General features: G+C 61.8%; 46 protein-coding genes and 1 tRNA gene (1 of these 47 running past the window's edge). 21 read left to right on the top strand and 26 right to left on the bottom strand.

The features are described 5' to 3' along the window. Positions 1-99 precede the first annotated feature (99 nt). The 4 genes from QRN10_RS23330 to QRN10_RS23345 form a co-directional block, all read right to left on the bottom strand. A complete protein-coding gene (locus QRN10_RS23330) occupies positions 100-1,491 on the bottom strand; it encodes a hypothetical protein (protein WP_181077861.1) in 1,392 nt (463 codons plus the stop codon). Between the two features lie 58 nt (positions 1,492-1,549). Continuing rightward, positions 1,550-2,050, bottom strand: a complete 501-nt coding sequence (locus tag QRN10_RS23335) for a VOC family protein (protein WP_285429252.1) — start codon at positions 2,048-2,050, stop codon at positions 1,550-1,552. Between the two features lie 47 nt (positions 2,051-2,097). Then, positions 2,098-2,718 (bottom strand): LysE family translocator, encoded by a 621-nt coding sequence (locus tag QRN10_RS23340; protein WP_253507913.1) that lies wholly within the window; start codon positions 2,716-2,718, stop codon positions 2,098-2,100. A gap of 95 nt (positions 2,719-2,813) precedes the next feature. Next, positions 2,814-3,335 (bottom strand): GNAT family N-acetyltransferase, encoded by a 522-nt coding sequence (locus QRN10_RS23345; protein ID WP_285429253.1) that lies wholly within the window; start codon positions 3,333-3,335, stop codon positions 2,814-2,816. Between the two features lie 179 nt (positions 3,336-3,514). Between QRN10_RS23345 and QRN10_RS23350 the strand changes: the two genes are divergently transcribed. The 16 genes from QRN10_RS23350 to QRN10_RS23425 all read left to right on the top strand — a co-directional run bounded on the left by QRN10_RS23350 (position 3,515) and on the right by QRN10_RS23425 (position 23,717). Continuing rightward, positions 3,515-4,717: an EAL domain-containing response regulator gene (locus QRN10_RS23350; RefSeq protein WP_285429254.1), complete on the top strand. Its 1,203-nt coding sequence runs from the start codon at positions 3,515-3,517 to the stop codon at positions 4,715-4,717. A gap of 118 nt (positions 4,718-4,835) precedes the next feature. Continuing rightward, entirely contained in the window at positions 4,836-5,159 is a 324-nt protein-coding gene (locus tag QRN10_RS23355; RefSeq protein WP_181077852.1) for an ANTAR domain-containing protein, read from the top strand. A 30-nt stretch (positions 5,160-5,189) separates the two neighbouring features. After that, complete coding sequence (locus tag QRN10_RS23360) at positions 5,190-6,392, top strand: EAL domain-containing response regulator (RefSeq protein ID WP_285429255.1); 1,203 nt, start codon at positions 5,190-5,192, stop codon at positions 6,390-6,392. Positions 6,393-6,538: 146 nt separating this feature from the next. Then, positions 6,539-7,165 (top strand): response regulator transcription factor, encoded by a 627-nt coding sequence (locus QRN10_RS23365; protein WP_181077848.1) that lies wholly within the window; start codon positions 6,539-6,541, stop codon positions 7,163-7,165. Beyond that, entirely contained in the window at positions 7,166-10,813 is a 3,648-nt protein-coding gene (locus QRN10_RS23370; RefSeq protein ID WP_285429256.1) for a transporter substrate-binding domain-containing protein, read from the top strand. Positions 10,814-11,236: 423 nt separating this feature from the next. Further along, complete coding sequence (locus QRN10_RS23375; protein ID WP_253507904.1) at positions 11,237-11,770, top strand: fimbrial protein; 534 nt, start codon at positions 11,237-11,239, stop codon at positions 11,768-11,770. Between the two features lie 105 nt (positions 11,771-11,875). Then, complete coding sequence (locus tag QRN10_RS23380; protein ID WP_285429257.1) at positions 11,876-14,305, top strand: fimbria/pilus outer membrane usher protein; 2,430 nt, start codon at positions 11,876-11,878, stop codon at positions 14,303-14,305. A gap of 46 nt (positions 14,306-14,351) precedes the next feature. Further along, entirely contained in the window at positions 14,352-15,098 is a 747-nt protein-coding gene (locus QRN10_RS23385) for a fimbrial biogenesis chaperone (RefSeq protein ID WP_181077842.1), read from the top strand. Further along, positions 15,095-16,102 carry a fimbrial protein gene (locus QRN10_RS23390; protein ID WP_253507900.1) on the top strand — a complete coding sequence of 336 codons (1,008 nt, stop codon included), beginning with the start codon at positions 15,095-15,097 and terminating at the stop codon, positions 16,100-16,102. The genes QRN10_RS23385 and QRN10_RS23390 overlap by 4 nt, the downstream gene beginning before the upstream one ends. Before the next feature lie 36 nt (positions 16,103-16,138). Beyond that, positions 16,139-16,765: a response regulator transcription factor gene (locus tag QRN10_RS23395; protein ID WP_181077840.1), complete on the top strand. Its 627-nt coding sequence runs from the start codon at positions 16,139-16,141 to the stop codon at positions 16,763-16,765. Positions 16,766-16,956: 191 nt separating this feature from the next. Then, positions 16,957-17,505: a fimbrial protein gene (locus QRN10_RS23400; RefSeq protein WP_253507898.1), complete on the top strand. Its 549-nt coding sequence runs from the start codon at positions 16,957-16,959 to the stop codon at positions 17,503-17,505. Positions 17,506-17,590: 85 nt separating this feature from the next. Continuing rightward, positions 17,591-18,331, top strand: a complete 741-nt coding sequence (locus QRN10_RS23405; protein WP_181077838.1) for a fimbrial biogenesis chaperone — start codon at positions 17,591-17,593, stop codon at positions 18,329-18,331. Positions 18,332-18,403: 72 nt separating this feature from the next. After that, positions 18,404-20,920 (top strand): fimbria/pilus outer membrane usher protein, encoded by a 2,517-nt coding sequence (locus QRN10_RS23410; protein ID WP_285429258.1) that lies wholly within the window; start codon positions 18,404-18,406, stop codon positions 20,918-20,920. Next, complete coding sequence (locus tag QRN10_RS23415) at positions 20,917-22,011, top strand: fimbrial protein (RefSeq protein ID WP_181077836.1); 1,095 nt, start codon at positions 20,917-20,919, stop codon at positions 22,009-22,011. Before QRN10_RS23410 ends, QRN10_RS23415 begins: the two co-directional genes overlap by 4 nt. Positions 22,012-22,273: 262 nt before the next feature. Next, on the top strand, positions 22,274-23,125 hold the full coding sequence (locus tag QRN10_RS23420; RefSeq protein WP_375139324.1) for a prohibitin family protein: 852 nt from the start codon (positions 22,274-22,276) through the stop codon (positions 23,123-23,125). A 94-nt stretch (positions 23,126-23,219) separates the two neighbouring features. After that, on the top strand, positions 23,220-23,717 hold the full coding sequence (locus QRN10_RS23425; RefSeq protein ID WP_219855203.1) for a DUF2867 domain-containing protein: 498 nt from the start codon (positions 23,220-23,222) through the stop codon (positions 23,715-23,717). A gap of 40 nt (positions 23,718-23,757) precedes the next feature. Here QRN10_RS23425 and QRN10_RS23430 read toward each other — a convergent pair whose 3' ends face one another. The 21 genes from QRN10_RS23430 to QRN10_RS23530 form a co-directional block, all read right to left on the bottom strand. Then, positions 23,758-25,914: a TonB-dependent siderophore receptor gene (locus QRN10_RS23430; RefSeq protein ID WP_285429259.1), complete on the bottom strand. Its 2,157-nt coding sequence runs from the start codon at positions 25,912-25,914 to the stop codon at positions 23,758-23,760. Positions 25,915-26,101: 187 nt separating this feature from the next. Then, positions 26,102-27,136, bottom strand: a complete 1,035-nt coding sequence (locus QRN10_RS23435; protein ID WP_285429260.1) for an alpha/beta fold hydrolase — start codon at positions 27,134-27,136, stop codon at positions 26,102-26,104. Positions 27,137-27,273: 137 nt separating this feature from the next. After that, positions 27,274-29,691, bottom strand: coding sequence for an autotransporter family protein (locus QRN10_RS23440; protein WP_285429261.1), 2,418 nt, complete (start codon positions 29,689-29,691; stop codon positions 27,274-27,276). Positions 29,692-29,932: 241 nt separating this feature from the next. Further along, positions 29,933-30,694, bottom strand: coding sequence for a PIG-L deacetylase family protein (locus tag QRN10_RS23445; RefSeq protein ID WP_181077826.1), 762 nt, complete (start codon positions 30,692-30,694; stop codon positions 29,933-29,935). A gap of 153 nt (positions 30,695-30,847) precedes the next feature. Further along, complete coding sequence (locus QRN10_RS23450; protein ID WP_253507885.1) at positions 30,848-31,531, bottom strand: glycosyltransferase family 2 protein; 684 nt, start codon at positions 31,529-31,531, stop codon at positions 30,848-30,850. After that, a complete protein-coding gene (locus QRN10_RS23455) occupies positions 31,528-32,127 on the bottom strand; it encodes an SAM-dependent methyltransferase (RefSeq protein WP_181077822.1) in 600 nt (199 codons plus the stop codon). The genes QRN10_RS23450 and QRN10_RS23455 overlap by 4 nt, the downstream gene beginning before the upstream one ends. After that, positions 32,124-32,882, bottom strand: a complete 759-nt coding sequence (locus tag QRN10_RS23460; RefSeq protein WP_253507881.1) for a PIG-L deacetylase family protein — start codon at positions 32,880-32,882, stop codon at positions 32,124-32,126. Before QRN10_RS23460 ends, QRN10_RS23455 begins: the two co-directional genes overlap by 4 nt. Next, complete coding sequence (locus QRN10_RS23465) at positions 32,879-33,877, bottom strand: acyl-CoA dehydrogenase family protein (RefSeq protein WP_285429262.1); 999 nt, start codon at positions 33,875-33,877, stop codon at positions 32,879-32,881. The genes QRN10_RS23460 and QRN10_RS23465 overlap by 4 nt, the downstream gene beginning before the upstream one ends. 1 nt (position 33,878) lies before the next feature. Next, the gene (gene glgX, locus QRN10_RS23470; protein WP_181077816.1) at positions 33,879-36,038 is read right to left on the bottom strand and encodes a glycogen debranching protein GlgX; all 2,160 of its coding nucleotides are present in this window, start codon (positions 36,036-36,038) and stop codon (positions 33,879-33,881) included. 134 nt (positions 36,039-36,172) lie between these two features. Then, positions 36,173-36,439, bottom strand: coding sequence for a DUF2934 domain-containing protein (locus QRN10_RS23475; RefSeq protein ID WP_181077814.1), 267 nt, complete (start codon positions 36,437-36,439; stop codon positions 36,173-36,175). Between the two features lie 24 nt (positions 36,440-36,463). After that, positions 36,464-39,220, bottom strand: coding sequence for a malto-oligosyltrehalose synthase (locus tag QRN10_RS23480; RefSeq protein WP_285429263.1), 2,757 nt, complete (start codon positions 39,218-39,220; stop codon positions 36,464-36,466). After that, on the bottom strand, positions 39,217-41,301 hold the full coding sequence (gene malQ / locus QRN10_RS23485; RefSeq protein ID WP_253507873.1) for a 4-alpha-glucanotransferase: 2,085 nt from the start codon (positions 41,299-41,301) through the stop codon (positions 39,217-39,219). Before malQ ends, QRN10_RS23480 begins: the two co-directional genes overlap by 4 nt. Further along, a complete protein-coding gene (gene treZ / locus QRN10_RS23490; protein WP_285429264.1) occupies positions 41,298-43,043 on the bottom strand; it encodes a malto-oligosyltrehalose trehalohydrolase in 1,746 nt (581 codons plus the stop codon). Before treZ ends, malQ begins: the two co-directional genes overlap by 4 nt. Before the next feature lie 19 nt (positions 43,044-43,062). Then, positions 43,063-44,616 (bottom strand): glycogen synthase GlgA, encoded by a 1,554-nt coding sequence (glgA, locus tag QRN10_RS23495; protein ID WP_181077806.1) that lies wholly within the window; start codon positions 44,614-44,616, stop codon positions 43,063-43,065. A 516-nt stretch (positions 44,617-45,132) separates the two neighbouring features. Then, positions 45,133-46,086, bottom strand: a complete 954-nt coding sequence (locus tag QRN10_RS23500; RefSeq protein ID WP_181077804.1) for a D-2-hydroxyacid dehydrogenase family protein — start codon at positions 46,084-46,086, stop codon at positions 45,133-45,135. A gap of 26 nt (positions 46,087-46,112) precedes the next feature. Continuing rightward, complete coding sequence (locus tag QRN10_RS23505; protein ID WP_253507868.1) at positions 46,113-47,114, bottom strand: alpha/beta fold hydrolase; 1,002 nt, start codon at positions 47,112-47,114, stop codon at positions 46,113-46,115. A gap of 44 nt (positions 47,115-47,158) precedes the next feature. Beyond that, positions 47,159-47,602: a YqaA family protein gene (locus tag QRN10_RS23510; RefSeq protein ID WP_181077800.1), complete on the bottom strand. Its 444-nt coding sequence runs from the start codon at positions 47,600-47,602 to the stop codon at positions 47,159-47,161. A 3-nt stretch (positions 47,603-47,605) separates the two neighbouring features. Continuing rightward, a complete protein-coding gene (locus QRN10_RS23515; protein ID WP_285429265.1) occupies positions 47,606-48,052 on the bottom strand; it encodes a DUF411 domain-containing protein in 447 nt (148 codons plus the stop codon). Positions 48,053-48,155: 103 nt separating this feature from the next. Next, positions 48,156-48,614 (bottom strand): SRPBCC family protein, encoded by a 459-nt coding sequence (locus tag QRN10_RS23520; RefSeq protein ID WP_181077796.1) that lies wholly within the window; start codon positions 48,612-48,614, stop codon positions 48,156-48,158. 89 nt (positions 48,615-48,703) lie between these two features. Continuing rightward, positions 48,704-50,698, bottom strand: a complete 1,995-nt coding sequence (locus QRN10_RS23525) for a methyl-accepting chemotaxis protein (RefSeq protein WP_181077794.1) — start codon at positions 50,696-50,698, stop codon at positions 48,704-48,706. A 146-nt stretch (positions 50,699-50,844) separates the two neighbouring features. Further along, positions 50,845-51,840, bottom strand: coding sequence for an aldo/keto reductase (locus QRN10_RS23530; RefSeq protein WP_253507864.1), 996 nt, complete (start codon positions 51,838-51,840; stop codon positions 50,845-50,847). A 115-nt stretch (positions 51,841-51,955) separates the two neighbouring features. On the opposite strand from QRN10_RS23530, the gene QRN10_RS23535 reads away from it, so the two are divergent. Then, positions 51,956-52,903: a LysR family transcriptional regulator gene (locus tag QRN10_RS23535; RefSeq protein WP_285429266.1), complete on the top strand. Its 948-nt coding sequence runs from the start codon at positions 51,956-51,958 to the stop codon at positions 52,901-52,903. A gap of 65 nt (positions 52,904-52,968) precedes the next feature. Beyond that, positions 52,969-53,157 (top strand): hypothetical protein, encoded by a 189-nt coding sequence (locus QRN10_RS23540; protein WP_181077789.1) that lies wholly within the window; start codon positions 52,969-52,971, stop codon positions 53,155-53,157. A 1-nt stretch (position 53,158) separates the two neighbouring features. Here QRN10_RS23540 and QRN10_RS23545 read toward each other — a convergent pair whose 3' ends face one another. Then, the gene (locus QRN10_RS23545; RefSeq protein ID WP_181077788.1) at positions 53,159-53,539 is read right to left on the bottom strand and encodes a fe2+ zn2+ uptake regulation protein; all 381 of its coding nucleotides are present in this window, start codon (positions 53,537-53,539) and stop codon (positions 53,159-53,161) included. 213 nt (positions 53,540-53,752) lie between these two features. On the opposite strand from QRN10_RS23545, the gene pvdQ reads away from it, so the two are divergent. From pvdQ to QRN10_RS23560, 3 genes are all read left to right on the top strand, one after another. Beyond that, entirely contained in the window at positions 53,753-56,056 is a 2,304-nt protein-coding gene (pvdQ, locus tag QRN10_RS23550; RefSeq protein WP_285429267.1) for a bifunctional acylase PvdQ, read from the top strand. Positions 56,057-56,248: 192 nt separating this feature from the next. Further along, positions 56,249-56,322 (top strand) — tRNA-Cys (locus QRN10_RS23555). A 524-nt stretch (positions 56,323-56,846) separates the two neighbouring features. Further along, positions 56,847-57,671, top strand: partial view of an ATP-dependent nuclease gene (locus tag QRN10_RS23560; protein ID WP_285429268.1) — the 5' end (the start) only. 912 nt of this gene lie beyond the right edge of the window; only the first 825 of its 1,737 coding nucleotides appear in the window; it begins with the start codon at positions 56,847-56,849; its stop codon lies off the right edge, out of view.

Raw genomic sequence — 57,671 nt, forward strand, 5'->3', positions numbered from 1 at the left:
CACCACAGAGAGTGGTCGCACCGCGCTTCCCTGTGGTGAGCAAGCTTGCTTGCGCCGGGCTGCGCAGCGGCCCCAAAGCCAGGCGGTGGGGTTTACCTGTTATTCGAACTTATCGATGCGCGTATCGGCGTAGAAAAACTCGTTCTTGTCCGTGCTCGATTCGTAGAAGTAGGCGTAATCGCTCAGGTAGTACAGATGTTCGACGCGGTTGTACTTATCGTCATCGGTGCGGCATGACAAGGCCTTGGCGTTCCCCAGCAGGTTGGGGTTGAGTTCGCGGGCCGGCAATTGGCGTTCGACGACGCAGCGGTTGGTCTGCACCTTGTTATAGCTGCCCACCAGGCTGTTGAGTGTCGAGCGGGTGGTCTGGTAGACCACGGTTTCGCCGACGGGCAGGGCTTTCCAATTGCCGGTCAAGCTCAACTGCGTCAAGGTCGAGCTTTCGGCCATGCCGGTGCCGCCGTACGTTGTCTTCGATACCAGCGAGACCAGGTTGCGCCAGCTCACCGACTGGGACTCATAGCCGTCGCCGCGATGGACGATCTGCAGTTGGCCACTGGCCTTGTCCTGGCTGATGAAGTGCTCGCTGGTGCTGTTGGACGTCTTGCCTTTGAGGGTCGATGTGCCGGTGAAGTGCACGTACTTCAAGGTGCGCGCGGGCTTGTCCTGGTTGAACGGCGCAAGCGCGGCCAGCACCTGGGGCTGCACCGACGACAGGGCGATGATCGCCGGCGCTTTCAGGCGCGGCTTGAAGGGCGCCAGCTTGGCGATTTTTTCGGGGTTGGCGCACACCGTGTTGAACAGCAATACATAGTCGGCGTCGCTGCCGGCGATGGGTTGTGGCGTCGGGAAACTGTCGACGCGGCCATCGCTCACGCGGTTGCGCACGTCCAGGTCGTAGCCGGCCAGTTCCTTGTACGTGCCGCTGGCGCAGGACACCGCAAAGTGCTGGCGTTTTTGCGCATAAGGCGCGTCATAGGGCAGGTCATTGAGCACCGTCGGGTTATCGAAGGCGGCCCAGAAACGGGTTTCACCCTGCACGGTCTTGAGGCTGGCGGCGTCGAGCAGCACCCAGTTATCGCGCGCATCGGTCTGGACCAGGCGCCAGTCCGGTGCTGGCGTTTCGGCACAGGCACGCACGAATGTCTGGTTGGCGGCCAACGCGGTGTACAGCGTGTCAGACAGTTTGCGCGCCTCGGTATAGCGCCCGGCCTTGAGCGGGTACACGCGCTGGGAGCCATCTAGGTACAGCAGGTGCAATTGCCTGGTCGAGCACGCCGCCTCGAACTGCATGGTGCGCCGCACGCCGCCGGTGGAGTCGGGCATCAGCAGCTCGAAACTGAGCAGGTCGCCTTCGCGCACGATGCTGTTTTCCACCAGCGGTTGGGCCAGCGTGTCGGCGAGCATCTGCTCGACCTTGCCGGACTGGGTGACACAACCGGACAGGCTGGCGATGCCACCGGCAAGCAATACAGAAGTTAAAACGCGCACATGAGCCTCATTGAGTCCATTCGGGGATGCCAGGGTGACGGCCGCCGGAGGTTGATCTTTAGATTTTTTTGCCAAGCTGGGGACTGTTCACCGCCGCTTCGATGACGGCGATGTCGATCTTGCCCATGCCCATCATCGCGTCGAAGGCGCGCTTGGCGGTGGCGGCGTCGGGATGGGTAATCGCCTGGGTCAACGCCCGCGGCGTGATCTGCCATGACACGCCCCACTTGTCCTTGCACCAACCGCAGGCACTGGCCTGGCCGCCGTTGTCGATGATCGCGTGCCAGTAACGATCCGTCTCGGCCTGGTCGTCAGTGGCCACCTGGAACGAAAATGCTTCGGTCTGCGGGAATATCGGCCCGCCGTTCAAGCCCAGGCACGGCAGGCCCATCACGCGGAATTCCACCGTCAGCACGTCGCCCTGCTTACCTGACGGGTAGTCGCCGGGCGCTTTGTGCACGGCGTCCACGCTGCTGTCTGGAAAGGTCTTGGCGTAAAAGCGCGCGGCGTCTTCGGCCGTGCCGTCGTACCAGAGGCAGACGGTATTTTTGCTGGGCATGATCGGTCTCCGCCGTGAAGGGGTGGACACAGTCTAGACCACGCGCTTTACGCCCGGCGGGCCATCAGCAACACGGACGCCGCCGCCGACAACAACCCTGCACAGCAGCGATTGAACCAGCGCTTGCCACGCGGCTCGGCAAACCAGCGACGCATATGCAGGCCCATAAAGGCGTAGAGGCAGATAGCGATCCATTCCAGCACCAGGAACATCGCGCCGAGCACGGCGAATTGCGGCGTGACGGGCTGATCGGGCACTACGAATTGCGGCAGGAAGGCGGTAAAGATCAGGATGGCTTTGGGGTTGCCCGCCGCCACCAGAAACTCCTGACGCGCCAGCGCCCACACGCCGACTTTGGCGGTCGCGGAGTCGGCCGGCGCCTCGGGATTGGCGCGCCATAGCTGCACCGCCAGATACAACAGATACGCCGCGCCGAGCAGCTTGATCGCGTAGAACAGCAGCTCCGAGGTTTGCAGCACCACTGCCAGGCCGGCCGAGGCCAGGGCGATCATCCCGGCGAACGCCAACAGGCGGCCGACGCCGGCCAGGCACGAGGTGCGATAGCCATAGCGCGTCGCGTTGCTGACCGACAGCAGGTTGTTCGGGCCGGGCGCCATGTTCAGCGCAAAGCAGGCGGGGAGGAAGAGGGCGAGGGTGGCGAGGTCCATGGCGGCTCCGGGTGCGGGTGAGCGGGGAGCGTCGAGCATAAGGTTGGGCGGGGCGGCAGGGCAATCTCTAGAGCTTCTCTCTGGCCACCACAGCGTTATGTTGTGTGTAAGGAGAAGCCGTATCTCACCTCTGCCAGGCTGGCACCACCCCGTTCAAGCGGGCGCCGACTGCCGGTTTCTTCTAGACACCCCACCCGCTGATAAAAACGCCGAGCCCGTTCGTTACCGCTCAGGACCCAAAGTGTCGCGCGCTTAAAGCCCTGTGCCTTCAGCGCCCGCACACCGGCGTTCCACAACGCCAGCCCGACGCCGGTGTGCCAATGGCTGGCGATGACATAGAGGGCTTCGATCTCACCCACATCGCCCCCGGTAAAATCTTCGTCACGGCTGGCGCCGACGCAGATCCAACCAATGACTTGCTCGTTCAGTTGTGCGACCCATACGCATGACTGCTCGGACTCAAGCGCGCGTCGCCAGTGTGTTTCACGGCGAGCCAGGGTTGCGTCCAGGGAGTCCAGGTAGTGGGCAGGCATCAGGTCACGATAGGCGTGCTGCCAGCTGCGGATATGCACCTGGGCGATCGCCGGGGCGTCGCAGGGGAGTGCTTTGCGAATCATTGATGGGCTCCTGGCGCTGGCGAGCCTCTTACTATGATGCCCATTGATGACGGAATAACGTCCGCTTGGAGCATGGTGATGTTGCTGGGAATTTTCCTACACGCAGAAAGGCTTTTTCATGCGCAAATAGAGCCCGATCGCACGCAGACTTGCACCGTCCAACCCAAGAGCCGCCGCCCATGTCCCGTTTACCGCTTCGCGTTCTGGTCCTCGAAGATCATGTTTTTCAGCGCTCCGTCGCTGTAAACCTCTTGCGTTCCCTCGGCTGTGATGAGGTGTTCGAAGCCAGCGATGGCTACGAGGCGTTAACGGTGCTGGATGCCGTCGGACGGGTGGATATTGCTCTGTGCGACCTGCAAATGGAGGGCATGGACGGGTTGGAGTTCTTGAAGCGGGTAGGTGTGTCAGGGCAGGTCAAGTCGATCATTATCAGCAGCTCGCTGCCCGCCGATCTGCGTCGGTCGATCCATCAGATCATCAAAATCCTAGGGCTGGATTTGCTCGGCGATGTAGGCAAACCGTTGCCGTGTGATGTGCTGCGGCAGTTGATCAACAGATACTTGAATTCATCGGTGAGTAAACAGGCGCGACCAGAAGTGTGGCTGGCCACCGAGGAGCAGGTGTGCACCGCCATCGCCGAGCAGCAGTTCCAGCCGTGGTATCAACCCAAATTCAATCTGCTGACCGGCGAGGTTTGCGGGGCGGAGATATTGTGCCGTTGGCAGCACCCGACATTGGGGGTAGTGACGCCGGCGTCCTTCATGCCGGTGCTGGAACGCCTGGAATTGATAGATACGCTGCTGTTCGCGCAACTCGATCAGGTGCTGAGCTTTCAACGTCGACTGCGCGAACTTGACCTCCAGATAAACACCGCCTTCAACTTGCACGCGTCGCAGTTGGCCAACCCTGCGTTAGTGGCGACCATCAAGGGCATCCTGCGTCTGCATGCCATACCCGCTTCGTGCCTGACCTTTGAGCTGACGGAAGTCGGGCTGCTGGAGGCTGCCGTGCCCAACCTGGAAAACCTGGTGCGCTTGCGCATGATGGGCTGCCGCTTGTCCATCGATGATTTCGGCGCCGGTTTTTCCTCGTTGCAGCGCCTGTGCCAGTTGCCCTTCAACGAGATCAAGCTTGATGGTGAGTTCATCCGCACGCTGGACGACGAGCCACGTTGCCGAGCGGTGATCTGTGGCACCCTGGCCCTCGGTCACGCTTTGGGCATGAACGTGGTGATCGAAGGCATCGAAACCCCGACGCAACGCGCGCAATTGTTGGCCCTGGGTGGTGAAGTGGGTCAGGGCTATCTGTACGCGCGGCCAATGAATGAAGCGAATTTTCTGCAATGGCTGCAACGGCAACCATCGCCATCCAACAATCTGTAGGAAAAGCCCTACACGGTTGCGGGCGTTTTCCTTCTCTGTTTGAGCCGGTCCCTGCCTAGGATGGCCTATCGCTTGTAAGCAAACGACCACTCCATTCATTGTGCGGGAACCGACTGCCATGACCATGCAACGCCTGCGGATACTGATCGCCGACAAACGTCACAGCCAACGGCTGCTGATCGAAAAACGCTTGAACCTGCTGGGCCAGTATCGCATCGCGCCGGTAGCGTCTTACCACGAACTTGACGTGCTGACCCAGGCCGATGCCTGGATCTTCGACCTGGTCATCGTCAATGCTTCCCTGGCGACCGAAGCCGGTGTGGACATGGCTGACTTTATCCGGCGCAGCCGCAATATTCGCAGCGCCTACATCTACGATCTGAACTCGCTGCCTACGACCAATACAGATTCTTCGTGCGCCCATTCGGCGCTGGCCATCTAGACACTGTTCGCTGCCAAGGGACTTGAGCCGATGGCTTATCCACGTGTGCTGGTTGTTGAGAACCCAGGTTTCAAGCGCAGTGCGCTGGTTAAGATGCTCCAGCGTCTGGGAGCGCGCGATCTGGTGCTGGCCGTGGATGGCGATCAGGCATTGATGCATTTACGGCAACAGGGCGCAGTGGATGTGGTGCTGTGTGACATCACCGGTCGCGATCGCCAGGGCCTGGAGTTTCTGGACAGAGTCAGTCAGCAAGGCCTGGCCGAAGCGCTGATTCTGGCGGTTGATACGCCGCCGGATATTCGCCGTGCACTGGGGCACATGCCGTCGTTCGGTGGCCTGGCGCTGATCGGCGTCTTCGACCGCCCGTTGAGCCTGCGTTCGTTACACAAAGTGCTGAGCCAGTACCGTCGACCCGCCGACGCTGGGAGCAGTGCCTCGCTCGCCAATATGGAGCAGCCCAGTGAGGCGGATCTGCGCCTGGGCCTGGCCCTGGGGGAATTTCGTGGTTGGTACCAACCCAAACGCGTCATGGACACCGGGCAATTGGCGGGCGCCGAAGTGCTGGTGCGCTGGGAACACCCGTCCAGAGGCGTGCTGTTGCCCCAGGTGTTTCTGGCGGGGATGGTGGCATACAACCTGATCGACGAGATGTTCAAGCAATTGTTCGACCAGGCCATGGGCCTGCTGCAGGGACTGCGCCTGCAGGGGATCGATCTGGAGCTGTCATTCAACCTGCACGCCTCGCAGCTCGACGGCCCGGCACTGGTCAAGCATATCCAGCGCACCTTGCTGTGGCATGAACTGCCCGGTGAGTCCTTCACCTTCGAACTGGCCGAAAACGGCCTGTTGGCCCTGAAACCCGCCACCCAGGAAAACCTGGTGTGCCTGCGCATGCTCGGCTGTTCCTTGGCGGTGGATGACTTCGGCATGGGGTTTTCGTCGTTGAAGATGCTCGGTCAACTACCGTTCAACCAGCTCAAACTGGACGGTTCGGTGATCCACGACCTGGTCAACCCCGGCAGCCGCGCCGTAGTGGCGGGCGCGCTGGCCTTGACCCGTGCGTTGCACATGGAACTGGTGATCGAAGGGGTCAGCAGCCAGACCATGCAGGACACATTGACGGCCATGGGCTGCCGCATCGGCCAGGGTTACCACCTGGCATTGCCGATGAATGCGGGTGTTTTCCTGCGATGGTTGGAGACGCTGCCGGCACCGGTTTTAAAGAAAGTTTAGGTTCTTCAGAAAAGCGACGATACTTCCTACAGCTTATGGCGACTTGGCTGTCGGCTGTGCGATAAGGTTTGCCGCGTTCAACCTGCACGCTTGCGCATTCCTGTCGTACCCATGGCCAGTTTTAGTGATGCCTTACAGGGGTTCAAATGAACACAGCATTAGTGGTGGATGACCACCCCTTCATTCGTTCTTCGGTCTGCATGCTGCTCAAGCAGGAAGGTTATGGCGAGGTCTGGGAAGCCGACAATGGCGCCGACGCCGTGCAGCTGGCACGCGAGCACGCCCCGGATGTGATCATCCTCGACATTGCCATGCCCAAGCTCGACGGCCTGGAAGTGATCAATCGTATCTGCGCACTGGAGCTGCCCAGCAAGATTCTAGTGCTCACGTCTCAGTCGCCGCTGTTCTATTCCAATCGCTGCATGAAAGCCGGCGCTGCGGCCTATATCTCCAAGACCCACGGCCTGGATGAGTTGGTCAAGGCAATCAAGGCGGTGATGGGCGGCTACACGTTTTTCCCGGACCTGCCTAACAGCTCGGTGCGGCGTAAAGACACCGACGCCACCGACCTGGACTTGATCCAGAGCCTGTCCAACCGTGAGTTGACGATTTTGCAGCAACTTTCCATCGGCTTGACCAATAAGGAAATCGGCGACGGGTTGCTGTTGAGTGCCAAAACGGTGAGCACTTACAAAACTCGGCTGATCGAAAAGCTCAACGTGAAATCGGTGGTGTACCTCGCCGATTTCGCCAAGCGCAATAACCTGATCTAGATGCGCTCATTACTGCGCAGCTGGCTGGTAGTGGTGCTGGCACCGTTTCTGTTGATGGCGGCACGGGCCGATCAGGAACCGATGGTGTTGAAGGTACTCGGCCGTTCCGACGTCAAGGATTACCAGGTCCAGCTCAATGAGCAGGAATGGCGGTTGCTGCGTCAGAAGGGCAGCCTGGTGCTGGGGACCTCCGCGCCGGACTTTCCCCCCCTCGGCATCAGCGTCAGCGGCCGCGACTATGAAGGTCTCACCGCCGACTATGCGCAGTTGATCGCGCAATTGCTGCACACCCCGGTGGTGGTCCATCGTTACCCTTCGCGAACCGAGGCATTGACGGCGCTCAAAGAGGGCCGGGTGGATATGGTCGGCGGCGCCAACGGGTACGAGGCGCAGGATGCAGCGCTGCTGATGTCCAGCGCCTATGCCGACGACCAACCGGTGTTGGTCACCCGTGAGGGCGAGGCCCCGGTGCTGAGCGATGACCTCGCCGGCATGAAGGTGGCGATGCTGGACAATTACCTGCCGCCCAAGGCTGTGGAGGATTACTACCCGAAGGCTGATATCCGCCTGTACACCTCGGCGCTCAGCGCGCTCGGTGCCGTGGCGTTCGGCCAGGCCGATGTGTACTTGGGCGATGCGATTACCTCCAACTACCTGATCAGCAAAAATTACCTCAATAATGTGCAGCTGGCGGACTTCTCGCGCATGGAAGTTCAGCCGTTCGCGTTCGCCTTCGCGCCGCATAATGCCGCCCTGGTGCAGGTGGTCGACAAGGCTCTGGCGGCAATTCCGACCAACGAACGCATGGCGATCCTGCGTCGCTGGGGGGCGGGAGGGACTTCGGTATTGGGTAAACAGAAACTCGACTTGAGCCGTAACGAGTACGCCTGGTTAAAAAAACATCCGCGCATCAAGGTCGCCATTAACGAGAACTTCCTGCCGTTTACTTTTCTGGATGAGCACGGGCGTTTTCGTGGTATCAGCGCCGATGTGCTGGCCAAGATCAGCCTGCGCACCGGGCTCAAGTTCGATGTGGTGCACCTTGACTCGGTTAACGACCTGGTCAGCCAGGTGGCTACGGGCAAGGCTGACATGCTCGCCGCTTTCACCCCCAGCTCCGAGCGCGAAGGCGAGCTGCGCTTCACCCGGCCTTACTTGACCGTGCCGTTTGTGCTGGTAACGCCGGCGGGCGATGGTGCGCCGCGCATCCTGGATGAGATGGCCGGCAAGCGCTTGGCGGTGATCAGCGGTAATCTGTTGCAGCAATACGTGCACGACACCTTTCCCGAGGTGCGCACGGTCACCGCCGAAAGCTCGCTGGACGCCATGGAAATGGTCGCCCAGGGCCGCGCCGATGGCGCGATCAATTCGTTGGTCAGCGCGCGCTACTTGATCTCGCGGCAATACCGCGACCGTTTACAGATCGGCAGCACCGTCGGCACCGAGCCAGCCCGCGTGGCATTCGCCACCGACCGGGGTGCGTTGGAACTCTATTCGATCCTTGAAAAGGGCCTGCTCAGCATCAGCCCCGAAGAGATGGGTGAACTGAGCGACAACTGGCGCGGTGAATTGCTGACTGACGACAGCTACTGGATGCGTCATCGCAGCGCGATTATCCAAGGCTTCGTGTTTGCCAGTGTCCTGCTGCTGCTGGCCATCGCCTGGATCGCGTACTTACGTCGCCAGGTGCGGCGCCGCGAACTGGCGGAGCTGGCGCTGAATGACCAGATGGAATTCATGCGGGTGTTGATCGACGGCACACCCAACCCGATTTATGTGCGCGACCGTCAGGGGCGGCTGGTGATCTGCAACGCCGGTTACCTGCAAGTCTTCAATGTCGAGCGTGACACGGTGATCGGTAGAACCCTGATCGATGGCGGCCTGGGGGGCATCGGCGAAGCCGCCGACTATCACCGCGATTACCTGGAGGCGATGGAGAAGGGTACTTCCCAGGCCCATGATCGACCATTGACCATGCCCGACGGGCGTGTGCTGACGATTTATCACTGGATCCTGCCGTACCGCGGCCACGACGGTGAAGTGGCCGGGATGATCGCCGGCTGGATTGATGTCAGCGAGCGTCAGCACTTATTGGCGCAGTTGCAAAGCGCCAAGCAGAGCGCCGACGATGCGAACCGCGCCAAGACCATCTTCCTGGCGACCATGAGTCACGAAATCCGCACGCCGATGAACGCGGTGATCGGCATGCTGGAAATGGCCTTGAAAAAAGCCGACCAGGGCGTGATGGATCGCTTCGCTATCGAGGTGGCCTCAGGCGCGGCCCGCGGTCTGCTGGACCTGATCGGCGACATCCTCGACATCGCGCGCATTGAGTCCGGGCGTCTGTCGCTGGCCCCGGAGCGCGCCAACCTGCGCGAACTGCTTGAGTCGGTGGTGCGGGTGTTCGATGGCGTGGCACGGCAGAAACATCTACGCCTGGTGCTGGAGCTGGATGCCGGCACCTATTGCGATGTGCTGATCGACCCGATGCGCTTTAAACAGGTGGTGTCCAACCTGCTGAGCAACGCGATCAAGTTCACCGAGAGCGGCCAGGTGCGATTGAGCGTGCGGGTCAATGGCAGCGCCGAACATGAGCGCCTGGGTATCACCCTTGAGGTCGAGGACACCGGCTGCGGCATTTCCGAGGCCGATCAGCGACGCCTGTTCGCACCGTTCAGCCAGGCCAATTCCAACAACCAGTCGCTGCACGGCGGCTCCGGCCTGGGTCTGGTGATCAGCCGCACGTTGTGCGAAATGATGGGCGGTGAACTGCAGTTGCACAGCGTGGTGGGGCGGGGCACGCAGGTGGTGGTGCAGTTGAACCTGACGGTGATGGCACCGCTGACTGAAGTCGCACCACCCGCGCTGGAGGTCCAGGCGCCTGGGCGGCCGCTGAATATTCTGGTTATCGATGATTACCCGGCCAACCGCCTGCTGTTGATTCAGCAGCTGAGCTACCTGGGCCACCGGGTCGAGGACGCCGAGGATGGCGCCCATGGGCTGCGCAGTTGGCTGTCGCGCCCGTTTGATGTAGTGATCACCGACTGCAACATGCCGATCATGAACGGCTACGAACTGGCCCGCGCGATCCGTGACGATGAGCGCAGCCGTGAGCTGGCTCCGTGCCTGATTCTTGGCTTCACGGCCAATGCCCAGGCCGAGGAAAAAGATCGCTGCCTGGCTGCGGGTATGGATGACTGTTTGTTCAAGCCCATCAGCCTCAAGCACCTCAGCGCACGGCTGGCCTCTGTCGCACCGCAGCTGCCGCAGCTGCCGCCGCTGGAAGAACAGCCGCCGTCACGGCGTGATGACGCTCCGGACAGTATCGAGATGACCAGCCTGCGCCAACTGACGCGAGGCGACGCCGCGTCCATCAGTCGCCTGCTCAACGACCTGATGCTCAGCAATGACAAAGACATGGCGCGCCTGATGCTGCTGTTTTCCCAGCACGATCTGCCGGGCTTGGCCGACCTGGCGCACCGCGTCAAGGGCGGCGCGCGGATTATCCACGCCGAGGAACTGATCCGTTGCTGCGAAGCCCTGGAAGTGGCCTGTGACAGCCCTGATGCCGCGACACTGCCCGAAGCCGTCGACCTGTTGCTGGGCGCGATGGAACGTTTGAAAGAACGGCTTGAGCCGCATCTTTAAACGGTGTTCTCTGCGATAAACCCCAGCCGTCCGGTTTGGGGCCGCTGCGCGCCCCGCGCAAACAAGCTTGCTCGCTTCAGCGCAAGGTTTCGTCAATCTGGGTGAGCTGATCGCGATTGAATTGTCCTGCGGAAAATTCCTACATCTCGAAGAGAAAACCCCTACGAGAGCGGTAAGTCCCATCGCGCATTATTCTCCTCGGAGCAACATTGCTCAGGCCTCTTTACTAAGTCAGTACGGCATCACTGTTTCGAAAGCTGGTTGAACATTAAAGCGTTATGGGGATAACCAGCGCGATGGAGTTGTTCGGCTTCAGTCGTCGATTCAGCACTTGTGCTTAAAATAAGTGAAGTTGCCACTACCGATAAGGTTGCGAAGCCAGGCCAACTGGTCCGATCACTTACTTTCTCTGAGAAACATTAAATGAAAAAGATTGTCGCTGTTACCGCCGCTACCGTAGTTATGAGCCTTGCTTCTTTCGCCAACGCGGCGTCTTCACCAACCGGCAACCCAGGTGTTATACGTTTTACCGGTGAAATCGTTTCCGGCGCATGCGGCATTGATGCCAACTCCCTGGACCAGACCGTGCCATTGGGCCAGGTGCCTTCCAACCGGTTCAAGAAAATTGCCGACCGCTCGGAGCCGAAAGGCTTCGACATCGTCCTGACCGATTGTGATACCACGACTTACAAGAACGCCCGTTTCACCTTCACTGGCACCACTGATCCAACTGTTCCGGCCCTGTTCGCCACCACCGGTTTGGCTCAGAACGTCGGTATCCGCCTGCAGAGCAGTGCCGGCGAACTGCTGGAAAACGGCAAGGAGCAGGTTGCTCCGACCTTGCTGCAGAACGGTAACAACACAGTGAGTTTCGCTGCCATGTACGAAGCCACCGCCGCTTCCGTAACCACCGGTGAAGCAGACAGCGTCGCCAACTTCACCGTTGCTTACAACTGATTCAACGGTTTAAGCAGCTCTGGATAAAAGGGGTGAAAGCCCCTTTTTTCTTGCCTGCCAAAACATATTGATAGGGTACTTTCCGTGTACTGCCGCAAACTTATCGTGATCTATTTATTAACTTCCGCTGCGCAGTATTCCTATGCCGTGGAGTTCAATAACGAGTTTCTGAATATCGACAATAATGACGATATCAGCCTCGGTCAGTTCACGCGTGCGCAATACACAGTGCCTGGCACTTACTTGTTGGACACCAGTGTCAACCAGCGTTATTTCGGCACCCGTTCCGTTGAATTCAAAGCCGATGCCAGCGGGCAGGAAAGTTATGCCTGCCTGCCCGAAGCATGGGTGGCCACGTTTGGCCTCAAGCCGGCTGTGTTCAAAGGTCTACCGCGCCTGGCCGACGGCCAGTGTGTCGACCTCAGCGGCATCGAAGGGGCCAGCGTCAAATACCAGAAAAACCTCGCGCGCCTGGCGATCAGCCTGCCTCAGGCTGCATTCGAGTATGACGATCCCACTTACATCCCGCCTGCCGCCTGGAGCGATGGCCTCGATGGGGCGATGCTCGATTACCGCGTGATCGCCAACAACCGGCAGACCTGGGGTGCGGGCGGCTCGGGAAGTTCGCGCTCGTTGCAAAGCTACGGTACCGCCGGGGTGAATATCGACGCCTGGCGCCTGCGCGCCGACTACCAGGCCCAGCAAGAGTCGACAACCCAGGACCGTGGCGAGCGAGAGAAGGCGTTCCAGCTCAACCGCCTGTATGCCTACCGCGCGCTGCCGTCGATTCGCTCGAAATTGTCGGTGGGCGAGGATTACCTGAACTCCGACGTGTTCGACACCTTTGCCCTGCGCGGCGTCAGCCTGAGCAGTGACGACCGCATGCTGCCGCCGAGTCTGCGTGGCTATGCGCCGTTGATCAATGGGGTGGCGCGCACCAATGCGCGGGTCACGGTGTCGCAACAGGGTCGTGTGCTGTATTCGACCACGGTCACTCCTGGCGCCTTCACGATTCAGGACCTGGGCAGCAGCGCCCAGGGCACACTGGACGTGACCGTGCGCGAGGAAGACGGCACCGAGCAAACCTTCAGCGTCAGCACGGCCGCCGTGCCGTTCCTGGCCCGTGCCGGCGAGTTGCGCTACAAGGTGAGCGCTGGTGAGCCCCGCCAAAACGGCAGCGGCAGTATCGAGCCTGGTTTCGTCGCCTCGGAAGTGGCCTATGGCTTGCCTTTGGATTGGACGGTCTATGGCGGCGTGTTGGCGGCTACCGACTACCTGTCGAACGCAGTCGGCGTGGGCAAGGACCTCGGTGCGTTGGGCGCGCTGTCCGCCGATGTCACCACCTCGCGTGCCAAGCTGCGCTGGAGTGGCGAAAAAGTGGTGGGCAACTCGTACCGCATCAACTATTCCAAGCACTTCGACAGCCTGGGTACCGACCTGCGCTTTCTGGGCTACCGGTTTTCCGACCGTACCTTTACCAACTTTTCGCAGTTTGTGGGCGACCCGGACGCCTATGCGTCCAATGCCAGCAAACAGCGCTATTCGGTGATGCTCTCCAAGCGATTCTCGGGGCTGTCGACCACCCTTTCCTACGACCACTCCACCTACTGGAACGCCTCGCCGACCGAACGCTTCGGGCTGACGCTGGCGCGCAGTTTCTCGGTGGGTAACGTCAGGAACGTCAACGTCAACCTGTCGGCGTACCAATCCCAGAGCAGTCGGCGCTACGACTCGCAGATCTACCTGGGCGTGACCGTGCCCCTGGGCGGCAATTCGACCATCTCCAGCAGCATGCAGCGCTCCAGCAGCGGCGGGGCGTCGAGCAGTGTCGGCTACAGCCACGACGATGGTGATGGCCTGAACTATCAGGTGTACGGCGGCGTGGGCGATAACCGCTACGTCAACGCCTATGTGGGCAAGCGTACGTCGACGTACCGCGCCAACGCGTCGGTGTCCACCGACGGCAGCACCTACAGCTCGGTCACCGGTGAAATCGACAGTTCGTTGATCGCCACCCGCTATGGCGTATCGGCCCACGGTAACGGCATCAACGGTGACACGCGGCTGCTGGTGTCCACCAATGGTGTGCCGGACGTGGCGCTGACCGGTCAGGTCCATTCGAACAAAAACGGTTATGCCGTACTGGATGGTGTGCCGTCGTTCCAGGGCTACGACGCGCGCATCAACATGGAAAAACTGCCGCTCAACACCGAGGTTTCCAACCCTGTGCAGCGGCTGGCGTTGACCGAGGGTGCGATCGGCTACGTCGACTTCGCCGCGCGCCAGGGCCTTAACGCCTACATCGTGCTGACCCGCTCCGACGGCCGCCCGGTGCCCTTCGGCGCCTCGGTGCAGGACGCGCAGAACAACCGTGAGCTGGGCATCGTAGGGGAGGGCGGTGTGACCTATCTGCTGGGGATCAGCGCCGACATCCGCCTGGTCGTGCGCTGGAACGACACCGAGCACTGTGCAGTGGGCAAGCTGCCCACGGACCAAGCCCTCACCGATATTCCCAAGCCTGTGCAATGCCTTTGAATCGCGCGCCATAGCGGCGCGAACCTGAACTTTTTGGAGAAACACCATGCACCCTACTTCCTTTGTAAACGCACACCGCCTGTTTACCCGCCTGGTCCTGGCCATGCTCGCCAGCGCGCCTTTACTGGCCAATGCCGCCGTGGTCCCCGACCGTACCCGCCTGGTGTTTGAGGAAAGCGCTCCCTCGGTGAGCGTGACCCTGAGCAACAAGAACCCGCAACTGCCGTTCGTGGTGCAATCCTGGATCGAGAACGAAGCGGGGCAGAAGGTCACCGCGCCGTTCATGGTGCTGCCACCGTTGCAGCGGATGGAGGCCAACGAGAGCAGCATCCTGCGCATCGTCAAGCTGCCGGAGCTGGGGTTGCCGAAGGATCGCGAATCGGTGTTCTACCTCAATGTGCGCGAGATTCCGCCGAAGACCGAGGTGGTGAACGCGATGCAGATCGCCTTACAGTCCAAGATCAAGCTGTTTTACCGCCCGGCGGTGGTCAAGCGCGAGCGTGGCGAAGATCTGGCCTTGCGTTTGAACGTGAAGATCGACAGCGCCGGCAAGCAACTGCTGCTGGACAACCCTTCGCCGTTCCATATCACCGTGGTCGGTCTGTTGACGGGAGAGGAAAAAACCTCGGTGCCGCTGCCTGCGACCATGATCGCGCCGTTTTCCGGTGCACGCTTTGCCTTGGCGAATACGAGCTTCAAGACGCTGCGCATCTCCAACATGAATGACTTCGGCGGGCAGTCAGACACGTTGTTCAAATGCGCCGGAGAAACCTGCACCGGGGTCAAACCATGACGCTTGGCAAACTGTGCCTGGCCGCATTGCTGCTGTTGTGCGCCCAGGTCAGTTGGGGAATGCAGTGCACGTCGCTGAGCGATGGCAGCTACCTGACGGATTATATCGGCCCGGTTTCGGTGCCGGACACGGTGCCCGATGGCACCATCATCTGGCGCTCCAAGACCCATGTGATTTCTGCCAAGTGCTGGAAGAAATTCGATATTCACTACGCTGAAAACGACCCGATCTATTTTTACGGTAACCCCGCAGGCCTCGACGCTACGCCATGGGGCATCGAGTTCGGCCTGGTGTACAGGCAGGTGACGGCCTGGGACGGTGACTGGAGTGCCAACCCCACACAAGGTGTGGACAGCGGGTTTGTTTCCCCTGGTTGCCCGGATGCACACAGCGCCGAAGACATGCTGGCGTGTTCCCTGGTTAACCCGACCATTGCGTTCCAGGTGGTCATCCGCAAGCGCGGCTTGCTGCCGTTGCAACGGCCATCCCAGGACACCTACGACGTATTCCAGTTCGACGGTTTATACGGCCTTAACGGTGGGCCGAGTAACCCGTTCGGCAACTTTCGGTTCCAGCTCAGTGGCTTGCAGAACATCGTCGGCACGGCCTGCACGGTGGACGTTAAAGTTACGCCGGAACCGGGCATCGTCGACTTCGGCGCGGTCGGCAAGTCGTCCACAGGCTTCTCGCCGCCGCGTCCGACCAAACCTTTGAGCCTGGCACTGGAAAAGAAATGCAGCAGCGCGCTCAACATCGGTGCGACGTTCCTGAGCAACAGCGTGCAAGGCGACTACATCCTGCCAGCCAGCGACAGCCAGTTCGGCATCGAGATCCGCGATGCGCGCAACAACCAGGTGCCGATCAACGAACCATTTCCCCTGGCCAACTTCGCGGCGGACGTCAGCCATATCGACGTGCCGTTCAACGCGACCCTGGTGCCCTTGGGTGACCCCAAAGTCGGGCCGTTCGACGCGGTGATGGTGGTGCAGATCGTTTACTACTGAGCCCCGTTGCCGGGGCGGCGATTCAGAGAGGGGCTTATGCTCAAAGCAATAGTGGCGGACGATCATCCGTGCATTCGCGCGTCGGTGCGGATGGTGCTGCAACAGCAGCAGTTCAACGTGGTCGCCGAGGCCGACAACGGCGCCGACGCGGTGCAACTGGCGCGCGAGCATCGGCCCGACCTGATGGTGCTGGACATTACCCTGGCACGTCTCGACGGCCTGGAAGTGATCGCCCGCGTGCGCGCCCTGGGCCTGTCATGCAAATTTCTGGTGCTGACCTCGCAGTCGGCGCTGTTCTATTCCATGCGCAGCATGCGCGCCGGCGCCGCCGGGTTTATCTCCAAGGCCGACGACCTCAACTACCTGGTCAAGGCAGTGCGGGCAGCGATGGACGGCTACACCTTCTTTCCCAACCTGGGCATGCATTCGGTGGCGCGCAGCGAAGTGCAGAGCCAGGACCTGAAGCTGATCCATAGCCTCACCGATCGAGAACTGGCCATCCTGCAGCAGTTGGCAATGGGCTTGAGCAACCCGGAAATCGCCGCGTCCATGCTGCTGAGCATCAAGACCGTGAGCAACTACAAAACCCGTTTGATCGTGAAGCTGAAGGTCAAGTCGGTGGTGTGCCTGGCCGCCTTCGCGCGGCGCAATGAGCTGGTCTGAAGCGTGTTGCCCTTTAAATAGCACTAGGAAAATTCCTACAAGCGTGCGGCATTAGTCCTACGTGGAAAGGGTACCCCCCTCCAGATAATGAGCCCCGTTGAGACGCACAACACACCGCCCGGGCGGCAATGCGATCACGACGAATCGAAGCACTCACGCTTCCCCACATCTCTCTTATCTGGAATATGAAAATGAACAAGTTTGCTCTCAAAGGTTTGGTCGCTGCTCTGGTTCTGGCTGCTGGTTCTCAGGCTGCCATGGCCGCTGACGGCGAAATCAACTTCGTCGGCAGTGTGACCGACAACACGTGCCCGGTAGTGGTCAGCGACCTGAACGGTTCGGCCGGCGCCGGCGACGTGTCTCTGGGCAGCGTCCCTGCCAGCTCCCTGGCAACTGCCGGTGCCGTGGCTGGTGGTGGCGCGTTCACCCTGACCATCGACACTACCGCCCCAGGCTGCAGCGTCACTGGCAAGAAAGCGGTGGTCAAGTTCTTGTCCCTGAGCGGCACCGCCGGCGCCAGCGGCCAATGGATTGGCATCACCCCGGACGCCGGACACGCCAGCAATGTCGCTGTACAGATCAAAGATAAAGACGGCAACGACGTGCAACTGGGGCTGGGCTCCGCTCCGTACCTGGACCTGACCCAACCGCTGCGCTTTACAGCCAACTACATCGCCACCGGCACGGCGACCTCCGGCCCGGCCAACGCCAAGGCTGCGTTCACCGTCGACTACCAGTAAGTCGGCCGATGGACAGCCGCGAGACGCGCGGCTGTCGTCCCACACGCCTCGGGGCCTGGCCCCGGGCGGCAGGAGGATGAATCAGATGCACGCTCTATCCCTTTTTTCCAAGCGGTTGCCCCTGGCAGCCGTAGTACTGGGCAGTGTGTTGTTGAGCACTGCCGGCCAGGCCGGCGTGATGCTCGGCGGCACCCGTATCGTGTTCGACGGCAACAAGCGCGACGCTTCGATCATGGTCAGCAACACCACCGCGCAACCTTATGCGGTGCAGACCTGGATCAACACCGCGGCCGACGACAACACCACCACCACACCGTTCGTGGCCACGCCGCCGCTGTTCCGCCTGGACCCGCGCAAAGAGCAAATGGTGCGCATCCAGAAGGTGCCAGGCGCGCTGCCGCAAGACCGTGAGTCGGTGTTCTATTTCAACGCCCAGGAAATCCCGGTGGCCGGCAAAGGCAATGAAAACACCCTGAAAGTGGCCATGCGTACTCGCATCAAACTGTTCTATCGCCCGGCCAAGTTGCCCGGCTCGGCCTACGACGCGCCCAACGCCTTGCGCTGGAGCCTGGTGCAGGACAACGGCAAGACCGCGTTGCAAGTGAACAACCCCAGCGCTTATCACGTGTCGTTTATCGCGGTGAAAGTCAGCGCGGGTCCACAGCAAGTGGAAGTGGTGGAGCCGAAGATGGTTGCGCCAATGAGCACCCAGCGTTTTGCGCTGCCGGGCTTTAAAGGCAACAACGGTGAAGTGATGTTCAGCTTCATCAACGACTTTGGCGGGTACGCCGAACCGCTGACCGCCCCGCTGGGCAACATGCCTTAACGCCGCACTTTCGCCCTTTTTTTAATCTGCTCGCCGCTGTGACTTCGCGGGGGCTGCTTGTCGAGTATCGTTATGCGAAGCGCCACCTTCACCACGCCACGTTCGTCGATTCCATCGGTGCCATTGCCATTGTGTGTTGCCGTCCTCAGTGCGCTGCTGGGCAGCGTGGCACAGGCCGACAGTGGCGATAAATTCGATTCCGGCTTTATGCAAAGTTTCGGCGGCGCCAACGCCGGGCCTAACCTCGACCTGGATGCCATCGCCAATAACGGCACAATCGGCCCAGGGACTTACCCGGTGCTGGTGCGTTTGAACCAGAGCTTTTTCGACCGTCGGGACATGACGTTCGCCAAAGACGCGGCCAGCGGTGACGTTAAAGCGTGCCTGTCCGAAGCCTTCCTCAAGGACCTGGGAATCAAGCTCGAGGCCTTCGTGAAGCCGGGCGAGGCGCTGCCGGACTGCGTGGATTTGCCCAGCCTGATCGAAGGTGCCTCGGTGAGCTTCGACGCCCATCGCCTGGCCCTGGACATCAGTGTGCCGCAGATTGCCCTGCGCCGCGACGCCGCCGGTTACGTGGCGCCGCAGGATTGGGACCGTGGCATCAATGCCGCGATGCTCAACTACCAGTTTTCGGCGGCTCAGACCCAAAGCGATGCCCAGGGCCACGGCAGCCAATACAGTCTGTACGCCAACGGTGGTTTCAACCTGGGCGACTGGCGTTTTCGCTCAAGCTCTTCGTTCCGCCAGGACAACCATGGCCAACGCTCCTGGCAGCGCAGCAACACCTATGCGCAACGTGACCTCACTGCGATCAAGGGCACCTTGACCCTGGGCGAAAGCTTCACCCCGGGCGATGTGTTCGACACCATCCCGTTTCGCGGCGCACAGATTGCATCCGACATGGGCATGCTGCCCGACTCGATGCAAGGTTACGCCCCGGTGATCCGTGGCATTGCCGACACCCAGGCCAAGGTCGAGGTGCGCCAGAACGGCTATTCGCTTTACACCACCTACGTGGCGCCGGGTGCGTTCGAAATCGACGATCTGAACGCCGCCAGTGGCAGCGGTGATCTGGAAATCATCATCACCGAAGCCGACGGCCGTGAGCGCCGCTTCACCCAGCCATATGCCACCTTGGGCAACATGCTGCGTGAGAAGACGTGGCGCTACAGCGCCACCGTGGGCGAGTACAACGACTCATCCGGCGGTGCCCGCCCGGCTTTCGTGCAGGGCTCGCTGGCCTACGGGCTGCCATTTGACCTGACTTTATACGGCGGCCTGCTCGGTGCGGATTTCTATCGTGCCGGCGTGGTGGGCGTAGGCAAGAGCCTGGGCAGCCTCGGCGCGGTGTCGCTGGACGTGACCCAGGCGCAGACCGACATCCCTCAGGGCCTTTCAACCAAAGGCACGAGCGAGAAGGGCCGCAGTGTCGGTGTGCGCTACGGCAAGGCGTTCGAGACCGGTACGTCGGTACGCTTCGCCGGTTATCGCTATTCCACCGAGGGTTATCAGGACTTCAGTGACGCGGTGGCGCTGCAGCAGCCCAACGAATACGGCGGTATCAGCAAGCGCACCAAAGTCGAGGCCAGTATCAACCAGGCCCTGGACAGCTACGGCTCGCTGTATTTGAACGTGAGCCAACAGAATTATTGGGGTTCCAGCCGCACCGATAAACAGATGCAGTTGGGGTTCAACACTCAGCACAAAGGCGTGACCTACGGCGTCTACGCCAGTAAGACCCTGACCGACTCGTTCGGCGAGAGCAACCAAGTGGTGTTCACCGTGTCGATGCCGTTCGGGCAAACCCGCAACACCGGCAGCTACAGCGTCACCCGCAACACCGACGGCACGTTCGACCAGCGCGCCGGGCTCAGTGGTCGCGACGGCAACCTCAACTACTCGGTCGACGCCAATCACGGCGAAACCCGCGGCAGCACTGGCTCGGTATTGCTCGGTTACCGCGCGCCGTTCGCCCAGTTGGGCGCCGGCGTCAGCGTTGGGCAGGGCTACAAGCAGACGTCGGTGAGCGCCAGCGGTTCGGTACTCGGCCATGCCGATGGCATCGAGTTCGGCCAGACCCTGGGCGAAACCGTGGCGCTGGTGGAGGTCAAGGACACGCCGAATGTGGGCCTGCTCAACGCGCCGGGCACCGTCACCAACAAAAAGGGCTATGCCCTGGTGCCGTATGTCACACCGTACCGCAAGAACCGTATCGCCGTGGACACCAGCGCGGTGGACACCAATGTCGACATTGCCGAGGGCGTGAGTAACGTGACGCCGCGTCGCGGCGCGGTGGTCAAGACCACCTTCGCCGCCAGCCGCTCGGAAAAAGTCCTGCTCAACGTGCGCCTGCAAGACGGCTCGCTGCTGCCGTTCGGCACCACTGTGATGGATGACACCGACGGTGTGGCCGGCGTGGTCGGGCAGGGCGGGCAAGTGCTGCTGTCGGTGGGCGACGGCAAGACTTACACCATGAAATGGGGCGAGCAAGCCGCGCAACGTTGCGCGATCCGCCTGGATATCAGTCAGGCACCGGTCACCGATGGCTATCGGGTGATGGATGCTGTGTGTGGAGTACCAAGCAAATGAAGATTTCTAACGCGAAAAAGGCCGGGGCAAAGCGCCTCGGTGGGTTCAAAACATTGACGTCGCTGCTGGCGTTGGGTGTGGCGCAGGTGCTGTTTGGGGAGTCGGCGTGGGCGGAGTGCTTCGATAAAAAACCGACGGTCAACACATACGATTTCGGCGATGCCTATATTCCTCAGGATGCTCCGCTGGGCTCCGCAGTCGGCCCCGGCATTGTCGACACTTGGCTATCGCTGGGCTGTCCGACCCAGCCGCTCACGGTAGAGGCCGTCATGTTGCTGCCTAAGGCACCAACCATGGCGGCGGTGGCCGCGGGCAATTCAATCAAAGGTGCGATTTACGAAACCAATATCCCCGGCCTTGGTGTGGCCGTAAGGACCGTCGCCAAACCTGCGTTCTTATGTCTGGCGACTAGCAGCGAGAGTTTTCCTTGGGTTTATACCGATTGCAATTCGGGTGGCTACACTTACAACTTTCACAACAACGCCTATCTGGTAAAAACCGGACCTATCGCGCCGGGGCGCCACGATTTGAATAACCTGCAAATTTACCGCATTGACCTCAACGATACCGGCACGCCGCTGGAGTGGGTCAAAGGCTTTATCAACGGCAGCGTGACGGTCGCAGGCTGCAGCCTGCCCCAAGCCACCGGCAACATCATCGAAGTGCCGATGCGGTCCTGGGAAAAACGTGTATTCAACGGCAAAGGGACGTTCACCGATACCCAGCCGTTTGGCATCACCTTGAACAGCTGCCTGGCGGGCACCTACGCCAACAACCCCAGCTGGAACTACTTCAAGGGCAATAACGCCAATATCCGTCTGGATGGCGCCAAAGGCTCGACGATCATTAACGCTGATGGGGGCATCCTCGGCCTGAACTCCTCCTCCACCGCCAAGGGCGTGGCGGTGCAGGTACTCAAGCAGGACGGCACCCCGTTGCCCTTGGGCGTGGACGTCCCGGTGGCGCAGGTGCAGGACGGGGTGACCAATCTGCAATTCGGTGCGCGCTACATCCAGACCAGCACCGCTGCCACCGGCCCGCAGCCAGGGGCAGCGAATGCCACGGCAAATTTCACCATCACCTATAAGTAGTTCTGTGACAGGGAGTCGATCATGCAGAAGTGCCTATTCAATAGCGGCCGGGCCGGTGCAGGCGAAAGTGGCATTTACCATCGAGTATCAGTGAGTCGACGAAGGCGCTATGCAGGCTTCTTTGACCGTCGCCCGGCAGTTGGACTGTGACGTCCCTATCAGTACTGCAACGTCCGCGTACTTATCACCCCACCTGGGACGCGGTTCAGGGTATCGTGCCGCCAACTTAACGAAGGGACGCGACGTTTCGATGAAGAATAAAATGGTTACCTATGCCGCTGCAGCGGTGGGTTTGGTCGTGGTGGTGTCTCTGGCCACCAGTTGGTTCACGGTTGATGAGACCGAGCGGGGTGTGCTGTTGCGTAACGGTGCGATGATAGGCGTGGTGGAGCCGGGCCTGTCGTTCAAGCTGCCGTTCATTGAGTCGGTGCGGTTTATCAGCATTCAAAGCCAGGCTACCCAGTACGCCAACCTCCAGGCGTACAGCAAGGACCAGCAGACCGCCAAGTTGCAGGTCTCGGTTTCCTGGCACATTCCTACCAGCGATGTCGCCAAGGTGTACACCAGTTACAAGGACTTGGATGGCGTGCGTGACCGCCTGATCGCCCGTCAGGTGCCGACCCAGGTGGAAAACGTGTTCGGCCAGTACAACGCGGTGTCGGCGGTGCAGAATCGTGGCAAGTTTGTCGCGGATGTGACCAAGGCCATCCGCGATTCGGTGGTTGGGCCAGTGGTGATCGACAGCGTACAGATCGAAAACATCGACTTCAGCGATGACTACGAGCGTTCGATTGCCTTGCGCATGAAGGCCGAAGTGGAAGTCAAAACTCGCGAGCAAATGCTGCAGACCGAGCAGGTGCAGGCGCAGATCCGGGTGACCCAGGCCCAAGCCGAGGCCGACTCGCAATTGGCCCAGGCCAAGGCGGATGCCGAGTCCACGCGCTTGCGCGGCAACGCCGAAGCCGACGCGATCCAGGCCCGCGCCAAGGCCCTGGCCAGCAACCAGAACCTGATCGAGCTGACCAAGGCCGAGCGCTGGAACGGCGTACTGCCGACCACCATGTTGCCAAACAGTACGGTGCCGTTTATCGATGCCAAGCAGGTCGATCGATAACGTTTTGAATGTGGGAGGGGGCTTGCCCCCGATGGTGGCCTGACAGCCGACCAGTCTCACGACTCAGCTGCATTCATTCAGGGAACCCCCTCACATGACGATGCTTGCCCGGCCTATCGATCCACCGCCAGAAAGCCTGATCCGTGACTGGTACGCGAACGCGCAGTTGCTTGACAGTTTTGTCGTGCCTATCGAGGCGGCTGACGTCTCCATCAATGACCTCGCCGTACGCGCCTTGGGTTCGCCGCCTGTGTGGTTCAAGGTGCTGATAGCGATCCGCGATGGTGTGATGGGGCCGTTGGGCGTACGGACCTCCGGCGAGGTGCGACGCGCGCATTCCGATAAAGCCCATATCGACTTTTTCCCGGTGCTTGAGCAAAGCGCTGACGAGATGGTGCTGGGGGAAAATGACAGCCACCTGGATTTTCGTCTTTCGCTGCTTCGACGGCGCGACGAGCAGGGTGAAGTCCTGATCGCCACGACGGCGGTGCACACCCACAATCGACTGGGGCGTGTCTACATTGTGCTGATTCGCCCGTTTCACAAGCTGGTGGTGCGGGCAACGCTGATGCGTTGCCGCCGTCAGCACTAGCGCCGGCGGTAGTGTCCGCCGGCGCGCGTTGCCTGGAACCTCAGAAGCTGTATTTGGCCGTCAGCATCATGTTGCGCGGGTTGCCGTAGGCGTCGCCGCCGTAGCTCGCCGAGTTGGCGATGGTGGAATAATAGCGACGGTCGAAGATGTTGTTGGCGTTGACCTGCAGGTCGAGGTGGTCGTTGACCTTGTAGCCGGCCATCAGGTCGGTGACGGCGTAGGCGCCTTGTTGCAGGCGGTAGGTGCTGCCGTCGGCCAACGCGATGTCGTTGTACAGGCGGCTCTGCCAGGAGATGTTGCCGCCCACCCGCAGTTTTTCCAGTGGGCCCTGGAAGTTGTAGCGGGTGGTCAACTTGAACAGGTGTTCCGGGACGTCGGTATCGAACTGCTTGTTGACCAACTGCGGTTTGGCGTCGTCCTTGATGGTGTGGGTGCGTGCGTAGGTGTAGCCACCGCCGACCTGCCAGTTTTCGGTCAATGCGCCCTGCAGTTCGAAGTCGATACCCTGGCTGCGGATCTCACCGGAGGCTTCGTAGCATGAGGCCTGCGGGCAGTTCGGTACCACCACCTGCACACCGCGGTTCTCCTGGTCGATGCGGAACAGCGCGACGCTGGCGTTCAACGCACCGCCCAGGTATTCGCCCTTGATGCCGACCTCATAGTTCTTGCCGACGATAGGCTTGAGCGGCGCGGCGCCGGTGTCCTTTTCTTTTTGCGGGGTGAAGATGTCGCTGTAGCTGACGTACACCGAGTGGTTATCGTCCAGCTCGTAGATCAGGCCGGCGTAGCGGGTGAGGTTGCGGGTGACGTGGTAGTCGCCGTCGCCATCGCGGTTATCGTAGTCGTACCAGTCCAGGCGCCCGCCGAGGATCAACTTCAACGGGTCGGCCAGGCTCAGGCGGGTGGTGGCGTAGACGCTGTCCTGAGTGGTGACTTCGCGCTCGTTGTTGGTGTGCACGAAGTCCGGTTTGCCCGCCGTCAGCGGCCAGTTGGTGTCGTAGGGGCTGTAGTTGTGGGTGGTCATGTCGTAGATGCGCTTGCTCGCGCCGACCACCAGTTCATGGCTGCGCCCGAATGCCTGGAACGGGCCGCTGACGAAGGCGTCGACCCCGGCCTGGTTTTCATCGTACTTGGCCTGGTACACCGTGCGTGCCAGGGTGTTGTTGACCCAGCGCGACTGATACGAACCGGAGAATAATGCGTTCTGTTCGGCGTAGTTGGCGTTGACCTGCAGATTCCAGTCATTGGCCAGGTGCTGGCGCAGTTCGGCGAAGACTGTGTTGATTTCCTGATCCTTGTTTTCCCAGTCGGTGCCGGGGTTGTAAGACCGCGACAGATCCAGGTGGTGGCCGTCCTGGCCGATCATCGAGGCGCCCCAGAAGTAGTTGGTCTTATCCTTCTGATTGGAGAAACCCAGGGTCAGGGTGGTGTCTTCACTCAGATCGGCTTCGGTGACGGCGTAGAACAGACCATGACTGTTTTCGGCTTTGTCGATAAAGCTGTTGGCATCACGGTAGGACGTCACCACTCGGCCGCGCAGGGTGCCGCTGTCGTTGAGCGGGCTGGAGGCGTCGAGTTCACCGCGATAATCGTCCCAGCTGCCGGCGGCGCCGGTGAGGGTGACCTTCTGCTCATCCAGCGGGCGCTTGCGCACCATATTGATGGCTGCTGACGGGTTGCCCGCGCCAGTGACCAGGCCGGTGGCGCCGCGCACCACTTCGACGCGGTCGAACATCGCCAGGTTCGGCTGCGCGCCCACCGACGCACCGTTGTAGCCACTTGGGATACCGTCGTACATCAGGTTATCGATATCGAAGCCACGCGAGGTGTAGGACTGCCGACCAGGGCCGTTGGAGTAGTTCAGGAACAGGCCCGGCGTGGCGTTGACCACGTCGTTGATGCTGGTCATCGCCTGGTCGTCCATGCGCTGACGCGTCACCACGGTGACCGCCTGTGGGGTTTCGCGCAGGGTCAGCGGCAGCTTGGTCGCGGTCTTCATCGAGCCAGTGGTGTAGGACTGCGTGCCTTCGGTGGTTTCACCCAGTTGGCCTTCGCCGGAGATCTGCGTGGCGCCCAATTCCAGCGTGGCGGCCGGTGCCGGGGTGTCGGCGAGCGCCGCGTGTGGGGTGGCCAGGCACACCGCCAAGGTCATCAGACTGAGTGAAAAAACATTGCCGCCAGGTGATTGCACAGACATGAAACTGACTCTCCCGCGTGCCGTCCGTGGCTAATGATAAAGGTGTTGAGAATTATTCGCGTGAGTTTGGCAGATTGAGTCTGTAGGAAAAAGCCTTGGGACAGAATTAGTTAACGAATTTTTCACATCGCTGGATACTGCTTCTCCTGCAACCCACGGGAAAAGGGCGCCAGCCATTGGTGCTTCATCACAGGTGATCGGCGTCGATTACCGCCTTGGCAAATGCCTCGGGCGCTTCCTGCGGCAGGTTGTGGCCGATGCCGCCGTTGATCAGGCGGAACTGGTATTTGCCGGTAAAGCGTTTGGCGTAGTCCTCGGGCGCCGGGTGCGGAGCACCGTTGGCATCGCCTTCCAGGGTGATGGTAGGAACCTGGATAGCAGGGGCTTTGGCCAGTTGCTGTTCCAGGGGTTCGTAGTGGGCGTCGCCCTTCACCAGACCCAGGCGCCAGCGGTAGTTGAACAGGGTGATGGCCACGTGATCGGGGTTGTCCAGGCCTTTGGCACTGCGTTCGAAGGTGGCGTCGTCAAAGGCCCACTTCGGCGACGCGGTCTGCCAGATCAGCTTGGCGAAATCGTGAGTGTTCTTGCGATAACCGGCGGCGCCGCGCTCGGTGGCGAAGTAGAACTGATACCACCATTGCTGCTCAGCCTTGGGCGGCAGGGGGGTCTGGCCGGCGGCCTGGTTGCCGATCAGGTAGCCGCTGACCGAGACCAGCGCCTTGACGCGTTCGGGCCACAGCGCCGAGACGATATCCGCTGAGCGTGCGCCCCAGTCATAGCCGCCGAGCACCGCGCGCCGGATGTTCAGCGCGTCCATAAAGTCGATCACATCCCTGGCCAACGCCGCCGGTTGACCGTTGCGCGGGGTCGCGTCCGACACAAACCGGGTGCCGCCGTAACCGCGGGCGTAGGGGACCAGTACGCGGTAACCCTTGGCCGCGAGCAATGGCGCGACCTGGGCATAGCTGTCGATATCGTAGGGCCAGCCATGCAGCAGGATTACGACCGGGCCGTCGGCTGGGCCGACCTCCGCGTAGGCCACATCCAGCAGGCCGGCCTTGATGTGCTTGAGCGCGCCCAGCCCGGATGACGGGGCGGTTTGCATCGGTGTGTTCACCTCGGGCATTTCGGCCCGGGCCAGGCCGATCATGCCCAAGGGCAACAGCGCGAAGGCCAGGGCGAGTGGATGACGTATGAAGCGGCGTGTCGATGGATTGTGCATGGCGAGCCTCCTGCGGCGCGATGGATACCTGGCACCCAGTTGAACGCCGCGCTGTATCTGGCCTGTTTCGGAAAACTCGCCGGGTTAAAGGTTTTGTATCGCAGTGGGCGCTATACATACTGCGATACACAGGTTTGCTAGAACTCCATTCTCAGGCCCAGCGTGCCCTGGCGGCCATTAAACGTGTTGCTGTCCAGGTTCCGGCTGTAGCCCACCTCGCTGTAGAGGCTGACGCCCGTGGCAACCTTGAGCGTGGCGCCGGCACTCAGCCCCAGGGTGGTGGACTTCTGTTCGGTGTCGATGTCGGTGACATCGTCGAACCGCACGGTGTTCTGGCCGGCGCGGGTGTGCCAGACGTTGGCCCGTGCATAGGGCTGCAACGGCATGCCGCTGACCTGATAGTCGCCGCGCAGGCGCACGCCCAGGCGCGTGGTGAGGCTGGTATCGGCGTCATAGGACACATCGGAGATGCCGTCGTTTTGCCGATCCAGCCGGGTCTTGCCGACGATGACCTGAGCCTGCGGTTCAACCACCCAGGTGTCGCTGATCGGCAGCGGCCAGCCGACTTCGGCCGAAGCGGTGAGGTTATGCCCACGGGTTTTCATCTTCACGCCACGGTCTGATTCGTTGTGACCGTCGAAGCGGGTACCCATCAGCACCAGGTCGAGGTATGCCTGGTTGGCGCCGATCAACGTCCAGTAGAGGCCCAGGCTGTCACCGCGCAGGGTCGTCTTGCCCGTGTCCTGGTCCAGCCGGGCATCGCTGAACCCTTTGACGTTGCCTTTGAGGGTGCTGTGGCCGACAAAGAACCCCACGCGGTGCTGCAGGCCTTTGTCGAGCTGGCCTGCGTAGACATCGCTGCCTATCTGGAAGCCCGATACGGAACTGTTCAGCGACGGGCTGACGGTGCCGGTGAAGCCCTGGCGGCGGCTGTTGCCATACACACGGCCCCAGCCCGCCGGAAATGCGCCGGTCTGCTGTTGCTGGCTCTGGTCACCCATGCGTTCGTGGTAGGTACCCAGCATGTCCTGCACCATCTGCTGGGCGGCAGGGAACAGCACCGCGTACACCGACACTTCCGGCCGATAAATCGGCAGCGGCGTTATGCCGGGGTTGGGCGGCAGCGGCGGCCCCTCGGGGTCGGGCGTAGGCACGGGGGTGATGACCGGGTCGGTCGGTTTGGCCGGGACGGTCGAGCGCAGGTAGAAGTTTTCCGAGGTGCCGGCTGTGACGCCGCCCTTGAACAGGTAGTAGTCGTACGCACCGGCGGACACGGGCTTGCCGAGGCTGAATGCGCTGGCCGCGCCGCTGGCATTGTTGATGGCCTCGACCACCAGGATGCAGTTCTGCACGGTCTGTGCGCCGGCACCGTTCAGGTTCTTAATGTCGATCGGCGTAGTGCCCTGTATCGGGCCGCCGTTGACCACCAGTTTGTCACTGGCCGAACCGTCGGCGCCCAACACGCTTTGCAGCGCGAGCCGGCCGCCGTTGCCTTTGTAGGTGCCGCTGACGGTCAGTGAGTCGCTGGCGCGGGTATTGCCCGTCATGTCGATCAGGCCCTGGTTGTCCAGCGTCACTGGCTTACCGCCAAGGGAGTTGATGAAGCCCGTGCCGGTCAGGATTGCACTGGTCTTATCAATGGTCAGGGTGCCGGTGTTCGAGGCGCTATCGCCCAGCACGAATTTACCCTCGAGCGTAAACGTCGTCCCATTGGTCAAATTCACGGTTTCCCAGTTCACGTACTGGTCTGGATTATTGCTGACCCGGCTGTTATCGACGATCAGCTTATCGTTGCCCAGACTGCCGTCCAGTATGGTCTTCGCCAGGTTCGCATCGGTCAGGTTCCGCAGCACCGCAATATCGTCATCCAAGCCAGCGTCCACGAGCTTCCCCAGCGTGCCACCGGACCAGAGGAACTTATCGTTGCCCGCGCTGAGCAGGACGTTTCCGCCGACCTTGCCTCCCAGGATTTCCACGGTATCGTCGCCGCCGCTGACGCTGATATTGCCCACCACTTCTGCGTCGCCCGAGAGTCTGACCAAGTCCGTTCCGAAGCCGGTGATAAGGTTGCGCAGGATTTTGCCGCCGGACATAAGAAACGTATTGTCGTCGAGCCTCATATTCACGTTGCCGATGGTGCCTCCCGTCATGACGGCGTAATCGCCGGCGCTGAACTCATCGACAATCACACCGCCTGTCATCCTGAAGGTATCCAGGCCGTCACCCTGATCCACAAACTTGACTTCGCCGCTGCTCATGATGAAGTCGTCAATGCCCGCTCCTTGGCTCAGTCCGCCAACGATTTTGGCGCCCGGGCCGTTGATCTCGGTCCTATCGTTGCCTGCACCGAAGGTCACGGACCCTGACACCTGGCCCGTGCCGCTCACCGTGAGGCTGTTATTGCCACCGGTGTCGATGAAGCCGGGAGTCGATCCGCTGTCACAGGTGGAAGTGTCATTGCCGGGGGTGTTGTTGATGCTGCATGCGCCGTAAGAGGCCAATGGCGTCGCCGCCAGTGCAAGCAGGTGCAGCAGAAGAAGCATCCGTGTACGCATGATTCGTCCTCGCTGAAAGGCTCGGTTACTCCAGCACCCGTGGCAGGGGGTGCGGGCCAGACCATGGCAACGCGTTGCGCGATACGGAGCAGGGAGTGCGGGTTACCTGTTCGAAAACACCGGCCAATGCAGGGAGTTGGCATGGCTTTCTCGACTGCACCTGAAGGGGTACAGCGCTTTTTCAACGGTAGTCAGCTTTGCAATCCCACGCTACTGTCAGAAATAACAGGTACAGACGAGCTTAGATCAATACGATTTCATACGGCTCGCGCATGCGCTCCAGCAGCACGTGGGCAAGGATCGGCGCCAGGCCGATCTCCGGATCGCCGGCCAGTTGGCTGGCATAAGCGTGTACCGCGTGAAGCTTGCGCGCCACGCTCCAGGTGTCGAGGCGCACTTTGCGCGCCCTTGGCCAAGGCACTGTCGCCGCCTGGCGGACCGGGCCGTGCCAGGCCCATACCGGCAATTCATACAGTCGTGCGCCTATCAGGTCGCAGGCCGTGGCCGTGGCGCGGCCGACGGCGTCGTGGTCACGGTTGCCATCGTTGCACCAGGTCGTGAACACCACGTCGCCAGGGTGCAGGTAGCGCGCAATGAATTGGCTCAACTGCGGTTCGCGGCCCGCCAGCGCGTTGTCGCAGAAACCGCCGCGAATCCACTTCAGGCTGTGCAACGGCATGCCCAGGCGCCGCAGCGCTTCGGCGCTTTCCTGCGGGCGCACCACGCTCAGGCGGCTCGCCGGCCAGACCAGGGAGCCTGGGTGGCTGGCGCTGCCGTCGGTGATGGAGATCAGTTGCAGAGGGTGTTCCAGTTGACTGAACAGTTGCAGCAGCCCCCCGCATGCGAGCACTTCGTCGCCAGGGTGGGGCGCAACCACCACCACGCGCGCACCGGGTGGTACCAGGGCGGTGGGGGCGACAAGGGGGATTTGCGCCAGTTGCGGCGCACTGTTCCAGATTTGGGCGGGGCCGCGACGGCCTTCGCTCAGCGAGGCAGGCTTCATGGGTGTCACATCCTTGTCGAGTGAGACGCGGTCGTACCCCGTTGACGGGACGACTCTCTTATAGTCACCACGGACTCCGCCGTGATGGGTGCATGGCAATTCAACCCTGAATTACCAGCAAGGCGTCCTCAGCATAGACAAGGATCCCGCGCTTTACCGTGGCGCCACGGCGTTTTTTTCAGCGCCGGCCAACAGACTTTTCAAGTAATCGCCAAAACCGCCCGTGGCTCGGGCTTCCAGGCGTGCGCTGGTGATCACCTGCGGACGATGGCTCCAGGCAATCGATGCGCCGCAGCGCTCCAGGTCACGCACCAGTTGCACATCTTCATGGCAGGCCAAGGGCTCAAAGCCACCGGCACGGATATAGGCGTCGGCGCTCACGCCCAGGTTGGCGCCGTGGATATGCCGATGACCGTCACGCGCTTCGTAGCCCTGGTGGTAGCGGATCTGCGCGGCGGGGTCGAACCCTTCGCTCCAGGCGTCTACCGTGACGGTTCCGCACACCGCATCGGCTTCCAGCGCCAACTGTGCCACCAGCCAGTCCGGGGCCACGCGGCTGTCGGCATCGGTGCAGGCGATCCAGCGCGCGCCCAGGTCCAGCAGATGCCGCGCGCCGACGCCCCGGGCGTGCCCGACATTGCGTGCCTGAACTTCCAGGCACTGCACCGGGTAGGCCTGGACAATCGCGGCGCTGCCATCGCTGCAACTGTCGAGCATGACCAGGATCTGCACCGTTTCGCCCAGCAGATCGGGGTGACGGGCCGCTTTCAGCGCGGCGTCCAGGCACTCGGCCAACAGCGCTTGTTCGTTGTGCGCCGGAATCAGAATGCCGATCATCGCAGGCCCTCAAGGGTGGCGACCGAGGTGCCGTCGCGGCTCCACAGGTCAAGGAGAAAGTCGTGGTCGTGATGGCTGGCGATACGCGGCATCCCCAGCCGCGCTTCCAGCAGGGCATGCACCTGCTCGGCGGTTTGCGGGCAACCCTCGATGGGCGGGCGCCAGTGGCAGGCCAGGATCTGCCCATCGGCGCTCAGGCAGGCGAGGGCGCGCTCGATCAGGCGGCCCAGGTCGTCGGCGTCCAGGTAATAGCACAGCTCGCTGAGCACAATCAGCTCGTACTGGCCGGCAGGCCACTGCGCGGGCAATCGACTCTGGCGCACCTGTGCATGGGGGCAGCCCAACAGCCGCGTGCGCGCCAGAGCTACCGCCGCCGCCGCAGTGTCACAGCACAGCAGGCGATCGCAGCGCGCTGCCAGTTCAACGCTCAACTCGCCATTGGCGCAGCCGGGCTCGAAGATCGACGCGTAGCGTGGCTTGGTCAGCAGCGCCAGGGTCAGGGCGCGTTTACGCCGCTCGTACCAGCGCTGGCGAAAAGCCCAGGGGTCATCGTTTTCAGCGAACAATTGGTCGAAATAAGGTGTAGCCACACTCATACGAATACCACTTCAAAAGGTTGCAGCAGGCGCTCCACCACATACGGCGCCAGCACCGGCGGCAGGCCGATCTGCGGGTCGCCTTCCAGTTGGCTGGCGAATGCATGGATGGCGTGGCGCTTGCGAGCCACCGCTTCACAGGTGAGGGGGATCTTGCGCGCACGATGCCACGGCACCATACGGTCTTCTGCGGTTGCCCAGTGCCAGGTCCACACCGGCAGTTCATACAGTCGCGCGCCCGTCGTTTCGGCGGCCCGCGCGCTGGCACGGCCGACGGCTTCGTGGTCGCAATGGCCGTCTTCGCGCCAAGTGGTGAACAGCACGTCGGTGGGTTTCACATAACGCTGAATAAACGCGGCCAGCTCGTCCTCGCGCGCCGCCACTTGGCTGTCGCTGAAGCCGGCGCGCAACCATTTGAGACTGTGCAGCGGCACGCCCAGGCGATGCAGGGCCTGCGCCGACTCCTGCGGGCGCACCACGCTCAGGCGCTCCACCGGCCAGCGCTGGGAACCGGGGTGGCTGGCACTGCCGTCGGTGACCGAAATCAATAGGATGGGCCGCTCCAGCGCCGCCAGGCCTTGCAACAGGCCGCCGCAGCCGAGCACTTCGTCATCGGGGTGGGGCGCGATAATCACCGCGCGATGCCCCTCGGGAACCAACGCTTCGACGCTGATGGTAGCCAGCGCCGCCATGCGCGGTGAGGTCTGCCAATGCTGCAGCGGCGTGCCCTGGCCGACGATAGGATTGGCTTTCATAGCTGCCACCTGCCTGTGGGTTGGGCGGCGACCCATTCGCCCAGGGCGGCCAGGTCGCGTTCGGCGTGGCTCTGACGGATGTAGACCGGCAGGTCGGCCATCAACTGCGCCACGTGGGGGTCCTGGCAGTACGGCCCGGCCCCCACGGCGCGGCCGACATGCCGCATCACCTGTTCGACGCTGTCTTCGATGCAGGCGCGTGCGCGCCGGGCCAATTCCCTGGCATCGGCGCCGGGCTCGCGGTCGATGCATTCGGCCGCCGCGCGCAATACACAGGCGGCGGCGTGCAACGCACTGTCCACCGCGCCCAAGTGCGCCAAGGCATGGGGCTCGGCGCGCCGGGCGCAGTGCTGTTGCAGCACCTGGCCCAGGCGTTGGGCCGCGCCGTACCAGCACGCCGCGATGCCGACTCCGCCTTGCCAGAAACCGGGACGGGCAAGGTAGTCACCGGGACCGCCCACCGCCATAGCGCCGGCATTGTCGAAGATCACCTCGACACTGCCGGTGGCGGCCATGCCCACCGCGTGCCAGCCTTCATGGGTGACGCTTACGCCCGGTTGTTGCATAGGCACCGCCACCAATTGCTGGCGGCCTTGCTCATCCCAGGCGGTCAATAAACCATGACTGACCACCGCCGCGCCGGAGCACCAGGCTTTACGCCCGTGCACCCGCAAACGATGGCCGTCGTGTTGAACGTGCACCTTGGCCGTGGGCGGCTCGGCGGCCCATGTGCCCCAGGTACTTCCCTGGGGCGGTGGCGGGCTGTCGAGTTCGGCCATGATTGCCAAGGCATCGGTGTGGCCTTCAAACAACTTGCACAGGCGCAAGTCGTGTCCGGCCACGACGGCCAGCGCCCTGAATCGCTCCAGGGTGCGGCCGCTGCCGGGCAGGGGCAGTTGATCCGCCCCCTGCGCCACCAGGGCGCTCAGCGCTGTGCCGAGCGCCTCAGTGTCCGCATAGCTGCGGTAGCCGTGAAGGCTTCCCTGCCAGGCCATTTCACACCTCGTCGTCGCGCTGCAATTCGAACAGCAGGAGTGAGCGGCCTGTCACGGCGTACTCGTGATCGAAGTCAAAGCGCTCCTGGGCCTTGATCGCCGTGTCGTTGGTGTCCAGCAGGCACGTCCAGAACTCGCCTTCGGGCACCGGTGGCAGACGGAAATTGACCATGTCGTGGTGGGCGTTGACCACCAGCAACAAGGTGGCGTCGGCACCGGCACGGCGAATCCCGGTTTCCTGAGCGCGGCCGTCCATCAGCATGCCCAGGCAACGGCCATTACTGTCCTGCCACTGCTCAGTGCTCATTTCGTTGCCGTCCGGCGCGAGCCAGGTGACGTCTTTCACGCCGATGTCTTCGTTGTAATCGCCCACCAGGAAGCGGCCACGACGCAGGATCGGGTAGGCCAGGCGCAGTTTGATCAAGCGCTTGACGAACTTGAGCAGGGCTTTGCCGTCGTCATCCAGGTCCCAGTTGACCCAGCCAATCTCACTGTCCTGGCAATAGGCGTTGTTATTGCCGTGCTGGGTGCGGGCGAATTCGTCACCGGCGACGATCATCGGCGTGCCTTGGGCCAGCAGCAGAGTGGCGAAAAAGTTACGCATCTGGCGCAGGCGCAGGGCGTTGATTTCCGGATCGTCGGTAGGGCCTTCGACGCCGTGGTTCCAGGACAGATTGTTATTGCTGCCGTCCTGATTGTTTTCGTCGTTGGCTTCGTTGTGCTTATCGTTGTACGACACCAGGTCGTGCAAGGTGAAACCGTCGTGGGCGGTGATGAAGTTCACCGAGCTGTACGGCCGGCGCCCACGGTGGTTGAACATCTCGCCGGAGGCGGTCATGCGCCCGGCGAAGTCCGCCAGTTGGCCGTCATCGCCTTTCCAGAAAGCACGCACGGTGTCGCGGAAGCGGTCGTTCCATTCCACCCAGCCCGGCGGGAAGTTGCCCACCTGATAGCCGCCGGGGCCGCAGTCCCAGGGTTCGGCGATCATTTTCAGCTGGCGCAGGACCGGGTCCTGGCGGCAGGCCACAAGGAAACTGTGGCGCTCGTCGAAGCCGTCGCGATAACGCCCGAGGATGGTGGCCAGGTCAAAACGGAAACCGTCCACGTGCATTTCCGTGGCCCAGTAGCGCAGGGAGTCCGTGACCATTTGCAGCACGCACGGGTGGCTCAGGTCCAGGGTGTTGCCGGTGCCGGAGTCATTGATGTAGAAGCGCTTGTCATCGGGCATCAGGCGATAGTAAGAGGCGTTGTCGATGCCGCGCATGGACAGGGTCGGGCCACGTTCATTGCCTTCGGCGGTGTGGTTGTAGACCACGTCCAGAATCACTTCCAGCTTCTGTTCGTGCAGATGGGCGACCATCTCCTTGAACTCGGCAATCTTGCCGCTGGCCAGGTAGCGCGGGTCCGGGGCGAAGAACGCGATGCTGTTGTAGCCCCAGTAGTTGGTCATGCCTTTTTCCAGCAGGTGCTGGTCGTTGACAAAGGCATGCACCGGCAACAGTTCCACTGAGGAAACCCCTAACTGGCGAATGTGCTTGAGCACATCGTCTTCCATCAGGCCGGCGCAGGTGCCACGCACCGATTCGCCTACGGACGGGTGACGCATGCTGATGCCGCGCAGGTGGGTTTCGTAAATGATCGTGCGATCCCACGGCACGCGCACCGGTTGGTCGTTGCCCCAGGTGTGGGCGGGGTCGATGACCTTGCACTTTGGCACGAATGGCGCGCTGTCGCGTTCGTCGAAGCTGAGGTCGTCATCGGGGTGGCCGATGGTGTAGCCGAACAGCGCTTCGGACCATTTGAGTTCGCCCACCAGCTGCTTGGCATAGGGGTCGATCAGCAATTTGTGATGGTTGAAACGGTGGCCGTTGGCTGGATCGTAAGGGCCGTATACGCGGTAGCCGTAAATCAGCCCGGGGTGGGCGTCGGGCAGGTAACCGTGGAAGATTTCATCGGTGTATTCCGGCAGCTCGATGCGCTCCAGTTCCACTTCACCGCTGTCGTCGAACAGGCACAGTTCGACCTTGGTGGCATTGGCCGAGAACAGCGCAAAGTTGACGCCCAGGCCGTCCCACGTAGCGCCGAGGGGGAAGGGCAAACCTTCACGAATCCGCGACGGCTCATTGCCCGGCGTCGATGGGGTTTTATCCGGTTTGCTCATGGTGTTGCTCCTGGAAGGGGTCTTTTTTCGGGCCGAGTGCGGCCGTGCTGACAAAGTTTCAGCGAATACGGTAGAGAGTGAAGATGAACTCCCACCGACTGGGTCGGCAGGAGGGTCGGGCATCGATAGGCTGGTTAAGGCTTGGGCTTTTTCGCTGCCGCAGGTTTCTTTGCCGCGGGGGCGGCGGGCTTACTGGCGGCCGCGGCAGGCTTGGGCTTGGGCGCCGGCTTGGCGGTGGCCTTGGGCTTGGCCGCAGGCTTGGGTTTGCTGGGCGTCAAGGCTTCGGATTCGGCCAGCTTGCGCGCCATCTCCCAGTGACGCGCGTCCTCACCGTGGGGCTTGCCCTCGGACTCCCAGATCTGATGCGCCAATTCGCGGATGCGTTTGTCTTCAGTACTCATCGCAATGCTCCTCACAGAAAATGTTCAGCTTTCTTGATCATCAGAATTAATAAAGACATTGACCGGGAATTCCCCCAGCGCAGTGCTGATCAACAGCTCCTTGTCTGGTGTGACTGCGCCTGTCTGAAAAAGTCCCTTCCAGTTTTGCGTTGACGCGGCGAACGGTAATTTCACCCGGGTATCGCCCCAAACCTGCGCAGGGATCAGCGGCTGCACACTGTTTTCAAGCAGCGCGTGGGACCAGCGTGGGACCAGCACCACCAGCTGTTTGCCCTGATGCTCGCGGCTGAACGCAACCACCCGTTCGGCATGCTGACCGACCACCTCCAGGGGCGTGTAGCTGCCCTGGCGGAACAGCTCCGGATGGGCATTGCGCAGGCCCAGCACCTGGCTGATCAGCGCCTGCTTGATAGGCCCTTCATGCCAGCTGGACAGCAGTTGATCGGTGCCCGGCGAGGCATTCAGCGCCTGTTGGCGTGCAGTGAAATCCACCGGGCGACGGTTGTCCGGGTCCACCAGGCTGAAGTCCCAGAACTCCGCGCCCTGGTACAGGTCCGGCACACCCGGCACGGTCATGCGAAGCAAGGTTTGCGCCAGGCCGTTCAAGGCGCCGGCCGGGGCGATCGCCTGGGCGGCGGCGCCAATCGCGGTGCGCAACGGCCGACCGGCATCGGTCAATAACAGGCGCGAGAGGAACGCCTCGACCGCTTGTTCATAGGCTTCGTTGGGCGCGCTCCAACTGCTTTGCAACTTGGCTTCGCGCAGGGCTTTCTGTTGCCACTGCCAGAGGCGTTGCTGGTAGGTCTCCAGCGATGCGCCTGGGTCCAGGTCCAGCGGCCAACTGCCCACCAGCACTTGGTAAAGAATCAGCTCATCACCGGCCGACGGCGCGCTGGCGTCATCGCGCAGCGGCGCGGCCAGGTTGCGCCACTCTTCAACTTGGGCCACGTACCACGGCGCGCATTCGCTCAGCACCGCCAGGCGCGCGCGGGTGTCTTCGCCGCGTTTGTGGTCGTGGGTCGCGGTGGCCAGCAGATTGTCCGGGAACGCCTGCAGGCGCTGCTGGTTGACCTGATGGAAGTCGGCCAGCGGCGCACTGAATTGCTCGGTACTGAAGCCCACATCGTTGCGCGACAGCAGCACCGCCGAGCGATAGAACGCGGTGTCTTCCACCGCCTTGGCGGCGGCCGGCGAAGTCAGTTGCTGGAAGCGAACGCAGGCATGCTTGAGGATCTTGCGTTCACGCCCCACGGGGCGGTTACGCCACGGCTGGCCACCGAGCCACTTTTTCAAATGATCGAGCACCGGCCAGTCGCCCTCGCTCAAGGTGCTGCGCGCGCCGTCCATGGCTTGCTGGAGCACCTTGTCGTCTGCGGCGCTGCGGCCGCGAGCGCTGATGTAGGTGCGGTACACCGGGAAGTGCACGATCAACTCCTGCAACGCGCGGCGGATGGCGCCCAGGGTCAGGTCGCGGGTCATTACGTCGTCGCGCGCTACCTGCAGCAGCGCCTGGGCCACGCTTTCGAAATCGCCGCCCAGGGAGCCGTTCAGAATCTGCTGGCGCGCCAGGCGAGCCTCTTCGATAAAGGCCGAAGGCCGTTCACTCAGGCGCGTCCACAGCTCGGCCAGCGGCTCGAAGCCTTCGGGCTGGTGCTGCAGCAAGGACAGCTGGTTCATGAACTCATAACCGGTGGTGCCGTCCACTTGCCAGTCTTCACGCAGGGTTTCGCCTTCGCCGAGGATCTTCTCGACAAAGATCGGCAGGTGCCGCTCGGGGGACAACGTGTCGACCCGGCGCCGCAGCTTGCGGCAATAACCGCGTGGGTCGGCCAGGCCGTCGATATGGTCGATGCGCAGGCCGTCCACCAGGCCTTCGCTGATCAGTTCGAAAATCTTGCCGTGCGTGGCTTCGAACACCGCGCTGCGTTCCACGCGCAGGCCACCCAGCTCATTCACGTCGAAAAAGCGCCGCCAGTTGATATCGTCCGCCGCCGTGCGCCAGCTGGCCAGGCGATAGGCTTGCTGCTCCAACAATTGATGCAGGCGTTCAAAGCCTTCCGCCTCGCGCCCGTCGAACTGGGCCAAGCGCTGCTCGATGGCCGGCAGCACCTCGGTGGCCCGCTCGGCCAGGGCCTGTTTGAGCCACGCGGCTTCGGCGTAGGCATCGTCCTGGTAGGCGAGTGCGGCAAAACGGTCCGCCAGCGGTTTGAGCGGTTCGTCGGTGCCCAGAATCAGTGCGTAATCCCGTGGGCAGATCGGGAAGCGATGCTCGTAATGCTCGACGTAGAACGTTCCGTGGTCGGCATCGAAATGCAGCGTCAAGGTACCGCTCTGCAAGGCTTCGCCGTAGTCGCTGCCCAGGAACGGCATCAGCAATTGGCCTTTGAGCAGCGGGTCGGGAGAGTGCCACTGGATATCGAAGAACTCGCTGTAGGGGCTCAAGCGGCCCCATTCCAGCAGGTCCAGCCACCAAGGGTTATCGGCACCACCCACGGCCATGTGGTTAGAGACGATATCCAGGATCAGGCCCATGTCGTGTTCACGCAGGGTCGCGACCAGACGGCGCAGCGCGTCCTCACCGCCCAGTTCGGGGTTGACCCGCGTCGGGTCGACGACGTCGTAGCCGTGCATGGAACCGGCACGCGCGCTGAGCAGTGGCGAGGCGTACAAATGGCTGATGCCCAGTTGGGCGAAATACGGCACCAGCGGTACCGCGTCGTCCAGGGTGAAACCTTTATGGAATTGCAGGCGCTGAGTGGCGCGCAGGGGCAGTGCTTTCATCGGTCACGCTCGTAGGCTTGGTTACGCGCGACGGCCAGCAGTTCCAGGCGGCGCGCGGCGCCGGCGTTGTCGAGCAGGCTTGCGGCCTCGCCCGGCAGGCGGCGGCGCCAATTGGGATGGGTGTCGGTGGTGCCGGGGAGATTGGCCTGTTCTTCAATACCCAGGGCATCCTCCAGCGGCAGCAGCACCAGCGGCGCACGGGTGTGGCCCAAGTAGCGCACGCTGGCGTCGATCATGTGGTCGGTCTCGTTGCGGATCTCATCGACAAAGTTCTGCGGGTCCTGGCTCAAGGCCTGGCGCAGCGCCTGGCGTTCGCGCAGGCGGTGTTCGCTCCATTGCTCCACGGTCGGCGCGTCGATCAGGCCAAGCTGGATATTCCAGTCGATGTCGCGGCTGTGCCACCAACCGTTGAGAGTCGGCAGGTCGTGGGTGCTGGTGGTGGCGAGGGCGTTGTCGGGCCAGTCGAGGATCGGCTTGAACTGGCCGTCATGGCCTTGCTCGAACAGCAGCACGCGCATACCGAGTATGGAGCGGCCGATAAGTTTTTCGCGCAGCCCGTCGGGCACCGTGCCGAGGTCTTCACCGAGCACAATGGCCTGGTGACGGTGGGACTCCAGCGCCAGCAGGCGCAGCATGTCGTCCACCGGGTAATACAAGTACGCGCCTTCCTTGGGCGAGGCGTCCATGGGGATCACCCACAGGCGTTGCAAGCCCATCACGTGGTCGATGCGTAGCCCGCCGGCATGGGCGAAGTTGGCGCGCAGCATCTCGATAAAGGCGCGAAAACCGTGGCGCTTGAGGCCTTCGGGCGAAAACGCGGAAATGCCCCAGCCCTGGCCGGCACGGTTAAGAATGTCGGGCGGGGCGCCCACGGTGAGGTCGGCGAGCAATTCGTCCTGGCGACTCCAGGCCTGGCTGCCGCCGCCGTCGGCGCCCACTGCCAGATCGGCAATCAAGCCGACGCCCATGCCGCTGCCACGCGCGGCCTGTTGAGCGCGCTCCAGGCAACGTGCAATCAGCCACTGGGTGAACGCGTAGTAGCCAATCTCGTCGCGGTGCTCGTCGGCGAATGCCGCCAGCGCCGGGCTTTGCGGGGTACGCCAGTCCTGCGGCCAGTGGCGCCAGTCCAGGCTTTCACCGGCGGCGGCGCGCATGGCCTGGACCGCTTCGAAGCGGCAATGGTTTTCCAGCGCCTCGCCACCGGCCTGGCGAAAGCTCAGGAAGTCGGCGTGCTGCGGGTGATGACCGTGGCGGAAATCTTCATACAGCGCACGTAGCAGGCGCTGCTTGGCCTGGGCGGCGGCGGGCCAGTCGATCAGGTCGAGCTGTTCGAGGTCGTGCAGCTCATCGGCAATACCCAGGGCCTCGATGGCATTGCGCACTTCGCGCTCGCCCAGAATACAGGCGGGCGAGGCGTACAGGCTGTTGAGAAACAGTCTGCTCGATGGCGAGTAGGGGCTGTAGCGTTGCGGGTCGGCGCTGAACATCGCATGCATCGGGCTGATGGCCAGGGCATCGGCGCCCCGCTCGGCGGCCGAGCGGGCCAGGTGTTCGAGGGCCAGGGTGTCACCGAAACCGCCATCGTTGAGACGCCGCAGGCCGTAGAGCTGCGCGCTGATGCCCCAGGCGCGGGCGGGGCGGCTGTCCACCGCTTCGGCCACGCTGTAGCAGTGGGCGGGGGCGACGGCCAGGGTGAAGCTCTGGTCGTTGATTTGCACCTGGTGGTAGCCCAGGGCAACGACGCCGGGCAACACCGCATCGCTATCCAGGCGCAGTTCCAGGGTTTCGCCTTGTTCCAGGTGGACGCGACACAGGGTGTCCGGCTCGAAATACCGTGCCAGGTCCAGGCCTTCGCCGCTGTCGACAGTCAGCAATGGCGGCAGGTGTTTGTCTTGCTGTGCCTGCTCCAGGTCATGCAGGCTGGCGTCGATCTCGGCGTCGTTATCGGCCGGATGACCAAGGCCTTTGAGCACCGCGCGCAGGGCGTCGGGTTGTACGCGTTGCGGGCGGCCGTTGGCGTCGATCCAATCGACGGCCAGGCCCGCGCGGCTGGCGAGGATTTCCAGTTTCGCTTCGCTCAAGGGTGTTCTCCAGCAGGGGATAGGGTCACGCGTGCGCTGTACGGCGGCAGTTGCGCGCCGTGATTGGCCGGCGTTTGGAACAGCACGTGCGGCGACGCAGGATGTGGCAACGCCGTGGCACTCAGGTTCAAGTCAATGTGCAGCACGCTGCCGTTACCCAGGCGCCAGCGTGCGCTCACGGCGCTATCGCCGAGTACGCTGGCGCCAAGCGCCACACTGCCGGGCAGGTGGGGCACGATGTGGCGGCGGCGCAGGCTCAGCAGCTCGCGGTAAAGCTGCAGGTGAGCCGCATCCGGCAGGGTCGGCTTGGACTGTTCAAAGGTCGACAGCGCATTGGGATCGGGGATGCGTTCACGTCGCTCGGGGTCGTGGAACGCGGCGAAGTCGGCGAATTCATTGCGCCGGCCTTCGCGCACGGCCTCGGCCAGCTCGCCATGGTGATCGGTGAAAAACAGAAACGGCTCGGGCGCATTGGCCTCGTCGCCCATGAACATCAACGGAATCATCGGCGACAGCAACAGCAGGGCTGTTGCGGCTTCAAGCGCTTGAGGCGAGCACAGCTGGTGCAGGCGCTCGCCGAGGGCGCGATTGCCGATCTGGTCATGGTTCTGCAGGAACGCGACAAAAGCGCTCGGTGGCAGATGCGCGCTCGGCTCGCCACGGGTGTGCCCGTGGCGGGTGGTGTCGCCCTGATAGATAAACCCTTCGCCCAGGCACCGCGCCAGCTTGGCGGTGGGGTCCTGGGCAAAGTCGCTGTAGTAGGCGTCGGTTTCGCCGGTGAGCAGCACATGCAGCACGTTGTGGAAATCGTCGTTCCACTGCGCATCGAAATCATGCTTGAGCAGGCTGGCCTGGTTCAGTTCGTTTTCCAGCATCAGCCAAACATGGCGCCCGCTGTCGACCTGCTGGCGTACGCGTTGGGCCAGTTCCTGCAGGAAACCGGGGTTGTCGATCGCGTGCACCGCGTCCAGGCGCAGGCCGTCGAAACGGTATTCGAGCAGCCACATCAGGGCGTTGTCGAGGAAGAAATCGCGCACTTCGCGGCGCTCGAAATCAATGCCCGCGCCCCAAGGGGTGTGCACGTCTTCCTGGAAGAAGCTCGCGGCATATTGGCCCAGGTAATTACCGTCTGGGCCGAAGTGGTTGTAGACCACGTCAAGAATGACCGCCAGGCCGTGTTCATGGCCGCTGTCGATCAAGTGCTTGAGCTGTTCGGGGGTGCCGTACGAGGTGTGCGGGGCATACGGCAGTACGCCGTCGTAGCCCCAGTTGCGTTCGCCGGGAAACTGCGCCAGGGGCATCAGTTCAATGGCGGTTACGCCCAGCTCGGCCAGGCGCGGCAGGTGTTGCTCAACAGCGGCGTAGCCACCCAGTGCGCCGACGTGCAGTTCGTAGATGACTGCCTCGTGCCAGGGCCGGCCTTGCCAGTTGGACTGACGCCAGTGGTAGGCGAGCGGGTCGACCACCAGGCTCCAGCCGTGAACGTCCGAGGCCTGGGCCCGGGACGCTGGATCGGGAACATCCCGTTCGCCGTCGATATTGAAGCGGTAGCGCGTGCCCGCCGGGCACTTGATTTCCACTTCGAACCAGCCATCCGCCTGCGACAGCATGGGGATGGATTTGCCGTCTTCCAATTCAACGCTGACATAAAACGCGTCTGGCGCCCACAAGGCGAAACGCGTGTGTTGCGCGTCCAGCATAATTGCGCCGTGGGGCCAGGTTTCCAGAGTCCGTAAAGGCATCTATAGAGACCTCCCTTGATTATTTGACTGATTTCCCCAGGGCCTTGGCCACCAGTTGTTCGTAGAGTTCCGCGTAGGGTTCGACTGCCTGGGTCCAGTTGAATGGCTGGGTCATGGCGCGGCAGCGCATGGCATTGAGCAGGCCAGGGAAGGCGAACACATTGAAAGCGCGGGTGAGGGCGGCTTTGTAGCTGTCCACCGTGGATTCGTTGAACAGGAACCCGGTCACGCCGTCTTCGATGGTGTCGGCCAAGCCGCCGGTGTTGCGTGCCACCGGCAGTGAGCCGAAACGCTGAGCGTACATCTGGCTCAAACCGCAAGGCTCGTAGCGCGACGGCATCAGCAGGAAATCGCTGCCGGCGAACATGCGCCGGGCGTCGGTCTCGTTGAAGCCGATACGCACGCCGATCTGACCGGGGAAGCGCAGGGCCAGCTCGCGCATGGCCTGTTCTTCTTCCGGTTCGCCGCGACCGATAATGGCGATCTGGCCGCCGTTCTCGACGATAAAGCTGGCGACCGCTTCGGTGAGGTCCAGGCCTTTCTGGTAGACCAGACGCGATACGACGGCAAACAGCGGGCCGGTAGAGTCGTGCAGGCCGAACAGGTTACGCACGTGCGCGGCATTGATGGCCTTGCCTTCCCAGTCACCGATGTTGAAGTTGTGGGTCAGGTGGGTGTCGGTGGAGGTTTCCCAGCTTTCGTCAATGCCGTTGGGAATACCACTGAGCAAGCCTTGCTGGGTCTTGGCGGCGAGGAAGCCGTCGAGGCCGCAGCCGAATTCGGGGGTGGTGATTTCCTGGGCATAGGTTGCGCTGACCGTCGTGATATGGCTGGAATACGCCATGCCGGCCTTGAGGAACGACATCTTGCCGTAAAACTCCATGCCTTCCTGCTGCAGCGCGTGCGGCGGAATACCCAGCTCCGGGGTGGACGCCAGACTCACCACGCCCTGATAGGCCAGGTTGTGAATGGTGAACAGCGTCGGCGTGCGTGACCCGCGCCAGTGCATATACGCCGGTGCCAGGCCAGCGGGCCAGTCATGGGCGTGCACCAGGTCCGGGCACCAGTGGATCTGCGCCAGGTTGGCGGCGATATCGGCGGCGGCCAGGCCCAGGCGGGCGAAGCGGATATGGTTGTCCGGCCAGTCGCGACCGTTATTGGCGCCGTAGGGTGTGCCTTCGCGCTCGTACAGCTCGGGGCAGATCAAAACGTAGATGACCAGGCCGTCCTTGAGATCCATGCGCCCGATCTTGCAGGGCGGCAACGCCGCATGGCCGCCCAGTTCGCCGATGATGTGGATCGGGTTGTCGCTTTCCATCACTTGCGGGTAACCGGGAATCAGCACGCGTACATCATGCAGATGCGCCATGGCGCGGGGCAGGGCGGCGGACACGTCGCCCAGGCCGCCGGTCTTCACCAGGTCGGCGAACTCCGAAGTGACAAACAGCACTTTCTTGCGATTGGGGTTGTAACTGGACACCGGCCGCACCGTGTTGAGGTCGACCAAAGAGGTCGACCCGCCAACTGGCTGACTAACACGCTCTCCCTGAATATTTACTGCGGCACTGATCATGATTCTCTCCACGTGTTGGTCGGCTAATGGCCCGCTGCCATTAGCTACGGTGACCGCATCCTGCGGTCAGGCGCACAAGCGCATGACAAACTGGCAAGGCCTATGCCAGTTGCACGGTTAGCAATAAAAAGTTGGATAGACGGCGCTGGCGTGAACAGCTCAGGCGCGCCTTACCCTAAACCTGACCAACAGCAGAGTTGGAAAGTTTAGAATTTTTTCGCGGGGTTTTTGTTTTGGAAGGGACCCATCGGTCACCAGTCTAGGACAGATCCCAGAGCCCGTAGGGTTTATACGAGATTTTTGTAGGACAAAAATCTTGTAACCTTATGCGATGCGGGTAAACCGGGGGCGGTAGTGGCGTTTGGCCTGTTTGCTCGCGGGATTGCACTGCATTGGAAAGCGCAGCGCTCCCAAAGGGTGCGTTCGATGCATGAGTCGGTTTGCGTGTGCTTATTTGGGGCTGCTGCGCAGCCCAGCGCGGGAGGTGCGACGATTCGACAAGCCAGGCCCGCCCATTTAGCCCAGCACCCTAACCGGAGCGCCACGGGACCAGGCCTGAATATCTTCGATCATTTGTGCATAAAACTGCCGATAGTTCTGCTCGCTCACGTAGCCCACGTGGGGCGTGGCCAGCACGTTGGGCAACTGACGAAACGGGTGGTCGGCGGGCAATGGCTCCTGGCTGTAGACATCCAGCGCCGCGCCGGCCAGTTGGCCGCTTTGCAGGGCCTGCACCAGCGCCTGTTCATCCACGATCGGCCCGCGGGCAGTGTTCACCAGCCGCGCGCTGGGTTTCATCCACGCCAATGCCTGGGCGTCCACCAGGCCACGGCTGCGCTCGCTGAGCACCAGGTGGATGCTCACAATGTCGGCCTGTTCAAACAATTGCTGTTTGCTGACCCAGGTCACACCCGCAGCGGCGGCGCGCTCCGGCGTGAGGTTCTGGCTCCAGGCGATGACGCGCATGCCGAATGCCTGCCCGAATGCCGCGACCTTCTGGCCGATGCTGCCCAGCCCGAGAATGCCCAGGGTCTTGCCATGCAGGTCGCCGCCCAGGCCGAGCTGCCAGCCGCCGGCGCGCAACGAGTTGGCTTCGGCCAGCAGGTTGCGGGTGCTGGCCATGATCAGCGCCCAGGTCAGTTCCGGTGCGGCGTGTTTGTAGCTGTCGGTCCCGCACACCTGGATGCCCAGAGCCGTGGCGGCGGGCAGGTCGATGGCGGCATTGCGCATGCCGCCGGTCACCAGCAGCTTGAGCCGCGGCAGCCCCCGCAGCAGGGCCTGATCGAAGACGGTGCGCTCGCGCATCACACAAATGACCTCGAAGCCCTGCAACCGCTCGATCAGGGTGGCGGTGTCGGCCGGATAGTCGTGCAAAAAGTGCACGTGGCCGATGGCCTCCAGTACTGACCAATCCACCACACCACCGGCAACCCTCTGCCAATCATCAATGACTGCGATCTGTACCGACATTTACACGCGCCTCTTCAAGGGAAGGGTTAAAGGGTATTCAAGCCCTGCAGCAAGGCCTGGTGAAAGCGCGCCGGCTCTTCCATCTGCGGCGCGTGCCCCAGGCCCGGGAATTCCACCAGGGTTGCATGGGGGATCAGCTTGGCCGCCTGCTTGCCCAGGACCGCGTAGTTGCCGAGCGTTGCCTTGACCTGCGGCGGCGCGATGCCTTTGTTGATCGCGGTGGTGTCGGCCGTGCCGATCAGCAGCAGCGTCGGCACCTGCAGATTCTTGAACTCGTAGTACACCGGCTGGGTGAAGATCATGTCGTAAATCAGCGCCGAGTTCCATGCGACCTGTTTATGCCCGGGGCCATCGCTCAAGCCGGCGTACATATCCACCCAACGCTCGTATTCCGGCTTCCACCGTCCGACGTAGTAAGTGTCGAGCTGGTATTTACGGATGCCCTCGGCGTTGACGTTGAGCTCGCGCTCATACCACTGGTCGACGCTGAGCGTGGGCACGCCCAGGGCTTTCCAATCCTCCAGGCCGATGGGGTTGACCATGGCCAGTTGTTCGGTCTGCTTGGGGTACATCAGCGCGTAGCGGGTGGCGAGCATGCCGCCGGTGGAGTGGCCGAGGAGCGTGGCCTTTTGAATGCCGAGCTTTTCCAGCAATTGGTGGGTGTTCAGGGCCAATTGCTGGAAGCTGTATTGGTAGCTGTCGGGCTTGCTGGAGGTGCAAAAGCCAATCTGGTCTGGGGCGATAACGCGATAACCGGCGTCGCTGAGGGCCTTGATCGTGCCTTCCCAGGTGGCCGCGCAGAAGTTCTTGCCATGCAGCAGCACGACGCTGCGCCCGTTGGCTTTGCCTTTGGCCGGCACGTCCATGTAGCCCATCTGCAGGGTCTTGCCCTGGGACTGGAAGTTGAAACGTTCGATAGGATACGGGTATTCAAAACCCTGCAGCTCAGGGCCGTAGGTGGCGGCAAACGCCGTTGTCGCAGTGGCCGTCAACAGGCCGGCGACGCAGAATTCACGAAATAAACGCATGGACGGGCTCCGAAAAAGGGTGTCCGGATGCTGTTGGCGCACGATTAAGTGGGAATTAACAGCCACTGCCGGGTCACGGCCGCCAACACGCCATAACGCGCGCTTTTGGCCAGCGTCACCAGCAGCAGAAAACGCCACAAAGGTTCACGCATGACCCCAGCCACCAGGGTCAGCGGGTCGCCGATGATCGGCACCCAACTGAGCAACAGTGTCCAATGCCCCCAGCGTGCGTAATGTTTACCGGCTGTGTCCAGCTGCCGCGGATTGACCGGGAACCAGCGACGCTGCTTGAAATGTTCTACCCAACGGCCCAGCCACCAGTTGACCAGCGAACCGAGCACATTGCCCAGGGTGGCGATGCCCAGCAGCAACCACAGGTTGTAATGCTCGCTGAGCAGCAACCCCACCAGCACGGCTTCCGACTGCAATGGCAATAGGGTTGCGGCGCCGAATGCCGCGAAGAACAGCCCCAGGTAACCCATCGACACCGATCAGTGTGCCGGGTAGTCGGCCACCACTGCATCGTTGCCGTCGCGGCTCACGCCAATGACCTGATAGGCATCGGCGTGGCCATCCATTTCCATGCCCGGTGAACCCATGGGCATGCCCGGCGCTGCGATGCCCAGCAGATCGTCGCGCTTGCGCAATGCCAGCACTTGCTCGGCAGGCACGTGGCCTTCAACGAACTTGCCGTCGATCACGGCGGTGTGGCACGAACGCAGGCGCGGCGCCACGCCCAGGCGCTGCTTGACGGCGCTCATATCGGCTTCGACATGGTCATTAACCTTGAAACCGTTGCTCTCCAGGTGGCTGATCCATTTTTTGCAGCAACCGCAGTTGGCGTCGCGGTGCACGTCGATGAGGATCAGGTCGGCGGCCTGGGCCAGGGGGGTGGCCAACAGGGCGCTCAGCAGCAACAGGCGCAATGGTTTTTTCATGGGGGCTCTCGCAGGAGGTGCACTGGAATGGCGGCGATCATGACGACGTCCTCGCCGGCAAGCCAGTGCCCGCAGCCGGTTGGCTGCGCTGAGATGTTTCAAATTATTCCGAAGCTGGTTGTTCCAGATGCTGCTTGAGGCGGTCCAGGGCCACGTCCGAGAGTTCGATCATGCGGTCATGCAAGCTCACCAACTGCAACTCGGTTTCATAGCTCAGCACCCGCTTGAACAGCGTGCCGTCGCGAAAGGGCTGCAGGAAAAAATGAATCGAACCGTCCACGGCCAGGGAGGTGAAGACGCTCTTGAACTCCTCGCAAGGCCGGGCAATTTGTACGCGGTAGCTCATGGGAACGCGCACGCCAAGCAGGTCGATCATCTCGGTAAAACGCGCGCCGACTCCCAGAGAGCCGGTGGTGCCGGTCTCTGCGCCGAGGGAGGTGGGATGCCATTCGTGCCAGCGGTCGGGCTGGGTGACGTAGGCGTAGACGGCCTCGACGGAGGCCCGGATAAAGCGTTCCTGACTGATCCGCTCCAAGCGGACCGACTGCTCGACAGCGCGCATGACACACCTCCTGTGTGGCGGGAAGAAGCATCTTGAACTGTCAGAATAGTCTGACTCCCGCGCTTTGCACGGGAGTGTTCAGGGCAGGATCAACGCACCTTGAAACGACTCATCAGGCTGATGACTCGACCATTGGCCTCCAGCAGGCTTTGGGTATTGTTTTCGGTGGCATGGCCGCTTTGCACTAAGGCCTCAACCATTTGTCGGATCTGCACCATGCTGCGGTTGATCTCTTCGGTCACCGCGCTTTGCTGCTCGGCGGCCGTGGCGATCTGGGTGCTGAGGTTGTTGATATGGCTGACCGAGCCGGCCATCTCATCCAGTCCGGTGTTAACCCGCGCGGTGGCATCCGCCGCTGATTGGCAACTGGCCTGGGTGTTTTCCATGGCGGCGACCGACGAGTTTACCCCGGTAGTCAGGCGCGTAAGCATCTCGTTGATCTGCGAGGTACTGGCCTGGGTGCGTGCGGCGAGGGCGCGTACTTCGTCTGCTACCACCGCGAAGCCACGGCCCTGCTCGCCGGCCCGCGCGGCTTCGATGGCGGCGTTGAGGGCCAGCAGGTTGGTCTGGCCGGCGATTGCGCCGATCACCTCAAGGGTCTCGGTGATACGCGCGGCGTCCTGGCGCATGTTTTCCACGGTGTGCGTGGCGCTGGCGACTTCACCGATCAGGGCACCGACGCTGCTGGACGCTTCGCCCACCACCACGCGCGAGCGGTCGGCATGTTCGTTGGCGCGCTGGGTGAACGCGGCCGTTTCGGCAGCGTTCTGCGCAACGGTGTCGGCGGTGGAACTCATCTCGGTGATGGCGGTGACGGTCTGATCGGTTTCCGAGGCATGCCGTACCAGGATCTGGTTGGTCTGCGCCGACGTGCGCTGCAGTTGCTCAAGGCCGGTGGACATGGCCGCCGTGGCCTGGGTGACTTCGCCAATCATGTTTTGCAGGTACACGATGAAACGATTGACCGAATGGCCAATGGCGCCCAGTTCGTCTTCGGCGCGAATGGTGATGCGCCGCGTCAGGTCGGCATCGCCGGTGGACAGCGCGTCTATGTTGGCTTTGAGCGTCTTCATGCGCTGCACCAGCTTGCGGATCGCGTACGCGGCCAGCAGCACCAGCAGCAACACCATGGGGATCTGCAGCAGCGCCAGGGTGCCGAGTACGTCGTCACGCTGGGCGGTGATCAAGGAAGTGGGCAGGGCCGTGGCGAGGAACCACGGGGTGCCTTCGATGGGGCGCATATAGAAGGTGCTGGCGACGCCGCCGTTGTCGAATTCACTGCGCTGCAAACCTTGGTCGCGATGGGCGAGCGCCTTGCTGACCTGGCTGGCGAACGCCGAGGTGGCGGTGAGTTCGCTGATGTTCTTCAACACCACTGGGCTGTTCAGTCGCGTGCTGTTGCTGATGATCTTGCCGTCGCCTTCCACAATCAGCATTTGCCCGCTGATGTCTTTTTCCTTGCTGGCCACCAGCTCGTTGAAGAAGCCGAGTGTCACGTCGATGGTGGCCACGCCGTAGGCCGCGCCATCGCGCTGGATCGCCATGGCGCAGTTGGTGCGCGGCTCCTGGCTGGCATCGTCTTTATAAGCGGCGGCCCAGGCGCATTGACCGCGCGGCGAGGCCAGGCCGCCTTTGTACCAGCTCTGGTCGTAATAGTTAGGGGCAGGGTCGCTGTTCCAGAAGGTGTTGACCGCCAACTTGCCGGAGGCATCGCGGTGCCAGAACGTGCTGTGCTTATTGCGCCCCGGCGTACGCTGGTTGGGCAGCGGCCAGATGCCGCCGCCGAACACTTTGAGCTCGCCGTACTGGTCAACCAGACCAGGCAGGACTTTGTCGATGGCATCGCTGTCCAGCAGCGCAATGGTCTGGGTAATGCTGCGTTGCTGGGCCTGAACCTTGTTCAGTTCGCCCTGGATGGTTTTCGCCACTTCGTCGATGCGGTTGAGGACCACCTGTTCTTCGGTATGGCGCAACGTGGGCGCGACCAATTGGCCGATGCCGACGATCGTCAACACGAATAACACCAGGACGAACAACACCAGAAACAGGGTATAGCGGGCTTGAATGGAGCGCAGTGGGGGCATGGGATCGTCCTTACGAAGCGTTTATTGTCGACGCGGCTTTCTTGGAGCTTCGTAGGGGTATCGGCGAGGCGGGTAGGAGCTTTAGGTACGATGGTGCAAGAAAAGTCGAAGCACCGCTCAGCAACGGTGCTTTCTGGTCGGCGGTGTCAGATATCCAGCATCGCCATCACGGCCTCGGGGTAGCGCAGGCCGGCGGTTGCATCGGCCGGGAAAATCGCATCCAGCGTCGCCAGCTCTGACGGGCTCAGCACAACGGCCACCGCCGCCGCGTTTTCTTCCAGATAGCGCCGCTGCTTGGTACCGGGGATCGGAATGATGAAATCGCCTTGGGCCAGCACCCAGGCCAAGGCCAGTTGCCCGGCGCTCACGCCCTTGTCCGCGGCCAGGCTGCGCACGTGTTCGACCAATTGCAGGTTTTTCGTGAAGTTGTCGCCCTGGAATCGTGGGTTGGAGCGGCGATAGTCGTCGGCGCTGAAGTCGTCCGGACTGCGCAGTGCGCCGGTCAGAAAGCCGCGCCCCAGCGGGCTGTAGGGCACGAATGCGATCCCCAGGCGCTGGCAGGCCTGCAGGCAGCCGTTGCTTTCCTGGTCGCGGCTCCAGAGTGAATATTCGCTTTGCAGCGCGCTGATCGGATGGATTTTATGGGCCCGCTCCAAAGTGGCGGCGGAGGCTTCGCTGAGGCCGAGGTAACGCACCTTGCCCTGTTTGACCAGCTCGGCCATGGCGCCGACGCTTTCTTCGATGGTCACCTGTGGGTCAATGCGGTGCTGGTAATAGAGGTCGAGGGTTTCCACGCCCAGGCGTTGCAAGGTGCCGTCGATGGAGGCCCGGATGTATTCGGGGCTGCCGTCCACGCCGCGCGAGGCGGGGGTGGCCGGGTCGCGGATGATGCCGAATTTGCTGGCCAGGAACACCTGGTCGCGTTTGCCGGCGAACGCTTTGCCGAGCAACTGCTCATTGGTATGCGGGCCATACATGTCCGCCGTGTCGAAGAAGTTGATGCCCAGTTCCAGGGCGCGGTGCAGGGTGGCGGTGGCTTCGCGGGTGTCGCTGCCGGGGCTGTAGAAATCGCTCATGCCCATGCAGCCCAGGCCAATAGCGGAGACGAGGGGGCCGTGGGTGCCAAGTTGACGGGTTTGCATCGATGCTGCTCCTGGATGGGGTAGGGCGCCATTGTTATCCTCGACAAAAACAAGATAAACAGGCTAAAAGCGCTATCACTGTTTGTAATTTCTAAATAATCGGCGAGGAATTTCCTTGGATCGCTTCAATGCCATGCGCGTATTCACGCGAATCGTCGAACTGGGCGGCTTCGCCAAAGCCGCCGATAGCCTGCAACTGCCGCGCGCGTCGGTGACGATCCTGATCAAGCAGTTGGAAGCGCACCTGGGCGTGCAGCTGCTGCAACGCACCACGCGGCAGGTCAGTCCGACCCCGGACGGCACGGCGTACTACCAGCGCTGCGTGCAATTGCTGACGGACCTGGAGGAAACCGAGGCGGTGTTTTCCACACGCCGACAGAACCCTCGCGGCATTTTAAGTGTGGACATGCCCTCCGGCATCGGCCGCTTGATTGTGATTCCGGCGCTGCCGGCCTTCACCGCGCGCTACCCGCAGATCGAGCTGGATATCGGCTTGAACGACCGCCCCGTGGATTTGATCCGCGAAGGCGTGGACTGCGTGTTGCGCGGCGGCGCGGCGCTGGATGAGTCGTTGGTGTCGCGGCCGCTGGCGCTGATGGACCAGTTGACCCTGGCGAGCCCGGCGTACCTGGAACGTACCGGCATGCCCGCCGATCTTGACGACCTGGCCGGTCATCACATGGTCGAGTATGTCTCCAGCGCCAGTGGCAAGCGCTTCGGCCTGGAGTTTCAGGTTGGCAACGATGTGCGTGCGCTGGATCTGCCCAAGCGGGTGGCGGTCAATAGCTCCGACGGTTACTTCGCCGCGTGCGAAGCCGGCTACGGCTTGATACAGGCCCCGTATTACCACGCGGTGCGGCAACTGGCCGAGGGCCGCCTGGTGGAAGTCCTGCCCCAGGTGGCTGTGCCAAAAATGGCCCTGACGGCGCTGTACCCGCCCCATCGCCAGTTATCGTTGCGGGTGCGGGTGTTCGTCGACTGGCTGGTTGAACTGTGTGCCGGGCCGGGCACCGGCCTGCTGCGCGAGCCGCCGGGGCAAGCCAAAGCGTTGCATCGCCTGTAACATAGCCGGCCTGCGCCGATCGTGGCCGGTCAGCGCCTTTCATTTTTCAGGTCCAGGAACTTGTCATGACTCACAAGCAACGTTTGAAATACTCGATTCTGATCGTTCTCGCGGTACTGGCGACCATGTTTGGCCTGTCGTACCTGCAGAGCACCGGCGTGATCAGCGAGAAGGCGTTCCAGACCATCGCCATCGTAGTCGCGGTGGTTGTGGTGGTGCTCAACGGCATCATGCGGCGCAAGGTCAAGCCCTGAATCAGGTACGGCTGTCGAGCACCTTGGCGGCTTCTTCATGGAGGCTGTAGCTTTTATCCGCATTGAGGGTGATCACGCCCTCGCTGCACAGCCGCTTGAGCACTTCACGCACGCTGAGAAATGACAACGGAATGCCCAGTGCCAGCAGATGGCTGTGCACACCGCGTACGCCGAGGCTGCGCTGGTTGTCGGCGGCGGTGAGCAGGGCGTCGATGACCTTCAGCCGAATCAGGCTGGTGCGCAGGCCGAAACACTTGAGCAGATAACGAATTCGTTGGTTGCCTTGCTGCTCCGGCGTCTTGTCGTAGGCCGGGGTGCCATTGCCGAACTTGGCGTCGGCGGCCGAGAGATGTCCGTCCGTGGGCACTTGCGGGTTGTACATGCAAAAACTCCTTATCAGAGCCTGATCAGGAAAATGATGGCGCTCTTATTCAATAAGACGAACGAGCCGGTGAAATCATGAAGCGCGGGATGTAGAAATTTCGTCGGTATCGGTTTTGTCACACTCTGCGGGCTAAATTCCGCGCGTTGATGTGCGTTCTTACGGTGGGGTGGTTGCCCCGCGTGAAGACGTTCATTTGACGGCGGAGTCGGTGTGATTATTAACAACAAGTTGTCCAGGGTATGTGCGCTCGCAGTGTTGCTGGGCGCCAGCCTGGCCGTGTCGGCGCGCGAGCAGGTGACGCAGGCGCAGATCCAGCGTACCGGTTTCGGCGTGCCGCATATCCGCGCCAACGATGAGCGTGGCCTGGGCTACGGCATCGGTTACGCCTATGCCCAGGACAACCTGTGCCTGTTGGCCAACGAGGTGGTGACGGTCAACGGTGAGCGCGCGCGCTACTTCGGCCCGGACCAGTCGACCCTGGAAGAACGCAACAACCTGGCCAGCGATGTGTTCTTCAACTGGTTGAACACACCGGCCGCCGTGACCGCGTTCTGGACGGCGCAGAGCCCACAGATCCAGCAGCGCATTGAAGGTTATGTCGCGGGCTATAACCGTTACCTGCAAGAACACGGCGCGCCGGCCCAATGCCACGGCGAGTGGGTCAGGCCATTGGTGGCCGGCGATCTGGTCAAGTTGACGCGGCGTCTGTTGGTCGAAGGCGGTGTCGGCCAATTCGCCGAGGCGCTGGTGGGCGCGACGCCGCCCAACGCCAGCGCCGCAGTACAGCCCGACGCCAAGGCCTTTGCAGTGGCCGCTGCGCAACAACAACGTTTCAGCCTGGATCGCGGCAGCAACGCGGTAGCGGTGGGGCGCGACCGATCGTTCAACGGGCGCGGCATGTTGTTGGCCAACCCGCATTTCCCGTGGGTCGGCGGTATGCGCTTTTATGAGATGCACCTGACCATCCCCGGCCAGCTTGATGTCATGGGGGCCGCGTTGCCGGGGTTGCCGGTGATCAATATCGGTTTCAACCAGCATGTGGCATGGACCCATACGGTCGACACGTCCAAGCACTTTACCCTCTACCGCTTGACCCTGGACCCCAAGGACGCCACGCGCTATCTGCTCGACGGTCAATCGATCCCCCTGGATAAAACCGCAGTGACGGTCAAGGTCAAGCAGGCCGACGGCAGCGTCAAAGAGGTGAGTCACACCCTCTACAGCTCGCAATTCGGCCCGGTGGTGCAATGGCCCGGCAAGCTCGACTGGGATGCGCATTACGCCTTCAGCCTGCGCGACGCCAACCTGGGTAACGACCGCGTGCTGCAGCAGTGGTACGCCATGAACCGCGCCACCAGCCTCAAGGCGCTGCAAACGTCGGTGCAGACCTTGCAAGGCATCCCGTGGGTCAACACCGTGGCCGCCGATGACCAGGGCCAGAGCCTGTACATGAACCTGTCGGTGGTGCCTAACGTCAGCGCGGCCAAGTTGGCCAGCTGCAGCGACCCACGCGCCGGTTTGCAGATGATTGTGCTGGACGGCGCCCACAGCGCCTGCGCCTGGGAGGTCGACCCGGATGCCGCCCAGCCGGGAATATTCCCCGCCGACCAACTGCCGCAGTTGCAACGCAGCGACTACGTCCAGCATTCCAATGACTCAGCCTGGCTGGCCAACCCGCAGGCGCCGTTGACGGGCTTCTCGCCGCTGATCAGCCAGGACCGCATCGGCCTCGGTCCGCGTGCGCGCTTCGCCCTGGAGCGTCTGCACAGCCTGGGCAATCGCCCGATAGGCGTGGCCGACCTGCGCAACATGGTGATGGATAACGAGGTGTACCTGGCCGGCCAGGTCATGCCGGATCTGCTTGAGTTCTGCGCCAAGCGCCTCGCGGCAGATGCGCAGGCCTTGCAACCCCTGTGTACCAGCCTGAAGAATTGGGACCGCCACGCCAATCTAGACAGCGGCGTGGGCCTGGTGCACTTCATCAACCTGATGAACCACCTGCAGCCGATGCCCGACGCCTGGCGCGTGGCATTCGACCCGGCCCAACCGCTCACCACCCCACGCGGCCTGGCCATTGATCGCGCACCGGTAGCCAACGCGCTGCGCGCCGCCATGCTGGCCTCTACTGCCGATGTCGCCAAGCGCGGGCTGAGCGCCACCAGCATCTGGGGGGATGTGCAGCTCTCCGGGCAAACCCCGATCCACGGCGGCCCGCAGGAACTGGGGATCTACAACGCCATGCAAAGCGTGCCTCGCGCCGACGGCAAGCGTGAAGTGGTCAGCGGCAGCAGCTACCTGCAAATCGTCACCTTCGACGACCAGGGGCCCCATGCCGAAGGCCTGCTGGCGTTCTCCCAATCCAGCAACCCGGCCTCTCCCTATTTCAAGGACCAGACCCAGGCATTCTCCGGCAAAACCCTCAGCCCGTTACCGTTCACCGAGGCCCAGATCCACGCCGACCCCCAGTACCGCCAGCAGGTCATTCAGGAGTCCTCCAGCCCCGCAACGCCTTGATGCCAGGACGAAATATTTTTGAAATCAAGGGGTTGCAGGCCCCGGCAAATGAGTACATAATGGCGCCCATCGAACGCATAGAAGCTTTAAAAACTTCAATGTATTCAATGAGTTAGAGTAGAGGCAGGCTTCACGTAGCCCACTCAAGTTTGCATGCGGTGAGTGCCAGCACTAAGGGCATTGATCGTTTGAGGCCGAGTAGCAAAATGGTTATGCAGCGGATTGCAAATCCGCCTACGCCGGTTCGATTCCGACCTCGGCCTCCACTCTTAGAAGCCCCGTAGATTAACGTCTACGGGGTTTTTTATTGTCTGGGATTTGGTCATCGCTTCCGCAATTTTTCTGATCGCTTCCGCAACCCTACCTTTTTTCGGGTAATTCAAGACGCCGTTATCGGTATGCCTCTCCTCGATTGGACGTGGGATTGTGCTCGAGACTAAGGAGCCTAAGCGTCCACTAACGGCCAGAAGCAGTCACCTGCTGCCCGCATCAATTTCTTGGCCTGCCCCCGAGGGTTCTGCGATCATCCGCTCGATAGCGAGTTTACGTCGACGATGCAGAACTCAACGACGAACTCGCGGATGATCATCGACGATGACGACCAAGCCGACCAAGAGGGCTGGGAAGCAATATCAAGCACAGGAACGACGACTGATCTGGGTGGAATATGTCGCACTGGGAACGATCGAGACTTGACCAGCTAGAGCGTGGGGTAGCGATTACCCCAAAGCTGCTAGGCCCGACGACAAGAAATAGGCCCTGAATAAGAACGTTAAAATAAATCCATTCTATGGAACAGAATAAAATGCCCATAAAGCTAGACGCTGTAAAAATTGAAAACTTCAAAGCAATAAAAGAAGCAACAATCCCATTATCAACAGGGTTAACCGTACTCGTCGGGCAAAACAGTTCAGGGAAGTCATCTGCATTACAGGCAATACATTGGGCCTGTAGATGCGTAGCAAACCCTAAGGTAGTTAGAAACCAATCACGAAGCATCTCTGCTCACGATTTTGATTTCAACCCAACAATACAAATACGCACAGTTGGGAACAACCAAGAACTCAGACAAGGCAGAGGAGAAAATCCGGAGGTATCAGTCAAGGTCACATTCAGTCACTCCACAAACGATGGTCAACAAGAAAATCTTGAGTCCATAGTTAAAATCAGCCAAGGGAATAACGAAGCTGTCAAGGTTGATCTCAGTAACGACTCTATTAATGCTGACTTTTATACAATACTCTCCGATCAGAACCGCCCTTTTTCAAGCTACATACCTGGCCTAGCCGGTGTACCTCTAGCCGAGGAAAAACGCTCCCGACTTCCAGTTTTAAAACAGGCCGCAAGCGGAGATGCCAACACCGTTTTAAGAAACATTCTCTTGCTGATCAAAGATGACCCACGCGACGATGTTTCCATTGAAAAATTATCCGAGCTTTGCTCAAAGGTTCTAGGAGCTATAAAAATAAAGGTAGAGTTTGACGAAATAAGGCACTCAGAGATAAATGCAAAAATCCAAACATCTTCAATGGCAGAGGATTACTGGACGCCTTTAGAGATGGCTGGAACGGGCGTTTTACAATGCATTCAAATATTCGCCTACATCATACTCTAC

This window comes from Pseudomonas sp. lyk4-R2A-8 (genome assembly GCF_030209095.1).
Classification (GTDB): Bacteria; Pseudomonadota; Gammaproteobacteria; order Pseudomonadales; family Pseudomonadaceae; genus Aquipseudomonas; species Aquipseudomonas quebecensis.

What these genes read in the sequence shown, in the direction of transcription:
- QRN10_RS23465 (WP_285429262.1), bottom strand. Translation starts at nt 33,877, where the DNA reads ATGGCCTGGCAGGGAAGCCTTCACGGCTACCGCAGCTATGCGGACACT.
- QRN10_RS23395 (WP_181077840.1), top strand. Translation starts at nt 16,139, where the DNA reads ATGCTCAAAGCAATAGTGGCGGACGATCATCCGTGCATTCGCGCGTCG.
- QRN10_RS23405 (WP_181077838.1), top strand. Translation starts at nt 17,591, where the DNA reads ATGCACGCTCTATCCCTTTTTTCCAAGCGGTTGCCCCTGGCAGCCGTA.
- QRN10_RS23385 (WP_181077842.1), top strand. Translation starts at nt 14,352, where the DNA reads ATGCACCCTACTTCCTTTGTAAACGCACACCGCCTGTTTACCCGCCTG.
- QRN10_RS23515 (WP_285429265.1), bottom strand. Translation starts at nt 48,052, where the DNA reads ATGAAAAAACCATTGCGCCTGTTGCTGCTGAGCGCCCTGTTGGCCACC.
- QRN10_RS23415 (WP_181077836.1), top strand. Translation starts at nt 20,917, where the DNA reads ATGAAGATTTCTAACGCGAAAAAGGCCGGGGCAAAGCGCCTCGGTGGG.
- QRN10_RS23455 (WP_181077822.1), bottom strand. Translation starts at nt 32,127, where the DNA reads ATGAGTGTGGCTACACCTTATTTCGACCAATTGTTCGCTGAAAACGAT.
- QRN10_RS23355 (WP_181077852.1), top strand. Translation starts at nt 4,836, where the DNA reads ATGACCATGCAACGCCTGCGGATACTGATCGCCGACAAACGTCACAGC.
- QRN10_RS23450 (WP_253507885.1), bottom strand. Translation starts at nt 31,531, where the DNA reads ATGATCGGCATTCTGATTCCGGCGCACAACGAACAAGCGCTGTTGGCC.
- QRN10_RS23345 (WP_285429253.1), bottom strand. Translation starts at nt 3,335, where the DNA reads ATGATTCGCAAAGCACTCCCCTGCGACGCCCCGGCGATCGCCCAGGTG.
- QRN10_RS23440 (WP_285429261.1), bottom strand. Translation starts at nt 29,691, where the DNA reads ATGCGTACACGGATGCTTCTTCTGCTGCACCTGCTTGCACTGGCGGCG.
- QRN10_RS23375 (WP_253507904.1), top strand. Translation starts at nt 11,237, where the DNA reads ATGAAAAAGATTGTCGCTGTTACCGCCGCTACCGTAGTTATGAGCCTT.
- glgA (WP_181077806.1), bottom strand. Translation starts at nt 44,616, where the DNA reads ATGATCAGTGCCGCAGTAAATATTCAGGGAGAGCGTGTTAGTCAGCCA.
- QRN10_RS23525 (WP_181077794.1), bottom strand. Translation starts at nt 50,698, where the DNA reads ATGCCCCCACTGCGCTCCATTCAAGCCCGCTATACCCTGTTTCTGGTG.
- QRN10_RS23370 (WP_285429256.1), top strand. Translation starts at nt 7,166, where the DNA reads ATGCGCTCATTACTGCGCAGCTGGCTGGTAGTGGTGCTGGCACCGTTT.
- QRN10_RS23445 (WP_181077826.1), bottom strand. Translation starts at nt 30,694, where the DNA reads ATGAAGCCTGCCTCGCTGAGCGAAGGCCGTCGCGGCCCCGCCCAAATC.
- QRN10_RS23340 (WP_253507913.1), bottom strand. Translation starts at nt 2,718, where the DNA reads ATGGACCTCGCCACCCTCGCCCTCTTCCTCCCCGCCTGCTTTGCGCTG.
- QRN10_RS23480 (WP_285429263.1), bottom strand. Translation starts at nt 39,220, where the DNA reads ATGAAAGCACTGCCCCTGCGCGCCACTCAGCGCCTGCAATTCCATAAA.
- QRN10_RS23400 (WP_253507898.1), top strand. Translation starts at nt 16,957, where the DNA reads ATGAACAAGTTTGCTCTCAAAGGTTTGGTCGCTGCTCTGGTTCTGGCT.
- QRN10_RS23360 (WP_285429255.1), top strand. Translation starts at nt 5,190, where the DNA reads ATGGCTTATCCACGTGTGCTGGTTGTTGAGAACCCAGGTTTCAAGCGC.
- QRN10_RS23505 (WP_253507868.1), bottom strand. Translation starts at nt 47,114, where the DNA reads ATGCGTTTATTTCGTGAATTCTGCGTCGCCGGCCTGTTGACGGCCACT.
- QRN10_RS23365 (WP_181077848.1), top strand. Translation starts at nt 6,539, where the DNA reads ATGAACACAGCATTAGTGGTGGATGACCACCCCTTCATTCGTTCTTCG.
- QRN10_RS23540 (WP_181077789.1), top strand. Translation starts at nt 52,969, where the DNA reads ATGACTCACAAGCAACGTTTGAAATACTCGATTCTGATCGTTCTCGCG.
- QRN10_RS23475 (WP_181077814.1), bottom strand. Translation starts at nt 36,439, where the DNA reads ATGAGTACTGAAGACAAACGCATCCGCGAATTGGCGCATCAGATCTGG.
- QRN10_RS23545 (WP_181077788.1), bottom strand. Translation starts at nt 53,539, where the DNA reads ATGTACAACCCGCAAGTGCCCACGGACGGACATCTCTCGGCCGCCGAC.
- QRN10_RS23350 (WP_285429254.1), top strand. Translation starts at nt 3,515, where the DNA reads ATGTCCCGTTTACCGCTTCGCGTTCTGGTCCTCGAAGATCATGTTTTT.
- QRN10_RS23520 (WP_181077796.1), bottom strand. Translation starts at nt 48,614, where the DNA reads ATGCGCGCTGTCGAGCAGTCGGTCCGCTTGGAGCGGATCAGTCAGGAA.
- QRN10_RS23530 (WP_253507864.1), bottom strand. Translation starts at nt 51,840, where the DNA reads ATGCAAACCCGTCAACTTGGCACCCACGGCCCCCTCGTCTCCGCTATT.
- QRN10_RS23460 (WP_253507881.1), bottom strand. Translation starts at nt 32,882, where the DNA reads ATGAAAGCCAATCCTATCGTCGGCCAGGGCACGCCGCTGCAGCATTGG.
- QRN10_RS23410 (WP_285429258.1), top strand. Translation starts at nt 18,404, where the DNA reads ATGCGAAGCGCCACCTTCACCACGCCACGTTCGTCGATTCCATCGGTG.
- glgX (WP_181077816.1), bottom strand. Translation starts at nt 36,038, where the DNA reads ATGAGCAAACCGGATAAAACCCCATCGACGCCGGGCAATGAGCCGTCG.
- QRN10_RS23390 (WP_253507900.1), top strand. Translation starts at nt 15,095, where the DNA reads ATGACGCTTGGCAAACTGTGCCTGGCCGCATTGCTGCTGTTGTGCGCC.
- QRN10_RS23420 (WP_375139324.1), top strand. Translation starts at nt 22,274, where the DNA reads ATGGTTACCTATGCCGCTGCAGCGGTGGGTTTGGTCGTGGTGGTGTCT.
- QRN10_RS23435 (WP_285429260.1), bottom strand. Translation starts at nt 27,136, where the DNA reads ATGCACAATCCATCGACACGCCGCTTCATACGTCATCCACTCGCCCTG.
- QRN10_RS23425 (WP_219855203.1), top strand. Translation starts at nt 23,220, where the DNA reads ATGACGATGCTTGCCCGGCCTATCGATCCACCGCCAGAAAGCCTGATC.
- treZ (WP_285429264.1), bottom strand. Translation starts at nt 43,043, where the DNA reads ATGCCTTTACGGACTCTGGAAACCTGGCCCCACGGCGCAATTATGCTG.
- QRN10_RS23500 (WP_181077804.1), bottom strand. Translation starts at nt 46,086, where the DNA reads ATGTCGGTACAGATCGCAGTCATTGATGATTGGCAGAGGGTTGCCGGT.
- QRN10_RS23335 (WP_285429252.1), bottom strand. Translation starts at nt 2,050, where the DNA reads ATGCCCAGCAAAAATACCGTCTGCCTCTGGTACGACGGCACGGCCGAA.
- QRN10_RS23430 (WP_285429259.1), bottom strand. Translation starts at nt 25,914, where the DNA reads ATGTCTGTGCAATCACCTGGCGGCAATGTTTTTTCACTCAGTCTGATG.